48 protein-coding genes (1 of these 48 cut by a window edge) are annotated in these 57,120 nt (G+C 70.8%); 18 read left to right on the forward strand and 30 right to left on the reverse strand.

Annotated features, from left to right (window positions below; all coding sequences use genetic code 11):
- Positions 1-354, forward strand: partial view of a DUF3180 domain-containing protein gene (locus OG584_RS14775; RefSeq protein ID WP_405778287.1) — the 3' portion only. The gene continues 129 nt to the left of window position 1, outside the view; the window shows 354 of its 483 coding nt (coding positions 130-483); its start codon lies beyond the left edge, outside the window; its stop codon occupies positions 352-354.
- A gap of 392 nt (positions 355-746) precedes the next feature.
- Here OG584_RS14775 and folE read toward each other — a convergent pair whose 3' ends face one another.
- The 6 genes from folE to dacB form a co-directional block, all read right to left on the reverse strand.
- On the reverse strand, positions 747-1,352 hold the full coding sequence (gene folE, locus OG584_RS14780) for a GTP cyclohydrolase I FolE (protein WP_405778288.1): 606 nt from the start codon (positions 1,350-1,352) through the stop codon (positions 747-749).
- A 98-nt stretch (positions 1,353-1,450) separates the two neighbouring features.
- Entirely contained in the window at positions 1,451-3,493 is a 2,043-nt protein-coding gene (ftsH, locus tag OG584_RS14785) for an ATP-dependent zinc metalloprotease FtsH (RefSeq protein ID WP_405778289.1), read from the reverse strand.
- A gap of 218 nt (positions 3,494-3,711) precedes the next feature.
- Positions 3,712-4,251 carry a hypoxanthine phosphoribosyltransferase gene (hpt, locus tag OG584_RS14790; protein ID WP_405784076.1) on the reverse strand — a complete coding sequence of 180 codons (540 nt, stop codon included), beginning with the start codon at positions 4,249-4,251 and terminating at the stop codon, positions 3,712-3,714.
- A 64-nt stretch (positions 4,252-4,315) separates the two neighbouring features.
- Positions 4,316-5,407, reverse strand: coding sequence for a tRNA lysidine(34) synthetase TilS (tilS, locus tag OG584_RS14795; RefSeq protein ID WP_405778290.1), 1,092 nt, complete (start codon positions 5,405-5,407; stop codon positions 4,316-4,318).
- 172 nt (positions 5,408-5,579) lie between these two features.
- Entirely contained in the window at positions 5,580-6,722 is a 1,143-nt protein-coding gene (locus tag OG584_RS14800) for a zinc-dependent metalloprotease (protein ID WP_405778291.1), read from the reverse strand.
- 138 nt (positions 6,723-6,860) lie between these two features.
- Positions 6,861-8,333, reverse strand: coding sequence for a D-alanyl-D-alanine carboxypeptidase/D-alanyl-D-alanine-endopeptidase (gene dacB, locus OG584_RS14805; protein WP_405778292.1), 1,473 nt, complete (start codon positions 8,331-8,333; stop codon positions 6,861-6,863).
- A gap of 108 nt (positions 8,334-8,441) precedes the next feature.
- On the opposite strand from dacB, the gene OG584_RS14810 reads away from it, so the two are divergent.
- Entirely contained in the window at positions 8,442-8,936 is a 495-nt protein-coding gene (locus OG584_RS14810; RefSeq protein WP_405784078.1) for an inorganic diphosphatase, read from the forward strand.
- A gap of 174 nt (positions 8,937-9,110) precedes the next feature.
- Positions 9,111-10,766 carry a threonine/serine exporter ThrE family protein gene (locus OG584_RS14815; RefSeq protein ID WP_405778293.1) on the forward strand — a complete coding sequence of 552 codons (1,656 nt, stop codon included), beginning with the start codon at positions 9,111-9,113 and terminating at the stop codon, positions 10,764-10,766.
- 62 nt (positions 10,767-10,828) lie between these two features.
- On the opposite strand, the gene OG584_RS14820 is transcribed toward OG584_RS14815, so the two are convergent.
- Positions 10,829-11,527, reverse strand: a complete 699-nt coding sequence (locus OG584_RS14820) for a DedA family protein (RefSeq protein ID WP_405778294.1) — start codon at positions 11,525-11,527, stop codon at positions 10,829-10,831.
- Positions 11,528-11,683: 156 nt separating this feature from the next.
- On the opposite strand from OG584_RS14820, the gene OG584_RS14825 reads away from it, so the two are divergent.
- Complete coding sequence (locus OG584_RS14825) at positions 11,684-12,049, forward strand: YbjQ family protein (protein ID WP_405778295.1); 366 nt, start codon at positions 11,684-11,686, stop codon at positions 12,047-12,049.
- Positions 12,050-12,190: 141 nt separating this feature from the next.
- Positions 12,191-13,612, forward strand: a complete 1,422-nt coding sequence (locus tag OG584_RS14830) for a glutamate decarboxylase (RefSeq protein WP_405778296.1) — start codon at positions 12,191-12,193, stop codon at positions 13,610-13,612.
- 27 nt (positions 13,613-13,639) lie between these two features.
- On the opposite strand, the gene OG584_RS14835 is transcribed toward OG584_RS14830, so the two are convergent.
- The 3 genes from OG584_RS14835 to OG584_RS14845 all read right to left on the reverse strand — a co-directional run bounded on the left by OG584_RS14835 (position 13,640) and on the right by OG584_RS14845 (position 16,859).
- Positions 13,640-14,281, reverse strand: a complete 642-nt coding sequence (locus tag OG584_RS14835; protein ID WP_405778297.1) for a PadR family transcriptional regulator — start codon at positions 14,279-14,281, stop codon at positions 13,640-13,642.
- Between the two features lie 133 nt (positions 14,282-14,414).
- Positions 14,415-15,872 carry an aldehyde dehydrogenase family protein gene (locus OG584_RS14840; protein ID WP_405778298.1) on the reverse strand — a complete coding sequence of 486 codons (1,458 nt, stop codon included), beginning with the start codon at positions 15,870-15,872 and terminating at the stop codon, positions 14,415-14,417.
- Positions 15,873-15,965: 93 nt separating this feature from the next.
- Positions 15,966-16,859 (reverse strand): helix-turn-helix domain-containing protein, encoded by an 894-nt coding sequence (locus tag OG584_RS14845; RefSeq protein WP_405778299.1) that lies wholly within the window; start codon positions 16,857-16,859, stop codon positions 15,966-15,968.
- 278 nt (positions 16,860-17,137) lie between these two features.
- Here OG584_RS14845 and OG584_RS14850 point away from each other — a divergent pair, with 278 nt between their 5' ends.
- Positions 17,138-17,626 carry an ATP-binding protein gene (locus tag OG584_RS14850; RefSeq protein ID WP_405778300.1) on the forward strand — a complete coding sequence of 163 codons (489 nt, stop codon included), beginning with the start codon at positions 17,138-17,140 and terminating at the stop codon, positions 17,624-17,626.
- Here the strand turns inward: OG584_RS14850 and OG584_RS14855 are convergent.
- Both OG584_RS14855 and OG584_RS14860 read right to left on the reverse strand, forming a co-directional pair.
- Positions 17,607-17,894, reverse strand: coding sequence for a DUF664 domain-containing protein (locus tag OG584_RS14855; protein ID WP_405778301.1), 288 nt, complete (start codon positions 17,892-17,894; stop codon positions 17,607-17,609). The genes OG584_RS14850 and OG584_RS14855 overlap by 20 nt on opposite strands.
- A 92-nt stretch (positions 17,895-17,986) precedes the next feature.
- Positions 17,987-18,232: a DUF397 domain-containing protein gene (locus tag OG584_RS14860; protein WP_405778302.1), complete on the reverse strand. Its 246-nt coding sequence runs from the start codon at positions 18,230-18,232 to the stop codon at positions 17,987-17,989.
- A gap of 247 nt (positions 18,233-18,479) precedes the next feature.
- On the opposite strand from OG584_RS14860, the gene OG584_RS14865 reads away from it, so the two are divergent.
- A complete protein-coding gene (locus tag OG584_RS14865) occupies positions 18,480-18,971 on the forward strand; it encodes a hypothetical protein (protein WP_405778303.1) in 492 nt (163 codons plus the stop codon).
- Positions 18,972-19,172: 201 nt separating this feature from the next.
- Complete coding sequence (locus tag OG584_RS14870) at positions 19,173-22,499, forward strand: family 78 glycoside hydrolase catalytic domain (protein ID WP_405778304.1); 3,327 nt, start codon at positions 19,173-19,175, stop codon at positions 22,497-22,499.
- On the opposite strand, the gene OG584_RS14875 is transcribed toward OG584_RS14870, so the two are convergent.
- The 3 genes from OG584_RS14875 to OG584_RS14885 all read right to left on the reverse strand — a co-directional run bounded on the left by OG584_RS14875 (position 22,453) and on the right by OG584_RS14885 (position 26,890).
- On the reverse strand, positions 22,453-24,522 hold the full coding sequence (locus OG584_RS14875; RefSeq protein ID WP_405778305.1) for an FUSC family protein: 2,070 nt from the start codon (positions 24,520-24,522) through the stop codon (positions 22,453-22,455). The two genes, OG584_RS14870 and OG584_RS14875, sit on opposite strands and share 47 nt — an antisense overlap.
- Before the next feature lie 73 nt (positions 24,523-24,595).
- Positions 24,596-25,708 (reverse strand): DUF2786 domain-containing protein, encoded by a 1,113-nt coding sequence (locus OG584_RS14880; RefSeq protein WP_405784079.1) that lies wholly within the window; start codon positions 25,706-25,708, stop codon positions 24,596-24,598.
- A 270-nt stretch (positions 25,709-25,978) separates the two neighbouring features.
- Positions 25,979-26,890 (reverse strand): NADP-dependent oxidoreductase, encoded by a 912-nt coding sequence (locus OG584_RS14885; RefSeq protein WP_405778306.1) that lies wholly within the window; start codon positions 26,888-26,890, stop codon positions 25,979-25,981.
- Between the two features lie 203 nt (positions 26,891-27,093).
- Between OG584_RS14885 and OG584_RS14890 the strand changes: the two genes are divergently transcribed.
- On the forward strand, positions 27,094-28,776 hold the full coding sequence (locus tag OG584_RS14890; protein ID WP_405778307.1) for a bifunctional 3'-5' exonuclease/DNA polymerase: 1,683 nt from the start codon (positions 27,094-27,096) through the stop codon (positions 28,774-28,776).
- 78 nt (positions 28,777-28,854) lie between these two features.
- Here the strand turns inward: OG584_RS14890 and OG584_RS14895 are convergent, their stop codons facing one another.
- A complete protein-coding gene (locus OG584_RS14895; RefSeq protein WP_405784080.1) occupies positions 28,855-30,492 on the reverse strand; it encodes a SpoIIE family protein phosphatase in 1,638 nt (545 codons plus the stop codon).
- Between the two features lie 197 nt (positions 30,493-30,689).
- Positions 30,690-33,176 carry a glycoside hydrolase family 2 protein gene (locus OG584_RS14900; RefSeq protein WP_405778308.1) on the reverse strand — a complete coding sequence of 829 codons (2,487 nt, stop codon included), beginning with the start codon at positions 33,174-33,176 and terminating at the stop codon, positions 30,690-30,692.
- A gap of 222 nt (positions 33,177-33,398) precedes the next feature.
- Between OG584_RS14900 and OG584_RS14905 the strand changes: the two genes are divergently transcribed.
- Entirely contained in the window at positions 33,399-34,319 is a 921-nt protein-coding gene (locus OG584_RS14905) for an MFS transporter (protein ID WP_405778309.1), read from the forward strand.
- A 152-nt stretch (positions 34,320-34,471) separates the two neighbouring features.
- Here OG584_RS14905 and OG584_RS14910 read toward each other — a convergent pair whose 3' ends face one another.
- Entirely contained in the window at positions 34,472-36,322 is a 1,851-nt protein-coding gene (locus OG584_RS14910) for a glycoside hydrolase family 2 protein (RefSeq protein WP_405778310.1), read from the reverse strand.
- A gap of 159 nt (positions 36,323-36,481) precedes the next feature.
- Here OG584_RS14910 and OG584_RS14915 point away from each other — a divergent pair, with 159 nt between their 5' ends.
- The 4 genes from OG584_RS14915 (at position 36,482) to OG584_RS14930 (ending at position 40,879) form a co-directional block, all read left to right on the forward strand.
- Positions 36,482-37,501, forward strand: a complete 1,020-nt coding sequence (locus OG584_RS14915; RefSeq protein WP_405784081.1) for a LacI family DNA-binding transcriptional regulator — start codon at positions 36,482-36,484, stop codon at positions 37,499-37,501.
- Between the two features lie 181 nt (positions 37,502-37,682).
- The gene (locus OG584_RS14920; protein ID WP_405778311.1) at positions 37,683-39,023 is read left to right on the forward strand and encodes an extracellular solute-binding protein; all 1,341 of its coding nucleotides are present in this window, start codon (positions 37,683-37,685) and stop codon (positions 39,021-39,023) included.
- 11 nt (positions 39,024-39,034) lie between these two features.
- Positions 39,035-39,994 (forward strand): carbohydrate ABC transporter permease, encoded by a 960-nt coding sequence (locus OG584_RS14925; protein ID WP_405778312.1) that lies wholly within the window; start codon positions 39,035-39,037, stop codon positions 39,992-39,994.
- Between the two features lie 12 nt (positions 39,995-40,006).
- Positions 40,007-40,879: a carbohydrate ABC transporter permease gene (locus OG584_RS14930; protein ID WP_405778313.1), complete on the forward strand. Its 873-nt coding sequence runs from the start codon at positions 40,007-40,009 to the stop codon at positions 40,877-40,879.
- A 104-nt stretch (positions 40,880-40,983) separates the two neighbouring features.
- Here OG584_RS14930 and OG584_RS14935 read toward each other — a convergent pair whose 3' ends face one another.
- On the reverse strand, positions 40,984-41,973 hold the full coding sequence (locus OG584_RS14935; RefSeq protein ID WP_405778314.1) for an aldo/keto reductase: 990 nt from the start codon (positions 41,971-41,973) through the stop codon (positions 40,984-40,986).
- Positions 41,974-42,056: 83 nt separating this feature from the next.
- On the opposite strand from OG584_RS14935, the gene OG584_RS14940 reads away from it, so the two are divergent.
- Positions 42,057-42,677, forward strand: a complete 621-nt coding sequence (locus OG584_RS14940; RefSeq protein ID WP_405778315.1) for a TetR/AcrR family transcriptional regulator — start codon at positions 42,057-42,059, stop codon at positions 42,675-42,677.
- A 30-nt stretch (positions 42,678-42,707) separates the two neighbouring features.
- On the opposite strand, the gene OG584_RS14945 is transcribed toward OG584_RS14940, so the two are convergent.
- The 7 genes from OG584_RS14945 to OG584_RS14975 all read right to left on the reverse strand — a co-directional run bounded on the left by OG584_RS14945 (position 42,708) and on the right by OG584_RS14975 (position 48,984).
- Entirely contained in the window at positions 42,708-43,901 is a 1,194-nt protein-coding gene (locus OG584_RS14945) for an NAD(P)/FAD-dependent oxidoreductase (protein WP_405778316.1), read from the reverse strand.
- The gene (locus OG584_RS14950; protein WP_405778317.1) at positions 43,888-44,520 is read right to left on the reverse strand and encodes a flavoprotein; all 633 of its coding nucleotides are present in this window, start codon (positions 44,518-44,520) and stop codon (positions 43,888-43,890) included. The genes OG584_RS14945 and OG584_RS14950 overlap by 14 nt, the downstream gene beginning before the upstream one ends.
- The gene (locus OG584_RS14955; protein WP_405778318.1) at positions 44,517-45,032 is read right to left on the reverse strand and encodes a hypothetical protein; all 516 of its coding nucleotides are present in this window, start codon (positions 45,030-45,032) and stop codon (positions 44,517-44,519) included. The genes OG584_RS14950 and OG584_RS14955 overlap by 4 nt, the downstream gene beginning before the upstream one ends.
- The gene (locus OG584_RS14960; protein ID WP_405778319.1) at positions 45,016-46,485 is read right to left on the reverse strand and encodes a hypothetical protein; all 1,470 of its coding nucleotides are present in this window, start codon (positions 46,483-46,485) and stop codon (positions 45,016-45,018) included. Before OG584_RS14960 ends, OG584_RS14955 begins: the two co-directional genes overlap by 17 nt.
- Positions 46,482-47,138, reverse strand: a complete 657-nt coding sequence (locus tag OG584_RS14965) for a TOMM precursor leader peptide-binding protein (protein ID WP_405778320.1) — start codon at positions 47,136-47,138, stop codon at positions 46,482-46,484. Before OG584_RS14965 ends, OG584_RS14960 begins: the two co-directional genes overlap by 4 nt.
- A gap of 192 nt (positions 47,139-47,330) precedes the next feature.
- Positions 47,331-48,653 carry a YcaO-like family protein gene (locus OG584_RS14970; RefSeq protein ID WP_405778321.1) on the reverse strand — a complete coding sequence of 441 codons (1,323 nt, stop codon included), beginning with the start codon at positions 48,651-48,653 and terminating at the stop codon, positions 47,331-47,333.
- Between the two features lie 154 nt (positions 48,654-48,807).
- Positions 48,808-48,984, reverse strand: coding sequence for a hypothetical protein (locus tag OG584_RS14975; protein ID WP_405778322.1), 177 nt, complete (start codon positions 48,982-48,984; stop codon positions 48,808-48,810).
- Positions 48,985-49,346: 362 nt separating this feature from the next.
- Between OG584_RS14975 and pseB the strand changes: the two genes are divergently transcribed.
- Positions 49,347-50,330: a UDP-N-acetylglucosamine 4,6-dehydratase (inverting) gene (gene pseB / locus OG584_RS14980; RefSeq protein ID WP_405778323.1), complete on the forward strand. Its 984-nt coding sequence runs from the start codon at positions 49,347-49,349 to the stop codon at positions 50,328-50,330.
- 108 nt (positions 50,331-50,438) lie between these two features.
- Here pseB and OG584_RS14985 read toward each other — a convergent pair whose 3' ends face one another.
- Together OG584_RS14985 and OG584_RS14990 are read right to left on the reverse strand one after the other, a co-directional pair.
- Positions 50,439-51,518: a hypothetical protein gene (locus OG584_RS14985; protein WP_405778324.1), complete on the reverse strand. Its 1,080-nt coding sequence runs from the start codon at positions 51,516-51,518 to the stop codon at positions 50,439-50,441.
- Positions 51,519-51,540: 22 nt separating this feature from the next.
- On the reverse strand, positions 51,541-52,032 hold the full coding sequence (locus tag OG584_RS14990; RefSeq protein ID WP_405778325.1) for a winged helix-turn-helix transcriptional regulator: 492 nt from the start codon (positions 52,030-52,032) through the stop codon (positions 51,541-51,543).
- A gap of 459 nt (positions 52,033-52,491) precedes the next feature.
- Here OG584_RS14990 and OG584_RS14995 point away from each other — a divergent pair, with 459 nt between their 5' ends.
- Entirely contained in the window at positions 52,492-53,712 is a 1,221-nt protein-coding gene (locus tag OG584_RS14995) for a glycosyltransferase (RefSeq protein WP_405778326.1), read from the forward strand.
- Between the two features lie 900 nt (positions 53,713-54,612).
- Here the strand turns inward: OG584_RS14995 and OG584_RS15000 are convergent.
- Complete coding sequence (locus OG584_RS15000; protein ID WP_405778327.1) at positions 54,613-54,846, reverse strand: YozE family protein; 234 nt, start codon at positions 54,844-54,846, stop codon at positions 54,613-54,615.
- Between the two features lie 389 nt (positions 54,847-55,235).
- Here OG584_RS15000 and OG584_RS15005 point away from each other — a divergent pair, with 389 nt between their 5' ends.
- Positions 55,236-56,021, forward strand: coding sequence for an NUDIX domain-containing protein (locus tag OG584_RS15005; protein WP_405778328.1), 786 nt, complete (start codon positions 55,236-55,238; stop codon positions 56,019-56,021).
- On the opposite strand, the gene OG584_RS15010 is transcribed toward OG584_RS15005, so the two are convergent.
- On the reverse strand, positions 56,005-57,015 hold the full coding sequence (locus OG584_RS15010; RefSeq protein ID WP_405778329.1) for a helix-turn-helix domain-containing protein: 1,011 nt from the start codon (positions 57,013-57,015) through the stop codon (positions 56,005-56,007). The two genes, OG584_RS15005 and OG584_RS15010, sit on opposite strands and share 17 nt — an antisense overlap.
- Positions 57,016-57,120 lie beyond the last annotated feature (105 nt).

Genomic DNA, 57,120 nt, shown 5'->3' on the forward strand with positions numbered 1-57,120 from the left:
CTGGCGGCCATCGCGGTGGTCCTGCTCGCTACGGCGCTCTCGCTCCGCGCCCGGCTGCGGGCCCAGCGGGAGCGCCGCCCCGGCGCGAAGGGCGTGGACCCGCTGATGGCCGCCCGAGCGGTCGTCTTCGCCCAGGCCAGCGCGCTGGTGGCGGCGCTGGTCTGCGGGATGTACGGCGGCACCGGGGTCTACCTGCTCAGCCACCTGGACGACCCGGCCCGCCGGGACCAGGCCATCTACGCCGGCTTCTCACTGGTGGCGGGCGTAGCGGTCGTCGCCGCGGCCTTCTTCCTGGAGCGGGTGTGCAAGCTCCCGGACGACGAGGACCACAACGGCCAGGGAGCAGCCGTCTGAGGCTGTCCCGTCGCCCCTGGCGGGCGCACGGCGACAGCTACGGCACTCCCCGAGCCTCAGCGGCCGGGGCGCCCCCCACGCCGCGTCGTCGGAACGCACGAATACGTCCGGTCCGGCTCCAGTACGCGAACGTCCCTCCGCCTTGCGATGCAACGCATCCGACGCCGTGCGCCGACCCACCAGGGACGACGGGAGCGCCCTCAGGACCGCGACCACGTCCTGCCCGGCCCGCCGGGTCCGCCCGGCCCCAGGTATGTCCAGCAGGAGTGCCCAGCCCTGGGCCGGTTCAGCCCTGAGCCGGTTCAGCCAGCGGTCCCGGAGGCCCTGGGCCCGGCCCAGGGCCTCCGGCTCCGGGTCTGTTCAGCCCACGGTCCCTCTCCGGCCGGCCGTGATCAGCGGGCCATGATCAGGCTCATCGCTTCGGCCCGGGTGGCGGGGTCGCGGAGCTGGCCCCGGACCGCCGAGGTGATCGTCTTGGCCCCCGGCTTCCGGACTCCCCGCATCGTCATGCACATGTGCTCGCACTCGATGACCACGATCACCCCGCGCGGCTCCAGTATTTTCATCAGCGACTCCGCCACCTGCGTGGTCAGCCGCTCCTGTACCTGGGGACGCCGGGCGAAGACATCGACGAGCCTGGCGAGTTTCGACAGGCCGGTGATCTTCCCGTCGGACGACGGGATGTAGCCGACGTGGGCGACTCCGGTGAACGGCACCAGATGGTGCTCGCAGTGACTCTGCACCTCGATGTCCTTGACCAGGACCATCTCGTCGTGGCCGAGGTCGAACGTAGTCGTCAGTACGTCCTCGGGCTTCTGCCGCAGTCCGGCGAAAATCTCCCGGTACGCGCGCGCCACCCGGGCCGGAGTCTCCAGCAGGCCCTCGCGGTCCGGGTCCTCCCCGACGGCGATGAGAAGCTCCCTGACGGCATTCTCGGCCCGCTTCTCGTCGAACTCGCGGATCCGGCTCGCGCCGTCCAGCGTAATCGGGTCGGTCATCGATTCCTCGCTTCTCAAAGAAAATGCCGCACCCCCCAGGCTAGAACCTGGGGGGTGCGGCATGCATTCCGGGGCTTGCCGGGGAGAAGAGCTGCGGTTCAGCTCTCCGGCCGGTCCTCGGGGACGGCCTCGACGCCGCCGCCGTCCGAGGGTGTCGCACCGTTGGTGCCCGTGGTGACCGCACCCACGGCGCCGTTGGTGAGCGCCAGCTCCCGCGGCGAGAGCACCGGCGGGCGCGTCGAAGGCGTACGCCGGTTGGAGCCGGTCCACGCCGGGCGGGCCGGACGCTTCACAATGCCGGAGAAGACCTCAGCGATCTGCTCCTTGTTCAGCGTCTCCTTCTCGAGGAGCTGGAGGACCAGGTTGTCGAGAACGTCGCGGTTCTCGACGAGGATCTCCCAGGCCTCGTTGTGCGCGGTCTCGATGAGCTTCTTGACCTCTTCGTCGACCAGCGCCGCGACCTCTTCCGAGTAGTCGCGCTGATGACCCATCTCCCGGCCGACGAACGGCTCGGTGTTGTCTCCACCGAACTTGATCGCGCCCAGGCGCTCGGTCATGCCGTACTGCGTGACCATCGCGCGAGCGGTGGACGTCGCCTTCTCGATGTCGTTCGCCGCGCCCGTGGTCGGGTCGTGGAAAACGAGCTCCTCGGCCGCGCGCCCGCCCAGCATGTACGCGAGCTGGTCGAGCATCTCGTTACGCGTGGTCGAGTACTTGTCCTCGTCGGGCAGGACCATCGTGTAACCGAGGGCCCGGCCTCTGGACAGGATCGTGATCTTGTGGACCGGGTCCGAGTTGGGAGAAGCCGCCGCGACCAGGGCGTGTCCGCCCTCGTGGTACGCGGTGATCTTCTTCTCCTTGTCGGACATGATCCGGGTCCGCTTCTGCGGGCCCGCCACGACACGGTCGATCGCCTCGTCCAGTGCCTCGTTGTCAACGAGCTTGTGGTTGCCGCGCGCCGTGAGGAGCGCGGCTTCGTTCAGCACGTTGGCCAGGTCGGCACCGGTGAAGCCGGGCGTACGACGGGCTACGGCGCCCAGATCGACGTCCGGGGCGACCGGCTTGCCCTTCTGGTGAACCTTGAGGATCGCCAGCCGGCCGAGCATGTCCGGACGGTCGACCGCGATCTGCCGGTCGAAACGGCCGGGACGCAGCAGTGCCGGGTCCAGGATGTCGGGCCGGTTGGTGGCGGCGATCAGGATGACGCCGCCCTTCACGTCGAAGCCGTCCATCTCGACGAGCAGCTGGTTCAGTGTCTGCTCGCGCTCGTCGTGGCCACCGCCGAGGCCCGCACCGCGGTGCCGGCCGACAGCGTCGATCTCGTCGACGAAGACGATCGCCGGAGCGTTCGCCTTGGCCTGCTCGAAGAGGTCACGCACTCGGGAGGCACCGACACCGACGAACATCTCGACGAAGTCGGAACCTGAGATCGAGTAGAACGGGACACCCGCCTCGCCCGCTACAGCGCGCGCGAGAAGCGTCTTGCCCGTTCCGGGCGGCCCGTACAGCAGGACGCCCTTGGGGATCTTGGCGCCGACGGCCTGGAACTTCGCCGGCTCCTGCAGGAACTCCTTGATCTCATGGAGCTCTTCGACAGCCTCGTCGGACCCCGCCACATCGGAGAAGGTCGTCTTGGGGGTGTCCTTGGTGATCAGCTTGGCCTTTGACTTGCCGAACTGCATGACCTTGGAGCCGCCGCCCTGCATCTGATTCATCAGAAACAGGAAGACCACGACGATGAGTACGAAGGGCAGCAGTGACAGCAGGATCCCGACGAAGGGGTTCTGCTTCGACGGCGAAACCGTGTAGCCCTTCGAGATGTCGCCGCTGTCGACCTTGCTCTGCAGCTTGGCGGCGAGGGCAGTGCCCTGTGCGTCGCCGATGTAGTTCGCCTGGAACTTGCCGCCCGACTCGCCGTTTAGCTTCTGGCCGTTCTTCATCTCGATCTTGATGACGTTCTCGTCACCAGTCGTGACCTTGGCCTGCTCGACCTGGTTCTTGTCGATCGCCTGGACGACCTTAGAGGTGTCCACTGACTTGTAGCCGCCCGACGAGCCGACGACCTGCATCAACACGACCACGGCGAGGACGGCCAGCACGATCCACATGACCGGCCCACGGAAGTATCGCTTCACGTCCATCCATACGGGGCGGAACTACGCCCCGTCCCTCCTGCCCGTAGGTAAATGCTGCTGTGAGTAAAGACTGTTCTTCGGACGGTACCCCAGCATTGCCGCCCGCGACCTCACGGGAGTGCCGATGAACCCGCCTTCCCCTGCTCCAACGGCGGGAAATAGGTGAGGGTTCCCGTTCGGCTCACGGCTGAATGCCGGGCCGTCCGACAGGGCCGGACGGGCTGTCAGCCGCCGTAGACGTGCGGAGCCAGCGTTCCGACAAAGGGGAGATTGCGGTACTTCTCGGCGTAATCGAGTCCATAACCGACAACGAACTCATTCGGAATATCGAACCCGGACCACTTCACATCGAGCGAGACCTTTGCCGCATCCGGCTTACGGAGCAGTGTGCAGACCTCCAGCGAGGCGGGCTCACGTGATCCGAGGTTCGACAGCAGCCAGGAAAGAGTCAGACCCGAGTCGATGATGTCCTCGACGATCAGCACGTGCTTGCCCTTGATGTCGGTGTCCAGGTCCTTGAGGATCCGGACGACACCCGACGACTGGGTGCCCGCGCCGTACGACGACACCGCCATCCAGTCCATCGTGACCGACGTCGACAGCGCACGGGCCAGGTCGGCCATCACCATCACGGCGCCCTTGAGAACACCGACGAGCAGCAGATCCTTGCCCGCGTACTCCGCGTCGATCTTCGCTGCCAGCTCCCCGAGCTTGGCGTCGATCTCTTCCTTGGTGATGAGCACCGACGCGAGGTCGGTGCCCATGTCTTTCTCGTTCACCCGGGCCACTTTCAGTTGCTTGTGCTTCGGCTTGCGGCGCAGCTCTGCGTCAGCCTTGCCGGATAACCAGTCTGCCACCCTGCCGTTGAGCCTCCACCCGGCCGGGGAGGTTGATGGCTCCCTGCCCGCGCCAGCCGGTGATCAGCCGGTCGATCTCCTCGATGTGGCGGGCGAAGAGGGAACCCGCCGGCGCACCGGCGGCGATGGCGGAACGGCGCAGCACCCGGCTGCGGACGGCGGGCGGCAGGGCGTAGAGCTTGGCGCACTCCAGCTGCCCCGACTCGTCCCTGGAGGCTTCTTCGGCGTTCGCGGCCCAGGCGTCCAGCGCGTCGGCGTCGTCGCGGGAGAGACGGGCGGTGCGGGCCAGCGCTTCGACGACCCCTTTGCCCAGCGACTTCTCCAGGGCGGGCAGGCCTTCGTGGCGCAGTCGGGAGCGGGTGTACGAGGGATCCGCGTTGTGCGGGTCGTCCCAGACGGGGAGGTGCTGGACGAGACATGCCTTGCGGGCCGTCTGCCGGTCGAGGTGGAGGAAGGGCCTGCGGTACCGCCCGGCCGCCCCCGAGACGGCCGCCATACCGGACAGGGACCGGATGCCGGAACCGCGGGCGAGGCCGAGCAGAACGGTTTCCGCCTGGTCGTCCCGGGTGTGGCCGAGGAGGACGGCGGCGGCGCCGTGGCGCTCGGCCAGGGCGTCGAGCGCGGCATACCGGGCGTCCCTGGCCGCCGCCTCGGGGCCGCCGGCCCTGCCGACCGTCACGGCGACGGAGTCCACGGGGTCGAGCCCGAGGCCCGCGAGACGGGAGACGACTTCGGCGGCGCGTGAGTCCGAGCCGTCCTGGAGTCCGTGGTCGATGGTCACGCCACCCGCGCGGACGGCGAGCTTGCGGGCCTCGAAGGCCAGGGCGGACGCGAGCGCCATGGAGTCGGCGCCACCGGAGCAGGCGACCAGCACCAGTGGCCGGTACCGCTCGGACGGGGCGTCTCCCGGGTGCGCGCCCGGGGAGTGCGGGCCCGCTGCCGGGAGCCCGGACTGCCCGCCGGTTGCCGGGTGTTCGTTGATGGCCGTCTGTTCGTTGAGTACGTCGTGGAGTACGCGGCGGACCGCCAGGCGTATCGCTGCGACCGCAGGATGGGGACCCATATCCGGTGCCCTTCGGTGGAGTTGAGGGGGGTGCCTCGGGAGGAGGGTTGCGTCACACAGAGTGCATAGATGGTGACAGAACCGAGCCGATACCCGAGCATCGCACGCCAACTCCTTGCCCACGGTCCCTCGGATGGGTGATTACGGCGGCGTACTTCTGCCGTGGGACGGGTCAGAGCGCGGCATCGCCCTTACCGTGCACCCGCGCGATCCAGTCCGCCGGCTTGGCGATCTCCGCTTTGGTGGGCAGCGTGTTCGGCGATGTCCAGACGCGGTTGAAGCCGTCCATGCCGACCTCCTCGACCACGGCCCGTACGAAGCGCTCGCCGTCACGGTACTGACGGAGCTTGGCGTCCAGGCCGAGCAGCTTGCGAAGTGCCTGGTCGAGGCGGCCCGCCCCTTGCGCCCTGCGCTTCTGGAACTTCTCGCGGATCTCGTTGACCGACGGCACCACCTGCGGGCCGACTCCGTCCATCACGAAGTCCGCGTGCCCTTCGAGGAGCGACATCACCGCGGTGAGCCGGCCCAGGATCTCCCGCTGGGCGGGGGTCTGGACCAGCTCGACGAGTGAGCTGCCGCTGTCTCCGTCCTCGCCATCGGCGTCAGCCGGACGGTTGCCGGCGAACGACTGTGCGGCCTCACGCAGCCGCTCCAGGACGGTCATCGGATCGACCTCGGTCTCCGCGAGGAACGACTGGATTTCGCCCTCCAGGTGATCGCGCAGCCAGGGCACACCCGTGAACTGGGTGCGGTGGGTCTCCTCGTGCAGACAGACCCAGAGCCGGAAGTCGTGCGGATCGACCTCCAGCTCGCGCTCCACGTGGACGATGTTCGGCGCGACCAGGAGCAGCCGGCCGCCGGTGCCCGTCCCGGGCAGGTCACGGCCGGCGGGGGCGAACGTCTCGTACTGGCCGAGCACCCGGGAGGAGAGGAAGGACAGCAGCATGCCCAGCTCCACGCCGGTGACCTTGCCGCCGACCGCGCCGAGCACGGCGCCGCCCGGCGTCCCGCCACGCCGGTCCTGCATCTTCTCGAGCAGGGGCTTGAGGACTTCACGGAACCCGGCGACGTTGGCCTTCACCCACCCCGCACGGTCCACCACGAGGACAGGCGTGTCCTCCAGGTCCGTGCCGTCGGGAATCATCCGGGTGAAGGCCCGGACATGTTCCTCGGCGGACTTGGCGTGCCTGCGCAGCTCCGCCACCACCGCACGGGCTTCCTCCCTGCTGACGTCCGGACCCTGCTTCGCGAAGCGGGTCGCGGTCGTCGTGGCGAGGTTCCAGTCGACCATCTCGGCACCACCGATGCGCGTCATGCGTCAACCGTACGTTCTCGGATCGGCGGACGGTGAGGTGTTGCACGGGCTGCCCGCCGCTCATGGCCGGACCGCGGCCGCGCCCCGGCGGGCCGCGGTGGGCCCGTGGGAGGAGCCGGGCGATGGGCGCCGGGCCTGTCAGCCCGCGCAGCCGCAGGACGCGACCGCCGTGCCCAGCCGGTCCAGGGCGGACTGGGCAGCGGTCGGTGACGTCGTGTCCGATGCCATGAACGCGAAGGCCAGCAGCCTGCCCCGGGCGTCCACCACCGTTCCGGCCAGGGTGTTCACGCCGGTGAGAGTGCCTGTCTTGGCGTGGATCAGACCGCCCGCACCCGACGGGTCCGTGTAGCGGCCGTCGAGTGTGCCGGTGAATCCGGCGACCGGCAGTCCGGTGAGGACCGGGCGCAGTTCGGGGTGGGCCCGGTCGCCCGCCCGGGTGAGGAGCGTGGCCAGCAGGGTCGGCGAGACCTTGTCCTGCCGGTCGAGTCCGCTGCCGTCGGCGAAGCGGGCGCCGCCCAGGGGCAGGCCGAGCTTCTTCAGCTGCGCCCGGACGGCCCGGCCCGCGCCCGCGAAGCTCGCGGGTTCGTGCGCGGCGAGCGCGGTCTGCCGGGCGACGGCCTCCGCGATGTCGTTGTCGCTGTTGGTGAGCGCCCGCTCGACCAGTGCCGACAGCGGCGCCGAGTACGTCCTGGCCACCGGCTTCGCGTCCTTGGGCGGCTTGCCGGGCGACGGCTTGCCGGTGGCGTGCACGGACCGGTCGGCCAGCAACGAGGCGAACGTGCGGGCCGTGTCGCCCGCCGGGTCGCCGGTGCGCGGGGCCGGCCCGTGGTCGGCCGCCTCCGGTCCGCTCCCCGCTTGGCCGGAGGGTTCGCCGTCCAGCCTTCCCTCGTCCGTCATGAGGGCGCTGACCGGGGCGATGTTGTCGTTGGGGCCGATGGGGTGCAGCAGGGGCCCCGAGTAGAGCGAGGTGTCGTAGGTGACGCGGACCGAGCTGACGCCCCTGGCGCGCAGCGCCTTGGCCGTGTCGTCGGCGAGCGTCCGCAGCCCGTCCCGGTCCAGGGTCGGGTCGCCGCCGCCCTTGAGGGTCAGCCGCTTGCCGTCGGGGCTCGCGGTGACGGTGGTGGCGATGCGGTGGTCGGGGCCGAGCGCGGAGAGCCCGGCGACCATGGTCGCCAGCTTCACCGTGGAGGCGGGGGTCATGGGCCGGTCCGCGTCCGACCCGTACAGCGTCCGGCCGGTGGCGGCGTCGATCACCACCCCGCCGGAGGTGCGGCCGAGCGCCGGGTCGTCCATCAGACCGCCGAGCGCCTTGCCGAGTCCCTTGCCGGTGGGTGCCGCGCTGCTGCCGAGTGCCGCCAGCACACCGGGTGCGCTGGGCGCGGGCGCCGGGGATACGCGGTGTGCGGTGGGCCCGTGATCTGCGCCACCTGTACGGTCCCTGGCGGCGGCCCAGTCCCGCTCGGCCTTACGCTGACCTGAGTCCCAGGGTCCGGACGCCGCGATCAGCCCGGCCGCGAGCGCGAGACCGATCACGGCGGAACCCGCCGAGAGTTGCCATGTCGTCACCTTCGGCACCGGCACCTCGGAGCAGCCCCTTTCGCGATCACACATCGTCGTGGGGGACACTTAACCACTGCGTTTGCCGCACGCGCGGCGCCCGGCCGGTCCGGCAGGACGCAGCACCACCCGAAGTTCGTGTTGATCATGGAGGAGCCACCCGTGGAGTTCGACGTCACCATCGAGATTCCGAAGGGTTCGCGGAACAAGTACGAGGTGGACCACGAGACCGGCCGGATCCGTCTGGACCGTCGGCTCTTCACCTCGACCAGCTACCCCGCGGACTACGGATTCGTCGAGAACACCCTCGGCGAGGACGGCGACCCGCTGGACGCCCTCGTCCTGCTGGACGAGCCGACCTTTCCCGGCTGTGTCATCAAGTGCCGCACGATCGGCATGTTCCGGATGACCGACGAGGCGGGCGGCGACGACAAGCTGCTCTGTGTCCCGGCGTCCGACCCCCGGGTGGAGCACCTGCGCGACATCCACCACGTGTCGGAGTTCGACCGCCTGGAGATCCAGCACTTCTTCGAGGTCTACAAGGACCTGGAGCCCGGCAAGTCCGTCGAGGGCGCCGACTGGGTCGGCCGTGCCGACGCCGAGGCCGAGGTCGAGAACTCGTACAAGCGCCTCCAGGACCAGGGCGGCTCGCACTGATCCACAGCTGAAGCGGTACGGGGCGCCGGCCGCCCCGCACCAGGACTGCTCCTGCGGGCGGTGCTTCCCTTCGGGGGCGCACCGCCCGTAGTGCGTCCTGAGGCGGCGGTGCCGGTATCCGTGCGCATACTGGGCAGGCGCTGATCAGGTACGGAAGAGGTGGGAGCGGAGCGAGTGGTGGCTGAGACGGACGGTCCCGAGGACCGCAAGCCGCAGTCGGACGAGGTACGGAGCGCTTTCGTACCGCCGACGGGCACAGGGGCCGTGGCCCCCGAGGACTCCTCCACCACATCGGAGTTCGCGGTGCCGAAGGGGCTGGCCGCCGAGGCTCCCCCGGAAACCGAGGGGTCCGCCTTCACCCCACCGCAGACGTACAGCGCCCAGGGCTCACCGCCCGCCTTCACCCCGGCCCACGGCTTCCCCATGGTCAAGCTGTCCAAGGAAGCGCCCTGGCAGGACCGGATGCGCACCATGCTGCGGATCCCGGTCCATGAGCGGCCCACGGTGGAGGCGGCGCAGAAGCAGGACGACGATTCCGGGCCCGCCGTACCGCGTGTGCTCGACCTGACCCTGCGTATCGGGGAGTTGCTGCTCGCCGGAGGTGAGGGCGCCGAGGACGTGGAAGCGGCGATGTTCGGCGTCACGCAGGCCTACGGGCTGGAGCGCTGCGAGCCGACCGTCACCTTCACGCTGCTGTCGATCTCGCACCAGCCGTCGCTGGTCGACGACCCGGTGACCGCGAGCCGCACCGTACGCCGGCGCGGCACCGACTACACCCGTCTGGCGGCCGTCTACCACCTCATCGACGACATCACGTCCGAGGACGTCGACGTCTCGCTGGAGGAGGCGTACCGCGGTCTGGCCGGGATCCGCCGTAACCGCCACCCGTATCCGGGCTGGGCGCTGACGACCGCGAACGGTCTGCTCGCCGGGGCGGCGTCCGTGCTCGTCGGCGGTGGCGCGCTGGTCTTCCTCGCGGCGATGGTGGGCGCGATGACGGGCGACCGGCTGGCCTGGCTCCTCGCCGGGCGCGGACTGCCCGAGTTCTACCAGTTCTCGGTGGCCGCGATGCCCCCGGCCGCGGTGGGGGTGGCGCTCACCCTCGCGGACGTGCCCGATCTGCGCGCCTCAGCGGTGATCACCGGTGGGCTCTTCGCGCTGCTGCCGGGGCGGGCACTGGTCGCGGGCGTCCAGGACGGTCTGACCGGCTACTACATCACCGCCTCCGCACGACTGCTCGAAGTCATCTACTTCTTCATCTCGATCGTCATCGGGGTGCTGATCGTGATCTCGCTGGGGCTGCAGCTGGGCGCGGACCAGCTGGACGCGGAGGCGGCGCTGACGGGCGTCAACCGGCCCGTCGTCCAGATCCTCGCCGCGATGCTGCTGACGTTCGCCTTCGCGATCCTGCTCCAGCAGGACCGCTCCACGGTCCTGATGGTGACGCTGAACGGCGGTGTGGCCTGGATCGTCTACGGGGCGCTGCACTACGCGGGACACATCTCACCGGTGCCGTCCACCGCCATCGCGGCCGGTCTCGTGGGGCTGTTCGGGCAGCTCTTCTCGCGCTACCGGTACGCGTCGGCGCTGCCGTACGTCACGGCCGCGATCGGGCCGCTGCTGCCGGGTTCCGCGACGTACTTCGGGATGCTGTACATCGCGCACAGCGACCTCAACAAGGGGCTGGCCTCGCTGACCAAGGCGGCCGCCCTGGCACTGGCCATCGCGGTCGGCGTGAACCTCGGCGGTGAGATCTCCCGGCTCTTCATGCGGGCACCCGGCGTGGTCGGCGGCCAGCGCCGGGCGGCGAAGCGGACCCGCGGGTTCTGAGGCTCCGGGGCGGCCGCACCGCGCCGGACCCCGTTCGTACGCGGCCTTCCCGCCCCGGCGTCCTACCGCTTGGCGTGCCGGCGGCGCTGTGTCGCCGGGCCGCGGCCCTCCGGGGCGTCCGCACCCCGTACGCCCTCGCGGTTCGCCTTGCCGCGTGAGCGGAGGTACTCGATCGCGATGGGCACCACCGACACCAGTACGACCGCGACGAGGATCAGCTCGATGTGCGCGTTGACGAACGCGATCTTGCCGAGCCCCGCGCCGAGCAGGGTGACTCCCACGCCCCAGAGCGTGCCGCCGATGAGGTTGAAGATCACGAACGAGCGGTAGTTCATCCGGCTCACACCCGCGATGATCGGCGTGAAGGTCCGCACGATGGGTACGAAGCGGGCCAGCACCAGCGACTTCGGGCCGTACTTCTCGAAGAACTCGTGCGCCTTCTCGACGTTCTCCTGCTTGAAGAGCTTGGAGTCCGGGCGCCGGAAGAGCGAGGGCCCCACCTTGCGGCCGAACAGGTACCCGACCTGGTCGCCCGCGACCGCGGCGACGGCGACCAGCACGCACAGCAGCCAGAGCGGGGTGCCGAGCTTGCCGGTGGTGACCAGCAGACCGCTGGTGAACAGCAGTGAGTCGCCCGGCAGGAAGAAGCCGATCAGCAGCCCGGACTCGGCGAAGACGATCGCCAGGAGGCCCGCCACCCCGAAGGTGCTGATCAGGTAGTCCGGGTCCATCCAGCTCGGTCCGAGCGCGAGAGTAGTCACGGGTTCCGGGCTCCTGGGGTCAGTCGGCATGGGTGCCATGCGGGTAATGGCTGGCCAAAGTTATCAACGCGCACGGCGGGTCACTCGTTCCATCCCGTCCGCAGGGGTGCGATCCAGGGATTTTCGGGCAAAGTGATCACCAGGAGGTGATGCCGGATGAGCATCGAGGATTACGGCGGTGGCCAGTCGCCCCAGGCCGACGTTCTGGTCGTCACGACGAACGACGTACCCGGACACACGGTTCAGCAGGTGATCGGCGAGGTGTTCGGTCTCACGGTCCGCTCCCGTCATCTGGGCAGTCAGATCGGCGCCGGCCTGAAGTCGATGATCGGCGGCGAGCTCAAGGGGCTGACGAAGACCCTGGTGGAGACCCGCAACCAGGCGATGGACCGGCTGATCGAGCAGGCACGCGCCCGCGGTGCCAACGGTGTGCTCGCGATGCGGTTCGACGTCACCGAGGCGGCCGACATCGGTACCGAGGTGTGCGCGTACGGCACGGCGGTCGTCATCAGCAAGGCCTGAAGGCGCGGTGGTGCGGCCCCGCGCTCCGGGCCGCACCACCCCGTAGCCGCAACCCGGCGAGCCACTCACGCCTTTTGTCCGTATTGTCGCGACGAGGGGCGGAGCAAAGGGCCACCGCCCGGAGGAAGGCGAGCGCGAATCATGGGACTGCACCGAGGCGCGAACGAGTCCGGGGACTCCGCGAAACAGCCCACCGTCGCCGTCAATCCCTTCTTCGGCGAGGCGAACCCGGTCGGCGGTATGGACACGGCCCCGCCCAAGCACCGGCTCCCCGACAGCCCGCTGCCGCCGTCGAGCGCCTACCAGCTGGTCCACGACGAGCTGATGCTGGACGGCAACTCCCGGCTCAATCTGGCCACGTTCGTCACGACGTGGATGGAGCCGCAGGCCGGCGTACTCCTCGCGGAGTGCCGGGACAAGAACATGATCGACAAGGACGAGTACCCGCGCACGGCCGAGCTGGAGCGGCGCTGTGTGGCCATGCTCGCCGACCTGTGGCACGCGCCGGACCCCTCGGCCACCGTGGGCTGTTCCACGACCGGATCGAGCGAGGCGTGCATGCTCGCGGGCATGGCGTTCAAGCGGCGCTGGGCGAAGCGGAACGCGGACCGCTATCCGGCCACCGCCCGGCCGAACCTCGTGATGGGTGTCAACGTCCAGGTCTGCTGGGAGAAGTTCTGCAACTTCTGGGAGGTCGAGGCGCGGCAGGTCCCCATGGAGGGCGACCGCTACCACCTGGACCCGCAGGCCGCGGCGGACCTCTGCGACGAGAACACCATCGGGGTGGTGGCCGTGCTCGGCTCCACCTTCGACGGTTCGTACGAGCCGGTCGCTGAACTCTGCGCGGCCCTGGACGCCCTCCAGGAGCGCACCGGCCTGGACATCCCCGTCCATGTCGACGGGGCGTCGGGCGCGATGGTCGCCCCCTTCCTCGACAAGGACCTGGTCTGGGACTTCCGGCTGCCGCGGGTCTCGTCGATCAACACATCGGGCCACAAGTACGGGCTGGTCTACCCGGGCGTCGGCTGGGCGCTGTGGCGCTCCGCCGAGGAACTGCCCGAGGAGCTGGTCTTCCGGGTCAACTACCTGGGCGGCGACATGCCGACGTTCGCACTCAACTTCTCCCGGCCGGGCGCCCAGGTGGTGGCGCAGTACTACACGTTCCTGCGCCTCGGCCGGGAGGGGTACCGGGCCGTTCAGCAGTCGACGCGGGACGTGGCACAGGGGCTCGCCCGCCGGATCGAGGCGCTGGACGACTTCCGGCTGCTCACCCGGGGCAACGAACTGCCCGTCTTCGCCTTCACCACCGCGCGGGACACCACGAGCTTCGACGTGTTCGACGTGTCACGGCGGCTGCGCGAGCGGGGGTGGCTGGTGCCCGCCTACACCTTCCCCGAGAACCGGCAGGACCTCTCGGTGCTGCGGGTGGTGTGCCGCAACGGGTTCTCGGAGGACCTGGCCGATCTGCTGATGGGCGATCTGGAGTCCCTGCTGCCGGAACTGCGGCGCCAGTCCGGCCCGTCGGAGCGGAGCAAGGCGGAGGCCACCGCGTTCCACCACTGACCCGCGCCCCGCGGCGGGCCGCACCCGTCAGTCGCTGTCCCCCGGGTGCGGCTCACCGCTCGCGTACGGGTTCTCCTCACCGTCGGCGAGGATGCCCACGAACGGTGCTCCCTCGCCGGCGAAGACGTACGCGCCGCCCTCGATGCGCTCGATGAGGCCGCGCGTCCACTGAGCCCCGGCGTCCGCGGTGTGCACCCAGAAGTCCATGATCTCGCCGATGTGGCCGAGCTGTTGGGGGCCGTCCTCGGGGATGTAGTGCTCGGTGACCGAGGCCCGCCAGGCCTCCATCGCCTGTACGCGCACCTTCAGGAGCCCCACGGCCTCGGCCCGCTCCAGGTCGACGATGCAGCCGAGCGCCGCCGACATCACGTCGGTCTTCTGGTCGTAGGTGACCAGCGCCTCGCGGAGCACCCTCAGGTACTCCTCCCGTCCTGCTTCCGTCATCTCGTACTCGGTACGGGGCGGGCCGCCCGCGGTGCTCGGAGCGATCTCGTGAGCCAGCAGCATGCCCTGTTTCGCCAGTTGCTTCAGGGCGTGGTAGATCGACCCCGGCTTGGCGTTGGACCACTCGTGGGCGCCCCAGTACTCCAGGTCGTTGCGGACCTGGTAGCCGTGTGCCCGCCCGTGCTGGCGGACCGCTCCGAGTACGAGCAGACGGATCGCTGACATGCGGGCCAGCCTAAAGGGGTCCTCGCACTGTGCCCGCCCGGGTGGCCTGGCACCGCGACCCTCAGGGGCTGCCCGGCCGGCCGCCCTGGGCCCGGTCGACCGGCCAGGCGCCCGCCGCCGCCCGCGCGGTCGCTCAGAACGGGAAGCCGCTGCGGCCGTGCTGGATCGAGATCCACTGCTGCGTGGTGAAGGCGTCGACCACCGAGTCGCCGTTCAGCCGCCCGAGCCCGGAGCGCTTCTCGCCGCCGAAGGGGACGATCGGCTCGTCGTGAACGGTGCCGTCATTGATGTGGATCATTCCGGTACGGACCCGTCGGGCCAGGCGGACACCGCGCTCCACGTCCCCCGTGTGCACCGCGCCGCTCAGCCCGTACGGGGTGTCGTTGGCGATGCGGACTGCCTCGTCCTCCCCGTCGAACGGGACGAGCAGCGCCACCGGGCCGAAGATCTCCTGCTGAAGGACGGGCGAGTCGGGGGCCATGCCGGTCAGCACCGACGGCGAGACCAGGCTCCCCTCCGCCCGCCCGTGCACCAGGGCCGTCGCTCCGGCGGCCACCGCCTGCTCGACGACCGAGGTCACCGCCTCTGCCTGCGAGAGGTTGATGAGCGGGCCGATATGGGTCGCGGGGTCGGCCGGGTCGCCCGTCCGGAGAGTCCGCACCTTGGCGACGAACTTCTCGGTGAACTCCCGCTCCACCCTGCGGTCCACCAGGATGCGGTTCGCGGCCATGCAGACCTGGCCCTGGTGCACGTACCGGCTGAAGACCGCGGCGTCGACCGCGTAGTCGATGTCCGCGTCGTCCAGCACGATCAGCGCGCTGTTGCCTCCGAGTTCCAGGACGGAGTGCTTGAAGTGCGCCGCGCAGACCGTGGCGACGTGCTGGCCGACCTTGTCGGAACCGGTGAAGGAGATGACCTTCGGCACGGGGTGGGTGAGCAGTGCGTCGCCGATCTCGGCGATGTCGGTGACCACGACGTTCAGCAGGCCGGACGGCAGTCCCGCCTCCTCGAACACCTTCGCCACCAGGGTGCCGCCGCAGACCGGGGTGTTCTGGTGCGGCTTGAGGACAACGGCGTTGCCGAGCGCCAGCGCGGGGGCGACCGACTTCATGGAGAGCAGGAAGGGGAAGTTGAACGGGCTGATGACACCCACGACGCCGACGGGAACCCGGTAGACGCGGTTCTCCTTGCCGTCGACCGGTGAGGCGAGGATGCGCCCCTCCGGACGCAGCGCCAGCTGTACGGCCTCGCGCAGGAACTCCTTGGTGAGATGCAGCTCGAAGGCCGCCTTGAGGCGGGTACCGCCCAGCTCGGCGACGATGGCCCCGGCTATCTCGTCCTCGCGCTCCTCGATGATGCGCAGCGCACGCTCGAAGACGGTGCGGCGGGTGTAGGGGTTCGTCGCGGCCCAGGTCTCCTGGGCGCGTTCGGCAGCTCGGTAGGCCTGGTCCACCTCGGCGGCGGTGGCCACCGTGATCGAGGCCAGCTTCGTCCCGTCGTACGGGTTGAAGTCGATGATGTCCCAGGAGCCGCTGCCCGGCTTCCACTCACCGTCGATGTACTGAAGAGCCAGCTCGCTGAAGAAGGACATGGAATCCCTAACTGCCGCAGCCGCAACTGCCGCAGCCGCGCGCGCAGATGACATGACGCCAAAGGCCTGATGACATGTCATCGTACGTGCGTTTCAGGCGGTACGGAGGATGTCCCTGATGATCGAGCGGGCGTCCTCGGGGGGCGGGCTGTCCTGCTGGAGCTGGCCCATCGCCCGCTCGTACTGGTCGACTTCCTCGCGCTTGTCCAGATACAGCGATCCGGTCAGCTGCTCCAGATACACCAGGTCCGAGAGGTCGGACTCGGAGAAGCGCAGCATGGCGAACGACCCGCTCTCCCCGGCGTGGCCTCCGAAGCTGAACGGCATCACCTGGAGGGTGACATTCGGCATCTCGGAGATCTCGATGAGGTGCTCCAACTGGCCGCGCATCACGCTGCGTTCTCCGTACGGGCGGCGCAGCGCCGACTCGTCGAGCACGGCGTGGAACCGGGGAGCGTGCTCGGCCACCAGGACCTTCTGACGCTCCAGGCGCAGCGCGACCCGGCGGTCGATGTCGGCCGACGAGGCGGTGGGATTGCCCCGGCTGACGACCGCGTGGGCGTACGCCTCGGTCTGCAACAGGCCGTGAACGAACTGCACTTCGTACGCGCGGATCAGCGAAGCGGCGCCTTCGAGACCGATGTACGTCTGGAACCAGCCGGGCAGTACGTCGCCGTAACTGTGCCACCAGCCCGCGAGGTTGGCCTCCTTGGCCAGCCCCAGCAGCGCTTCGCGCTCGGTCGCATCGACCACTCCGTAGAGCGTGAGCAGATCCTCGACGTCCCTGGACTTGAAGCTCACCCGTCCCAACTCCATGCGGCTGATCTTGGATTCGGAGGCCCGGATCGAGTACCCGGCGGCCTCACGGGTGATCCCGAGCGAATCGCGCAGCCGTCTGAGCTGCGAGCCCAGGAGGATCCGGCGGACGACGGAGCCTCCTCCGGTGCTCAGCGTCTGGGACGACCCCCAGGACTCACCTGCTGACACTTTCCAACCCTCCCGGTCGTGACGTGGAGGGCAGTCTGCCACTAAAACGCTTCACCCTGTACTCGATCGATTACAGAAAGAGCAAAGCCGACACGCGGTCCGGAAGAAGAGCGCAAGAAGAAATACACCAGAACCATCACGGGGCGCCCCAAGTCCGGCGCGTGCACGTGCATCTGCCCTTGCATCTGCTGTGCGCATTCGCAACGATGGGCCTCGCGCACCTGCGTTCTCGTACCACCGCACGCTGGCTACGGCCGCGAAACCGGGGAGTGCCTCGCATGGGGACGAATGGATCGACCATGCTCGAGCCGTTAAGGCAGGGGCTTCCTCCCATCGATCCCTCGGCCGTGTCCAGTTCCGCTTCCTGTGCGCTGCCGGCGAGGTTCGACGCGGTGCGGGGCGCGAGACACTTCACCAGATCGACGCTCACGTCGTGGAGCCTCGGCGAGCGGTTCGACGATGTCGCGCTGGTCGTATCGGAACTGGTCACCAACGCTCTGCGCCACGCCCTGCCCGCCGATGCCCCGCACGACCGGGACGCCCCGGTACGACTGCATCTGATGCGCTGGACCTCGCGTCTGGTGTGCGCGGTCCGCGACCCCAGCGACGGCGCCCCCGCCGCCCGGCCGTCGGACGACTTCTCGGCCGAATCGGGGCGCGGACTCTTCCTGGTCGACTCGTTCGCCGACAGCTGGGGCTGGCACCCGCTGGCGGGAACCCTGCACGGCAAGGTGGTCTGGGCGCTGTTCAGGCTCCAGGGGGAGTGACCGGCGCCGCCGCCTCGTACACCAGGGGAAGATCGCGCCCCGCGAACACCCGCTGCAGCCAGGCGCGTTCCACCCCGGCCGGATGCTGGACCGGACCCAGCAGCGTCACGGCCCAGGGCGGCACCGGGGCGTGCCGCAGCCGGGCGTCGTCGAACCCCTGGCATTTCAGGGCGAGCGTGGCCCGGTGACAGTCCAGCCGGGCTTCGAGCATGCCGCGTTCACCGGCACGGGGCGGTGGGACGAACCGTGCGTCCGGAGTCGTACTCATACGCGGCGCCCTTCCACGACGGCGAGGGCGAGCGACAGACCACTCGGCGGACCCGTTGCCCGGGGCAGGCACGATCCGTACCCGCCCGCTGGTCAGCCCTGTTCGGCCACGAGGTGGTCGAACTCCCCCGCCTTCGCCCCGTGCAGCATCGCCGCGATCTCGGCCGGCGTGTAGACGAGCGCCGGGCCGTCCGGGTGACGTGAGTTGCGTACCGCGACGTCCCCGCCCGGCAGTCTGGCGAACTCCACACAGGAGCCCTGCGAGTTGCTCAGCTCGCTCTTCTGCCAGATGACCCCGTGAAGCTCCGCGGACGCCATGCCGTTGTACGCGTGGTGCACAGGTCGCTCCCGGAAGTGCAGAAGTAAGGAGTAGAGAAGGACGGACACAAGGGTTTACAGAACTCAACTGTCCTGGATCATAGCTGTGTTCACGTGCCGATGCATGAGCAGATGCACGTGCACGCGGGGTGTTCGCTCCGCTACAGGCTTGCCGCTGAAACGTTCCTCATGCATTGAGACGCGCCGGGCGCCGATCCGGCTCCCTGGTAGCTTGGCGCGTTCCGTCATCCACGCCAGGGGGAAAGCAGTGAACAGGTTCGTACGCACCACCGGCCTCGCGGTCACCGGACTCGCGGCGGCGCTCGTCGTCAGCGGATGTTCCAGCAGCGACAGCAAGAGCCCCGACGCCCCCCAGGGCAAGGGCGCGGGAGCGGGCACCAGCACCGCCGCCCCGGCGCCCTCGACGTCCAGCGGAGACAGCGGCGCCGGGGCGAAGGCTGCCGACATCGAGGGCAGCTGGCTCGCCACGACCGGCGGGAAGTCCACCGCGCTGGTGATCCAGGGCAAGCAGGCCGCCATCGCGGGCCAGCACGTCTGCACCGGAGTGGTCGCCGCCATGGGCAAGCCGATGCTGTCCCTCAAGTGCTCCGACGGCAACAACGACCGCACCATGGGCTCGATCGAGTCCGCCGACGGCAAGACCATGACGGTGTCGTGGGAGGCCGGGATCAAGGACACATTCAAGAAGACCGACAGCGGCGCGAAACTCCCCGACGGGCTGAAGATGCCGGGGCTCTGAGCCTGGTCCCCCGAACCGCCGTTCCGGGTCGGAGCCCTGAGCCGGGTCGCGAGCCGGCCGCCGCCCCGCCGCCGCCGCCGCGAACGGGCCCGCAACCGGGCCCGTTTCCCCGCGTCGCGGGGGTAGCGGCGGCCAACTGGCCGCCGGTAAGCTGCGCCAGGACTTGAATCGTTTCATTCCCTCCCGGCACAGGGGCTACGTATGTCGCTTCGCAGGTGGCTGAACCACTCGACCTGGTCCGCCGCGGTGGTCCTGCCGGCGGTGACCGCTCTCGTCTGGGGAAGCGCGCCCTTCGCTCCCCCGGCGCGGGCCGCAGCCGGCGGCCCCCTGACGGCAGGCCACCTGACGGTCGACGGCGCCACCGATCCGCTCGGCACCGACAATCCGGCGCCGGCCCTCGGGTGGCAGCTGCGCGCATCAGCCGGCCGGGTACCGGCCGACGGCGCACCGGCCACCGGAGAGTCCTCCAACGGGCAGCGCCAGAGCGCCTACCGCGTCCTGGTCGCGGACGACGCCCGCAAGCTGGGCGCGGGGCAGGGCAACGTATGGGACAGCGGCAGGATCCGGTCGGCCGACTCCACCGGCGTGTCCTACGGCGGGCCGAAGCTGACGTCCTCGCGCACCTACTACTGGAAGGTCCAGGTGTGGGACGCACACGGCGCGGCCTCCGCGTGGAGCCCGACCGCACGCTGGGAGACGGGCCTGCTCGGCGCCGGTGACTGGCAGGGCGCCCGGTGGATCAGCCCGGACACCGGCTCCGCCCACAGCTGGTCGGACTTCACCCTGGACACGGACTTCACGATCAAGTCCGGTGCGGCGAGCGTCCTGTTCCGGGCGAAGGACGCACGGAACTTCTATCTGTGGCAGATCAACACCGCATCGTCACCCGGCAAGGTGGTGCTGCGCCCCCAGGTGCAGCTGGACGGCGCGTTCAGCACGCTCGGTGAGACCGACCTCAGCTCCGTGATCACCCAGGCAGACGTGCACACACCGCACCACCTGCGGGTCGAGGCCCACGGCAGCACCTTCACCACATGGGTCGACGGCACCGAGGTCGACAGCCGCACCAACGACGCCCTCACCAAGGGCACTCTGGGCTTCCGGACCTCCACCACCGCCGGTGTCACCGAGGACGCCCTCTACGACAACGTCGAGGTCCACGGCCCGGACGGCGCCGCCCTGTTCCAGGACGGCTTCGGCACATCGCCCGACCCGCTGTTCCCCGGCACCGCCATCACCGACGGGCAGTTGCAGCCGAAGGACGGGGTGACGCTGCTGAACAGCGAACCGGACGCGCCGATGCTGCGGAAGACGTTCACACTGCCGGGCAAGAAGGTCGCCTCGGCGCGCGCCTACGTCTACGGCCTGGGCTTCTACGAACTGCACCTCAACGGGGGCAAGGTCGGCGACCACGTGCTCGCGCCGTCCGCCACGCCGTACGACCAGCGCAACGCCTATGCGACGTACGACGTGACCGGCGACCTGCGGCAGGGCGCGAACGCCGTGGGGCTGTGGCTCGGCAATGGCTACGGCCCGAAGTTCAGCCCGTACGGCTTCCGCTGGACCGGCCCCAAGCAGGCCGTGATGGCGCTGAAGGTCCGCTACACCGACGGGACATCGCAGGACATCACCACCGACGACTCATGGCGCTGGTCGTCCGGTGCGATCACCGGCAATGACCTCTACGCGGGCGAGAGCTTCGACGCGGGCCTGGACCGGGCCGGCTGGGACCGGCCGGGTTTCGACGCGGCGGGCTGGCAGCCGGTGCGTACGGTCACGGCCCCGTCGGCCCGTCTCACCGCCGACACCATGCCCCCGCTGCGGGTGACCGGCACGCTCAGGGCCGCGAAGCTGTCCGAGCCTGAACCCGGGGTTTACGTCTACGACTTCGGACAGGACATCGCAGGCTGGGAACGGCTTCGGGTGCGGGGCGCGGCGGGCACCCGGGTGCGGATGCGGACCGCCGAGGAGGTCGGCGCGGACGGGATGCTCGACACCGCGACCAACCGGGCGGCGGCGGCCACCGACACGTACACCCTCGCGGGAAAGGGAGCAACGGAGACCTACGAGCCCCGCTTCACGTACCACGGCTTCCGCTATCTGGAGGTGACCGGCTTCCCGGGGAAGCCGCGGCCCGGCAGCGTCGACGCGCGCGTCGTGCACGCCGACGTCGCGTCGACCGGCAGCTTCACCTCGTCCGATCCGCTGCTGAACCAGATCTGGCGCAACAACCGCTGGAGCATCCTCAACAACTCGATGAGCCTGCCCACCGACAACCCGGTCCGTGACGAGCGGACCCCGCCCGGAATGGACGTGCAGGCCTACCACGACGCGTCCACCCGCGAGTTCGGCATGGACTCCTACTACGCGAAGTACCTGAAGGACATGCCCCCCGGCACCGCGCTGCCGAACGACGCGGCCAACGCCCAGCAGCCCGACATGGGCGGCGACCAGATCACCCTGGCGTGGACGCTGTACGAGCAGTACGGCGACCGGGCGACCCTGGCGTCCGCGTATCCGGCCATGAAGACCTTCGTCGACACCAACGCGAAGGACGTCCCCGGCCACATCTGGCCTGCCGACCGCGGGTTCGGGGACTGGTGCCCGCCGGACCGCAGCGCCGCTGCCAACGGCGGACAGGGCGGCCCGGACGCGGGCGACTGCACCAGCGAGGTGCCGGTGGTCAACACCGCGCTGTCGTACCTCCAGGCGCTCGACGTGGCGAAGTCGGCGCGTGCGCTGGGGCACGGTACGGACGCCGCGCACTTCACGGCGCTGGCCGCGGACATCAAGGGGGCGTTCAACACGGAGTTCCTCAACGCCGCGGGCGACACCTACGGGGACGGCCGGCAGACGACGAGCGTGCTCCCGCTGGCGTTCGGCATGGTGCCCGCCGCCGATGTGGACAAGGTCGGCCGGCAGCTGGTGGACACGGTCCTCACCAAGGACGGCGGCCACCTGGACACCGGGATCTTCGGCACCCGCTACCTGGTGGACGCCCTTGCCGCCGCCGGCCGCACGGACGTGGCGATGACGGTCCTGGACCAGCGCGACTACCCCGGTTTCGGGTACGAGATCGGGCGGGGCGCGACGAGTTCGTGGGAGCAGTGGACGTACAGCTCGAACATGGAGACCCACGACCACGCGATGTTCGCCGGGATCAACGCCTCCCTGTACACGAAGCTCGGCGGTATCGAGCCGACCGGCCCCGGCTACCGCGCACTGAAGGTCGATCCGGAACTCCCCGCCGGGCTCCGGCACGCGGCGGCGTCCCTCGACACGGTGCGCGGCCGGGTCGCCACCTCCTGGACCGTGACGGGCGGGCGGCTCTCCCTGGATGTCACGGTGCCGGTCGGGAGCACGGCCACGGTCGCGGTGCCGCGCTCCGCTGCGCACGGCGCGCATGCCCCGCACGGTGCGAAGCCGGTGCGCGGCACCGGCGGCAAGGCGGCCTACTCCGTCGGTTCGGGGCACTGGCACTTCACCGGGGCCGGTCCCGCGGCGCCTCCTCGTCCAGCGCGGCGGTGAGTTCGTCGAGGGTGTCCAGAAGGAGTCCGGCACCGCTCCGTACGACCTGGTCGGGTACGCCTTCGCCGTCCCACACCGCGAGGTTCTCGCGCACTTCGTCCCAGTGCGGAACGCGCCGCTGCCGGATGTCCTTGGCGCCCCGCTCGACCGCGTGGAGCAGCGCGTCCGCGACATCGCGGGCCGCCGGTACAGGGGTGGTGGAGCTGCTGGGCAGGTGGGCCTCCATCAGCATGGCGGCCCTGCCCAGCTGCGCCATCGCCTCCTGGGCGTCGGCGGCGGCCACCCGGGAGAGTCCGCGGTGGCGCACCGGTTCGTGCGCGGCCCGCTCCAGGGCGTCCTGCCAGGCGATCCTGGCGGTGCGGGAGGCGAGCACCGCGTCGCGGACATCGGTCCTGCGGGCGCCCGCCGGGTCGGCGTAGTGCGCGACGACCGCCGCCGCGTAACGGCCGTCGGCGAGCAGCCAGTCGGCGAGGCGGTTGCGCAGCCTGGGGGTCTCCCAGGCCGGGTAGACGGCGTAAGCGATCATCGCGAGCAGCCCGCCGACCAGGGTGAGCAGGACGCGGTCCCGGACGGTCTGGCCGACGTCGAGGCCGCTCATGCCGAGGAGGAAGACCACGTACGCGGAGACACAGGCCGACGCGGCCGCGTACCCCGTGCGCATCAGCAGGAACATCAGCCCCGCGCAGACCACCGCGAGCACCCCGGACGGGTACGGCCCCGGATGCGCCAGCTGGACGACGGCGGTGGCGATCGTCACTCCCACGAGCGTGCCGCCGAAGCGCGCGACGGCGCGGCCGTACGTCTGTGAGAAGTCGGGCCGCATCACCATCACCGCGGCCAGCGGCACCCAGTAGCCGTGGCCGAACGGCAGTGCCACGCCGATGAGATAGCCGGCCGCCGCGACCACGGCGATACGGATCGCGTGGCGCAGGACCGGTGAGTCGTGGCTGCGCAGTTCCTTGCGCATCGCCCGCAGGACGACGGGGGCGAGGCGCACCAGCGTGGGTCGCAGCAGCGGTTCGGTGTCGGACGTGGTGCCCTCGCCCTGCGCCGTCTCGACGACGTCGCGGAGCAGCGTCGCGAGCCGGGCCGCCGCGCGGCGGGCGGGTCCGGTGAGCACGTCGGCGTTGTCGGGTGCTTCCAGGACGGCGAGGGCGGGGGCGGAGATGACCACCGGTTCGCCGTGCCGGACGGCGTGGGCCGCTGTGTCCAGCACGGAGCCGGCGGCAACCAGGATCTCCAGCACCCGTTCGCGCTCGGGCCCTTCGGCGGCTGCGCCGACGGCCGGGTCGGCGAGGGAGGCGAGCACCGGTCTGACCCGCTCGGCGAGGCCACGGGTGCCGTGCAGTCCCGCGGGCCGCCTGCGGGCCTCTCGGGGGGTGACCGCTGCGGCGCTGCGGGCCGTCATGAACGGCTCGGGGTCGAACGGGGCGAGCGGGTCCTGGCGCAGCCTGCGGGCGTAGTCGGCTTCGGCGGCCAGCGCGTCGGCGAGGGCGTCGCGGTGGGCTCCCCATCTGCGGACGGGGAAGAGGACGATGAGCCCGGCCTGGACGACCGCGCCGCAGGCGATCATCGCGGCGTGGCCCGCCGCGGCCAGGACGGAGGTGGGGAGGGTGACGGTCACCAGCATCATCGCGACGTTGGAGGCGGCGATGACGCCCGCGGTGGGCCCGGCGGCCCAGGCGAGCCCCGCGACGAACGCCCAGAGCGCGATCAGCGCCATGAACACCGCGGTGTGCACGCCGGAGAGGTAGCCGAGGAACGTCGAAAGGGCCAGGGTCGTCCCCGAGGCCAGCGCGAGCACCGGCCTGGCGCGCCAGCTGCGCTGGAAGCTGGCGATGGCGGCCTGGTAGGCGCCGAAGGCGGAGCTCGCCGCGACGGCGGGGCCGAAGATGTCGAGGCTGAGCAGCACGACCAGGGCGAGGCCGGCCGCACCGCGGAAGGCGATGAGCGGCTCCAGCCGACGCCGTTCGATCCGCAGCCCTGAGCGGGCGGTCACGTTCAGGGCCCGGAGCCAGCTCATGGGTCTGAGAGTAGCGGGATACCCGGGCATTTCGGGCGCACAGGGACGGGGCCCGCCGCAGCCGGGCCGCGGGTCAGGGCCGGGGGCCCAGCCCCGCCGCGTCCGCCGCGGCCGTCCCGTCCAGCCAGCCCGCCTCGTCCGTGACCCCCCGCACCCGGCTCACGGTCGTCGAGGGGAACATCCGGTCCGCCTCCGACACGACCGCGACGTCCCGCTCGGCGAGCACCGGCAGGAGCGAGCCGCCGGCCTCCGCCGTCACCTGCTCCGCGGTCCGCGCGAGCCGGTGGCCGAGCCTGCTGGCGTACGCGGTGAGGAACGACTGCCGGAACGTCTTCGTCCGCTTGCGGCCGCCCGCACGCTGGGCCGCCTCGGCGCTCGTCATCGCGGCCGTCCCCTGGACCAGGAGGGAGGTGTGGAGCAGTTCGACGACTTCCAGATCGGGTTCGAAGCCGACGACCGTGGAGAAGCCGAAGGCGCTGTTCCAGACGGCGCGGCAGCGGTTCGCGGTGGCGACCGCGTCGAGGAGCACCGCCTTGGCGTCCTCGTAGGGGGCGTCGACCCCGATACGGCAGGCTGCCGGGGTGTCCGTGACGCGCCCCTCGGCCGCTAGCCGCGCCTCGTCGATGCTGTGCCGCGCCATCAGCTCCTGGGCCTTCCCGCTGAGCGCCTCGGCCTCTGCCGCGTAGTCCGTCGCCTCCGCCTTGGCGAGCAGTGCGCGGATGCGGGTGAGCATGCGCGGCTCGGCATGGTGGTGCGGCGGCAGCAGCGCCTCCACGCCCGGCGCCGGCCCCACAGGTTCGATGGCCGGGAGGCGCAGGAGCAGCCGGTACAGCTCCAGGACCGCGGTCGCGTACGAGAAGCGGTCCGCCTGCCAGAGCGGTGCGGCCAGTTCGTCGAGCTGGGCCTGCCAGCGGGGCGGCAACCGCTCGTACGCCCGCGCCTCCCCCTCGGCCAGCGCCACCAGCAACCGGAGGTGCCGGTCTTCCAGGTCACGCCGGACGAGCCGTGCGACGTCCGCGGGCTGCCAGCCCCGCTGCCAGGCCCGGCGCAGGAACTCCTCGCCCCGGCGGGCGAGCTCCGCGTCGGCCGCCGGGTCGGCGGCGAGCAGGGAGGCACCGGTGTCCAGGCCCGCGTCGCCGTCGCTGTAGAGCGCCGCGGCGAAGGCCCGGTCGGTCACCGTGTCCATACCGTTCTCCATGGGCCAAGGGTAGGTCTGGCCCTGCCCCGGTCCGGCCCGGCCAGTGGTCGCGGCCGGAGCCACCGGGACCGCGCCGCGCCGCCCGTCGTGGTGTCGCCCGGCCCATGATCACCTCAGGACCGGATGCGCGGCACACCCCTGTCCACAGCCTGTGGACAGTGAATCGCCGCGCGGACTCCGCGCGCTCGGCACGGTGGGCGGATTCGGTACGGCGACGGGCCCCCGCCCCGGCGCGCCGGGGCGGGACACCCGCCAGGCTCACACCTTCAGCACCAGCTTCCCCCTCACGTGCCCCTCCTCGCTCAGCGTCTGCGCCTGCACGGCCTGCTCCAGCGGAAACACCTTCGCGACCTCCACCCGCAGCGTGCCGTCCGCCGCCAGCAGGGCCTGTCCGGCCAGGATCGACTTCGCGTCGGGCGAGACGGGACCAGCGCTGAAGGTCACGCCCAGATCGGCCGCCGCCACGTCGGCGATCGTCACGATCCGGTCCGTCGTGCCCCCGCGCAGCTCGATCGAGTCCGGGAGCGCCCCCTTGCCCGCGACGTCGAAGACCGCGTCCACGCCCTGTGGGGCGATCGCCCGGACACGCTCGACGAGCCCTTCGCCGTACGTCACGGGCGTCGCGCCGAGCACCCGCAGGAAGTCGTGGTTGGCCTCGGACGCGGTGGCGATGACCGTAGCGCCGCGGGCCACCGCGAGCTGGACGCCGATCGAACCGACAGCGCCGGCCGCGCCGTTCACGAGCAGCGTCTCGCCGTTCCCCAGTTTCAGCAGGTTCAGCACGCGCTCCGACGTCTCACCGGCGATCGGCAGGGCGACCGCCGCCTCCCAGGCGAGGGCGGCGGGCTTGGGCGCGAAGGTCTCGGCGAGGGCGTACGGCGCGTACGAACCGGTGACGCTCCAGCCCACGACCTGGTCGCCGACCGCGACCCCGGTGACGCCGTCGCCGACCTCGTCCACGGTCCCGGCGACCTCCGCGCCGGGGATCGCGGGCAGCGCGGTCGGGAACGCCTCTTCCATCCACCCGCTGCGGATCTTGTAGTCCAGCGCGTTCACCCCGGCGGCGGCCACCTTCAGACGGACCTGGCCGGGCCCCGCATGCGGCTCGGGGACCTCCTTGAACCGCAGTACACCGGGGCCGCCGAACTCATCAAAAACGATCGCTTCCATGGTGTCTCCTCCATCAGTCGCACGTCCGGCCGCCGTACAGCCCAGCAGCCCGGCAGTCCCACAGCCGCAGCAGCAGCCAAGAGCCGTCCTGTCTGCTGCAACGCAGAAGACGTCCCGCCCCTTCCGCGTTCCGGGCCCGGGTTCCCGAAGGCACCGGTTCCAGAACCGGCCGGTTGTCAGTGCGGGCTGCAACACTCGACCGCATGGCCGACCGGTGGGCTCTGGCGACGGCGGAGGGCGGCGGGGCACACCTCGCGCCACTCCGCGACGACGGGCTGCCCGCCGGGGACGTGGTGCACGAGCCGGATCTGGCCGAGGCCGTCAGGGCCCGGCCGGACGTCGGGCGGTGGGTGTGGCGATCGACCGCCGAGGTCTATCCGCGCCTCCTCGCCGCCGGAGTGCGGGTCGAGCGGTGCTACGACATCGAGGACGCGGAGCTGCTGCTGCTCGGCCACGACGGGCGGTACGGCGAGCCCCGCTCGGCCGCCGCGGCCTGGGCCCGCCTCCACCAGGTGCCCGTGCCGGCCGATCCGCGCCCCCGGTCCGCCGTGCCGGGCGCCCAGTCCTCCCTCTTCGAGCCGGCACCCGTCCACATGGAGATCGGCGCGCTCCTGGAGGTGTACGCGGACCAGCTCGTCCGGTACGGGAGAGCCACCCACCCGGACCGAATGCGGCTGCTGACCGCGTCGGAGTCGGCCGGGATGCTGGTCGCGGCCGAAATGCACAGGGACGGGCTGCCCTGGCGCGCCGACGTGCACCGGGCCGTCCTGGACGAGTTGCTCGGCGAGCGGTACGCGGGCGGCGGCGAGCCGCGCCGGATGGCGGAGCTGGCGGACGAGGTGTCCGCGGCCTTCGGGCGGCGGGTCAGGCCGGAGCTGCCCGCCGACGTCGTCAAGGCCTTCGCCCAGGCAGGTATCCGGGTCAAGTCGACCCGGCGCTGGGAGATCGAGGGCATCGCGCACCCGGCGGTGAAGCCCCTGCTCCAGTACAAGAAGCTCTACCGCATCTGGACGGCCCACGGCTGGGGGTGGCTGCAGGACTGGGTGCGCGACGGGCGCTTCCGCCCCGAGTACCAGCCGGGCGGGACCGTCTCCGGGCGATGGACCACCAACGGCGGCGGCGCGCTCCAGATCCCGAAGGTGATCAGGCGGGCGGTCGTCGCGGACGATGGCTGGTGCCTGGTGGTGGCCGACGCCGACCAGATGGAGCCCCGGGTGCTGGCGGCGGTCTCCCGCGACCGGGGGCTGATGGAGGTGGCGGGACACGACGGTGATCTGTACGCGGCGCTCTCCGACCGGGCGTTCAGCGGAGACCGCGCACACGCCAAGCTCGCACTGCTCGGCGCGGTCTACGGCCAGACGTCCGGGGACGGCCTGAAGAACCTCGCGGCGCTGCGGCGCCGGTTCCCGGCGGCCGTGGCCTACGTCGACGAGGCGGCGAGAGCGGGCGAGGAAGGGCGGCTCGTACGGACGTGGCTGGGGAGGACCAGCCCACCGGCGGCCGGGGCCGAGGACGGCGACGAGGCGGGCATCCCGCAGGAGGACCCGCCCCACGGCCGGTTCCCGCAGGCCGGACCCCGCTCGTCGGACGCGCGCGCCTGGGGCCGCTTCACCCGGAACTTCGTGGTGCAGGGCAGTGCGGCCGACTGGGCGCTGCTCATGCTGGCCGCGCTGCGCCGCGCCCTCCACACGGCGGGGCTCCGCGCCGAGCTGGTCTTCTTCCAGCACGACGAGGTGATCGTGCACTGCCCGCAGGACGAGGCGCCGCAGGTGACCGAGGCGATCCGAGCGGCAGGCGAGCTGGCCGGGCGGATCGCCTTCGGGGAGACACCGGTGCGGTTTCCGTTCACGACGGCGGTGGTCCGCTGCTACGCCGACGCGAAATGACCGGATCCCGGCACGGACCGGCCCGGCAGAGCCCCGGCAGCCGGACGGCTTACCCGGCGGGGGCGGCCGGGTACGCGCTCACACCCTCCCCGGGCGGATCCGTGACGCCAGGACAGCGATGTCGTCCGTGGCGTCGTGGCCGAACCGGTCCAGCACCTCGTCCAGCAGCCCTTCGAGGGTCCCGCCGACCGGGAGCCGCAGACTCGCCAGCCGGCCCACGGACAGATCGATGTCCTCGTCCCGGCGCTCCACCAGGCCGTCGGTGTACATGAACAGGACGGTCCCCGGGCCGCAGGGCAGCGAGACGGTCTCGTAGCCGCCGAGCCCCGTGCCGAGCGGTGGCCCGACCGGGATGCGGGCGACCACGGCGTCCGTGCCCCGGTCGATGAACACCGGCGGCAGATGCCCCGCGCTGGCCACCTGGCACACCCCGTGGAAGCGGTCCACGACTGCCAGCAGGCAGGTGGCCGCCCGGTCGATGCCCGCCTTCTCCACCATCAGGTCGAGCCGCTCCAGGATCTGGTGCGGCGGCATGTCGTCCTGGGCGAGCAGCCGCACCATGGAGCGGTAGTGGCTCATCGCCACGGCGGCGTCGACCCCGTGGCCCATCACATCGCCCATCACCTTCAGATGACGGTCGCCCGACAGGGGCACGACGTCGAACCAGTCGCCGCCGACCTCCGCACCCTGGCCGACCGGCAGATAGCGGGTGGCGATCTCGATGTGCGGGTGGGGTTCGCGCGGCTCGGAGAGCAGGGCGCGCTGCAGTTCCAGGGCGATGCCGTGCTCGCGCGTGTAGCGGCGGGCGTGGTCGAGGTCGACGGCCGCCCGGACCGCCAGCTCTCTGGCGACCATCACGTCCTGGTCGGTGAAGGCGGGCGAGTCCCCAGCCCGTACGAGTGCCAGACAGCCCAGCGGACGGGACCGGGAGGTGAGCGGCACGACGCACACGGAGTGGAAGCCGAGTGCGCGGTAGACGGCCACCCGCTCGGGGCTGGGGGCGGAGCGGCTCAGCTGGGTGTCGGTGGAGAGGTTCTGCAGGACCGGCTGGTTCGTCTCCAGACAGAGCGGGATGGTCCCGCCCTCCTGATAGTCGGCGTACTGCCCCGGCTCCCCGAACTGCCGCACCGCGTCCGCCAGCCCCGGTACGGCGGCAAGCCCCGCCCTGCGCAGCCGGACCACCCCGGCGGGCGGGGGCCGTACGGACATCCCGATCTCCGGCGCGAACACCTCGACGCTCGCCACGTCGGCGAGCTCGGGGATCACGAAGTCGGCCAGCTCGTCGCAGGTGGTGTCCATGTCGAGCGTGGTCCCGATCAGATTGGACGCCGTGTCCAGCATCGACAGGCGCCGGCTGACCCGTTCGTACTCCACGTGACGGCGCCGCGGCGCCTTCACCTCCAGCAGGATCAGGACGAGTCCGCGGACCTCACCGCCCTGCTCGAAACGGTGGCAGGCGCCCTGCCAGAACCACAGCCCGTGGCGTTCCGATGCGGGTGTACGGCCACTGGACTCCAGCTCACGGGCCCGGCCGTCGGCGAGGACCTCGCGCAGGAGGTCCGTCGGTACGTTCAGATCGGGAAGGATCTCCGCCGCGGTACGGCCGACATGCTCAGCGGCCGAAACGCCGTTCATGCGTTCGAGCGCCGGGTTGACGTAGCGAAAGCGCAGCTCCGTGTCGAGCACCGCGACACCGGCCGCGGTACCCCCCAGCATCGCTGCGAGGCTGTCCAGGCCGAGCGGGGTCGGTACGTCCGGCGCATCGGCGCACACGGGGCCTCCCGGGCGGATCGGTGGTCGCCCTGACCTCCATGGTCGGCCGCCGGAGCGCCCGGCGCATCCGCCGGGACGGCGCACGGCCCCGGCCGGCCGTCAGCGGCGCCCGGCGCCGCCGTCCGCCGGCCGGGCAACGGTCACGCCGGCTCCACCGCGAACAGCGCCTCCCGCACCGCACGCACCGCTCCGTCGCCGGCGGCGTCCCAGCCGCGCACTTCGACGGTGACGCTCTCGCCGGGCAGCAGTGTCACCAGCCCCCGGTCGGCGACTGCCTCCGGGGCCAGCCGGTCGGCCTGGAGCAGCAGGTCGCGCAGCAGGGTCCTGGCGGTGACCACCACGTCGACGCGGCCCTCGTGCCGGACCAGCTCCAGGTCGAAATCGGGCACCGGCCAGGCGAATGCGAGGTCGCGCACCGGGAAGTGCAGCGCCCGTGACCCGTCCGCGTCGGCGACCAGGAACTCCTCGGCCGACCCCGCGTCCGGGAGGAGCGCGGCGGGCACCACCGTGTGCCCGACCGCGCGGGCCGGGGCCGACAGCTCCAGCGCGGCCTCGGCCAGTACCTTCCCGTCCGCCGCCATACGGCGTACCCGCACCTCGGTGTGCCACGGCCGGGCCGACTGGTTGACGGCGACCACCGCGGGGCCGCCGTTCCGTGTCTGTACGGTCAGCAGCCGGTCGGCGTAGACGCGGCGCAGCTCGTGGAAGAGCGGCTTGCGGCGTCCGTCGCCGTCGATGGCGGACCAGGACGTCACCGGCCAGCAGTCGTTGAGCTGCCAGACGACCGTGCCCGCGCAGACCGGCCACTGGGCGCGCCAGTGCTCGATGCCGGTGGCGATGGCGCGGGCCTGGTTGACCTGGGTGAGGTAGTGCCAGCGGTCGAAGTCCACGGGGACCGCGAAGTGCCGGGCGAGCCCGCGCTCCAGTTTGCCGTTGCCGTCGGCGGCCTTCTGGTGGTGGAGCATGCCGGGCGAGTCCGCCGCGAGCTCCTCGCCGGGCAGTGCCCGGCGCAGTGTCGCGTACGCGGGCGGGGCCTGCCAGCCGAACTCGGCCGCGAACCGGGGCGTCTGTTCCAGGTAGTCGGTGTAGTCGGTGCGGTTCCAGACCTCCCAGGAGTGCGAGGTGCCGTGCGCCGGGTCGTTGGGGTGGTGGTCCCAGGAGCCGGACCAGGGGCTGCCCGCCGTATAGGGCCGGGTCGGGTCGGTCTCGGCGACGACGCGCGGCAGCAGCCCGAGGTAGTACCCCTCGCCCCAGGAGTCGCCGGCCAGCTCCTCCTCCCACTGCCAGTCGCGGAACCCCCAGAGGTTCTCGTTGTTGCCGTTCCACAGGACCAGGGAGGCGTGCGGCATCAGCCGGGTGACGTTCTCCCTGGCCTCGGCCTCCACCTCGGAGCGCAGCGGCTGTTCCTCCGGGTAGGCGGCGCAGGCGAAGAGGAAGTCCTGCCAGACCATCAGCCCCAGTTCGTCGCAGATGTCGTAGAAGACGTCCGACTCGTAGATACCACCGCCCCAGACCCTGATCAGGTCGACACCCGCCTCGGTGGCCTGCGTGAGGCGGGTGCGGTACCGCTCGGGGGTGATGCGGGAGGGGAACACGTCGTCGGGGATCCAGTTGACGCCGCGGGCGAAGATCCGCTCACCGTTGACGACCAGCGTGAATCCGGTGCCGTGCTCGTCGGCCGAGGTGTCGAGTGCGACGGTACGGAAGCCGATCCGGCGCGACCAGCTGTCGAGTTCGGCGCCGGACGCGTCACGGAGAACCAACTCGCACTCGTACAGCGGCTGTTCACCGTACCCGCGGGGCCACCAGAGGGCGGCGTCGGCCACCTCGGCGGTCACGGTGGCCTGCGTACCGTCGAAGCTGACGGACGACCGGACGTCCGCGGGAGCCGCGTCGCTCCTGGATGAGCCGGTGTCCGCGGATGAGCCGCCGGGGTGCCCGGCGGCTCGGACGCGCAGTTCCGCGGTGAGCGGCCGCCCGGCGCCGGAGGACGTGCGCTCCACAGCGACCCGTATCCCGACCCGGCCGGTCCCCTCGTCGACGGTGACCAGGGGGCGGACGTCCGACAGCCGGGCCTTCGACCAGTGTTCGAGCCGCACCGGCTTCCAGATACCGGCGGTGACCAGCGTCGGCCCCCAGTCCCAGCCGAAGGAACAGGCCATCTTGCGGATGTACTGGAACGGCTCCGGATAGGAGTTGGGGCGCTCCCCCACCTGGGCACGGACCGCGTCCGCCTCGGTGTAGGCGGAGGTGAAGAGCACGGAGAGCGGGACCGCGGGGCCCGCCCCTCCGGTCATGCCGCTGACGTCGAAGCGGTAGCCGCGGTGCATGTTGCGGGTCCGGCCGACGACCTCGCCGCCGACCATGACCGTGGCCGCCGTGTCGAGTCCGTCGAAGACCAGATCGGTGCGCTCGTGGTCGCTGTCGCCCGCGGGGAGCACCGTGTCGTACTGCCAGTCCGCCCGGCCCACCCACTCCACATCCTTCTCGTTGCGGGAGAGGAACGGGTCGGGGATCACCCCGGCGGCCAGCAGATCGGTGTGCACGCAACCGGGCACCTCCGCGGGGAGGGCGGCCGACTCGTGCCGCAGCGTCCAGCCTGCGGAAAGGGGGGCGACGTCCTTCATACGGCAGCTCCGTTCACGGCGGTCCATGGCATGGCTCGGCTTGCCCGGCCCTGCTCGGCTCGGGAGCGGCGCCGGGCGTGGACAACGTTGTCCAGCCTATGCGGAGGTGCGCGTGGCCGATCCGGCGGGAAGAGGCCCGCACTGGAGCACACTCCAGCTCATACCGTCGTGAACCGCCGCACCGCACCACACACACCGCCCGGCCGAAGGGGACCACCGTGCGTGAGCCGCTGTCCGGCAGGCAGCCGCTGTTCGGCAGCCCCGCACGACTTTCTGCGGGAGCCGGGCACCGCGCGGACGGTGTGCGGGGAGCGCTGGGCGGACCTCGCGGGTACGGTCGTCCTGACTGCGGCCCTCGCGCTCCTCGTCGTCCCGCTGATCGAGGGACGCGAGGCGGGATGGCCGGCGTGGACGTGGGCCGGCATGGCAGCGGGGATACTCGCCCTGCTCTGTTTCGCCCGGGTGGAGAACCGGGTCGCGGCAGGCGGCGGCTCACCCCTCGTACGTCCGGGCCTGGTCCGCGAACGCTCCTTCGCGGTCGGGATGCTGCTGGTGCTCCTCGCCTACTCCGGCATCAACTCGTTCTTCCTGGTGCTCTCGGTCACCGTGCAGGACGGCCTCGGGCTCGGCCCTCTCGGCGCGGGCGTGTTCTACCTCCCCTTCGCCGTGGCGTTCTTCACCGGCAGCGTCGTCGCCGGGCGAACGGCCCGGCACGGACGGCAGCTTCTCCGGACGGGGGCCCTGATCCTCGCCGCCGGCCACGCGGCCGCGGTCGCGGTGGCCCTGTACGCGGGCGCCACGCTGTCCGCACAGCTCCTCGCGGGACCGCTGCTCGTGATCGGCCTGGGCAACGGCCTGCTCGTCACCCCGCTGCTGCACAACGTGCTGTCCCGCATCCGCCCGGCGGAGACCGGCATGGCATCCGGTGTGCTCTCCACCGGTCAGCAGGTGGGCGGCGCCGTCGGGGTCGCCCTCGTCGGTGTTCTCTTCTACGGCACGCTCGGCGACGCCGCCCACCACGATGCCGGCGCCTACGGCCACGCCCTGACCTGCGCGCTGGCCCTCAACATCGCCCTGGACGCCGCGATCCTCGCCCTCCTGCGCCTCCTGCCGGACGACCTCGCACCCCCGCAGGCGCGCTGAGAGCGGTACGTCCCCGTTCCGGGCCCCGCGCGGGGCCCGGAACGGGTTCACCGGACCATGCCGACGTCAGCTCCGGAGCGGTTCACCCGACTGCCGGCAACGGGCCGCCGAGCAGAAAGCTTCCAGCGGAGCCGTCGGGCGTCCGCCAGGAATTACGGGGCGTCCCTCACCGGGGGTGGACCGTCTCCCTCCACGGCGCCCGTGACGATGTGGCGGATCGTCTCCATCGGCAGTTTGGGAGTCCCGTCGGAGAACAGCAGCCCGTTGGTCTCCTGCGCCGTGTCCATGAACTGCGTGTAGCAGAAGCCCGCGACGAGCGGGCTCTTCCGCAGCTCGCCGAAGAGCCCGCCGAGCAGCTCCGCGTACTGGGCGGCGGAACGCGTCTGCGTGTAGAAGAAGTCGTCGTCCCCGCCGTCCAGCGAGAGACCGCCGAACTCCGTGATCATCAAGGGTGCTTCACCCGCGTCGAATCGTTCCGTCTGACGCGCGCGGAGTGAGATGACACGCCCCTGCGGCCCCCGGCCCGCCAGCACCGCGGCGAAACCGGTGGCGTCTCCGTAGCGCTCCTTCAGCACGTCCGCTTCACCGGTGTAGTCGTGCACACCCAGGATGTCGCTGTCCGTGTGCTCCCAGCCCTCGTTGGACATCACGGGACGGGTCGGGTCGACGGCCCGGGTCAGGGCGGCCAGCGCCATGGAGTACTGCTGCTGTGCGGGTTCGCGCGCGACGTCGGAGAGGCCCCAGCTCTCGTTGACGGGGACCCAGGTGACGATCGAGGGGTGGCTGCGGTCACGCCGTACGAGGTCCAGCCATTCGCGGGTCAGCAACTCGACCGCGTCCGTGCCGAATTCGTAGGCCGCCCCGGTCTCGCCCCACACGAGCAGGCCCAGCCGGTCGGCCCAGTACAGGAATCTCGGGTCCTCGGCCTTCTGGTGGACCCGGACCGCGTTGAAGCCCATCTCCTTGATCAGCTCGACCTCGCGGCGCAGCTCGCCGGTACCGCTGTTCGCGAGCAGGGTGCGGGGCCGGTAGCCCTGATTCAGGACGGAACGCACGTAGCAGGGACGGTCGTTCAGCAGGAAGGAGCCGCCTGCGACACTCGCGCTCCGCAACCCCAGATAGCTGTCCACCCGGTCGGCCGACCGGGGCGCGGCGGGGTCGCGCACGGTTACCCGCGCGTCCACCAGTGTGGGCGAATCAGGACTCCACCACAGCGCCTCCCGGTCGATGCCGTTGCGCAGGGCGGGGATCTCGACGTCGATCCTGATGCGACGGCCGGTGGTCACACGGGAGGTCTCGGCCAGTACGCGGTCGCCGAGGCTGAGCACGATGTCGACCGTGAGCGGCCCGGACAGCCGGCGGGAGAGCGTGAGTTCGGCCACGGCTCCGCGGTTCGGGTCGGGAATCCAGGCGAGGTCGGTGATGTGCTGCTCGGGGACGGTCTCGGTCCACACGCTCTGCCAGATGCCACTGGTCCGCTCGTACCAGACGGCGTGCGGCCGCTCCTGCCAGTCCTGCTTGCCGCGCGGGACGCTGAGGTCGGCCGGGTCGTCCTCGGCGCGGACGACGAGTACGTGCTCGTCGGCGTCCGGCCGCATCGCGTCCGTCACATCAGCGGTGAACGGTGTCTGCCCGCCGACGTGTTCGGCCACCAGCCGGCCGTCGAGCCAGACCCGGGCACGGTGGTCGACCGCACCGAAGTGGATCAGTGTCCGGCCGCCGGACGCGGCGTCCGGGACCAGGGTGTCGTGGGCGATGCGGCGGCGGTACCAGACGATCGGGTGCGGCGCGGTCTCGCCTATCCCGGATGCCGGCGCCTCAGGCGGGAAGGGCACCGTGATCTCCCGGTCGAACCCGCCGGCCGCCAGCCCGGAGAACCACGCCTCGCGCTCCCCCGCGTCGGCGTCGTCGTACCCGAAGTCCCAGATGCCGTCGAGGCTGTCCCACCGCTCACGGCACATGAGCGGCCTCGGATATACGCCCTCCTGTTCACTCGCCCTCACGGCTCCTCCTTCTGCCTCACCGGCCACCGGGTTTCGTACAATCGAATTCCGCTCATCATGAGTGAAGCTTTGCATCGATGCAAGGAATCCAGATCGCACGTCGTCGGCCGCCGTCGACGGGAACCGACCGAGGGGGACGCGCCGGTGGGCAGGGTACGGATGCGGGACGTGGCCGAGCACGCCGGTGTATCGGTGCGGACCGTGTCCAACGTGGTCAGCGGCTACACGCATGTCAGCCCGGAGATGCGCGCCCGGGTGCAGCACTCGCTGGACGCGCTGGGCTACAAGATGGACTACCTGGCCCGCGGCCTGCGTTCGGGCCGCACCGGCTTCATCGCCCTGGCCGTCCCCTACCTCGCCGAGCCGTACTTCGCCGAGCTCGCCCAGGCGGTCGTCCGGGCAGCGGCCCGGCGCGGCATCACGGTGCTCGTGGAGTCGACCGAGGGCGACAGTGAGACCGAACGGCGCATCCTCGCGGGGGGCCTGACCAATGTGGCCGACGGAGTCCTGTTCAGCGCGCTGACCGTGCCGGCCGCCGACGTCGCGTCCACCGCCCCGGACTTTCCGCTGGTCATGCTCGGTGAGCACGATATCGGCGACCGCTTCCCGCGCGTCGGGATCGACAACGTGGCCGCCGCCCGCACCGCCGTGGAACACCTCGTGGCCCAGGGCTGCCGTCGCATCGTCGCCCTCGGCCGCAACGGCAGCGAGAACGGCCGCCAGCGCGCCGAGGGCTACCGGCAGGCCCTGTCGGCGGCCGGCGTGCGGCGGGTGAACTGGCTGGTGGAGCCGGTGAAGGACTGGAACAGGGCGCAGGGCCACGAGGCCGTGCGCCGGCTCCTGGACGGCAGCGGCCCACTGCCGGACGCGATCTTCGCCTTCAACGACGCACTGGCCGTGGGCGCCCTGCACGCACTGAACGCCTCCGGCGTCCGGGTGCCCGACGACATCGCGCTCGCGAGCATCGACAACGTCCCGGAGTCCGCGTACACCCACCCGCCGCTCACCTCGATCGCGCCCGACCTCGACGTGATCGCGGAGCGGGCGCTCACCCTGCTCGACGAGCAGACCGGCCGGCAGCCGGGCGGCGAGGACACCGGACCGGGCTCGGCGCGGCGCGAGTCGACCCCCTTCCGACTGGTCGTACGCGAGTCCTCGCAGCGGCAGCGCACCGCCTGACCCCGGCGGGCCCGGGACCGCGCCCGCCACCCCCTCCTCCGGCCACCCGCCGCACGCCCGGCCGCACGCCGCCGTCGCCCGCGGTGCCCGGTCGGACGCACTCACCTATTGCAACGATGCAAATCGTATGCCAAGGTCTGCGCCATCGAGTTCACATCGAAGTGACGAGGTGGATACCCCTATGAGCGGAGTGATGGCGCGCCGGCGCTTCCTGGCTCTCGGCGGCGGCCTGGCCCTGGCCGGCGGACTGTCCGCGTGCTCGTCCCCGCTGGCCTCCGGTCTGACGGGGTCTCAGCCGGACCCTGCCGACGTCATCTTCTGGAACCTGTTCACCGGCGGCGACGGCGCGAACATGACGCTGATGGAGAACGCCTTCCGGAAGGGCCATCCCCGAACGACGGTCGAAGCGACCATCCTCGGCTGGGGAAACCCGTACTACACGAAGCTGGCCCTGGCCACGGCCAGCGGCACCCCGCCCGACGTCGGCATCTCCCATCTGTCGCGGCTGCCGCTGCTGGCGGCCGCCGGCCTGCTGGAGCCGGTGTCCGAAACGGGCGTCGCCGACCTGGGTGTCAGCGAGGACCACTTCACCCCGGCAGCCTGGAAGAAGGCCACCGTGAACGGCACGCCGTACGCGGTGCCGCTGGACACCCACCCGTTCGTCCTCTTCTACAACGTCGACCTGGCGGAGAAGGCGGGCCTGCTCAACGCCGCAGGTGACGGGCTGAAGCCCATGAAGGGCAGAGCCGCCTTCACCGAAGCGGTGAAGGCGATGAAGGATGCGGGCGCCCAGTACGGCGCCGCGATGTCCATCACCGCCGATCCGTCCACCGCCTGGCGCTGGTTCAGCATGATCTACTCCGGTCTCGCAGGCCCTCTCGTCACCGGCTCGGGCACCACGATCGACATCGACGCCGAGGCGATGCAGGAGACGTTCGACTTCATGCAGAGCCTGACCGGGTCCGGCCTGATGCCGGGAAGCCTCAACGGTTCGGGCGCGAACGCGCTGTTCAGCACGGGCAAGGCGGGCTTCCTGTTCGACGGCGAGTGGCAGATCCCCTCGTACCGGCTCGTCAAGGACTTCCACTTCAACGTCGTGCCGTTCCCCGCGCTCCTCGGACCCGAGCCGGTGGCGTACGCCGACTCGCACGCGCTGGTCGTCCCGCGCAACCCGAACCGTTCACCGGCCCGAGCCGCGCACGCGGCGCAGTTCATCAAGAGCCTGCTCGACAACAGTGCCGTCTGGGCGCACGGCGGCCATGTTCCGGCCTGGCTCCCCAGCCAGCACAGCAAGGCATTCCTCGGCCAGTCCCCGCAACGCAACTACGTGCAGGCGGCGTTCAACGCCCAGTACGACCCCGTGGCCTGGTACACCGGCGCCGGATCGGACTTCCAGAACACCGTGGGCGCGACGGTCATCGAGGTCCTGACCGGGCGGCTGGGTCCGAAGAAGGCCGTCGCCGCCATGCGGGCGGACCTCAAGCGATACACCACGGCCCGACCACCGGTCACGATGAAGTAGGAGGCAGCCCCATGACGACCGTCGCCCCGACGCGACCGGCCCGGCGCCCGGTGCCCGCACGGACCACGCACGGCAGGGCGCCCCGCTCCGACCGGCGGGCGGGCCTGCTGTTCAGCACGCCCTTCCTGGTCATCTGTCTGCTGTTCCTGGCCGGCCCTTTGCTGATGGGCGTCGTGCTGAGCTTCTTCAACACGACCACGGTCAAGGACGGTCCGGGCGACTGGGTGGGGCTGTCCAACTACACGAAGGTGCTGGCGGATTCCCTCTTCTGGGACGCCATGTGGCACTCGGTCCTCTTCACCCTGATCACCACCCCGCTCCTGGTGGCGCTCGCGCTGCTCTTCGCCGTCCTCGCGTCCCGGATCCGGCGCGGCCGGGTCTTCTACCGCCTGGCGTTCTTCGCCCCGTACGTGGTGCCGTCGTCCGTGGTCGCCCTGATCTTCCTGTGGATGTACACACCCGAAGTCGGCCTGCTGCCCAAGCTGTTCGGCGCGGTCGGTCTGCCGGTTCCCGACTTCATCGGCAGTACGTCCGGCGGCTGGACCGCGGTGATCCTCATGACGCTGTGGTGGACCTTCGGCTTCAACTTCGTCCTCTACACGGCCGCCATCCAGGACGTACCGACGGATGTGTACGAGGCCGCGGCCATCGACGGGGCGAGCCCCTGGCAGCAGATCCGGCTCATCACCGTGCCTCTGCTGCACCCGACCACCGGACTCGTGCTGATCCTCCAGATCCTGGCCTCGCTGAAGGTCTTCGACCAGATCTATCTGCTGCTTTCCGGCGGTCCCGACCAGTCGACGCGGCCAGTCATCGAGTACATCTACGACACCGGCTTCACCTCCTACCGGGGTGGCTACGGCGCCGCCGCCACCATGGTCTATTTCGTCATCATCGTCGCGGTCTCGACAGCCTGGTACGGGCTGCGCCGCAGGCACGCGACCACGGCCGCGACGCGCACCGCGGTCTGAGCGGAGGACATCTTGAGCAGCATCACCCAGCCGCGGCGGACCAGTCCGGGCGGAACACCCACCGTCAACGGCGCGAAACTCTTCAACCGGCTCTGCGTCACCTGTCTCACCCTCTTCGCGCTGATCTGGCTCGTCCCCTTCGCCTGGGCGCTCATCACCTCGCTCCGCCCGGACGGCTCGATCACCCAGAAACCGACGTCGCCGTTCGCGGGCGGCTGGTCCCTCCACGCGTACTCGTACGCGTGGGACACGTATCCGATCGGCTCCTGGTACCTCAACAGCCTGGTCATCGGGGTACTCGCGGTGATCTTCACCGTGGCGTTCTGCTCGATGGCTGGCTTCGCCCTGGCGTTCCTGCGCTTCCCCGGCCGCACCGCCGTCATGGCGCTGGTCACAGCGGGGCTGATGCTGCCCACCGAGGCGCTGATCCTGCCGCAGTTCATCGAGTACCGGTCACTGCATCTGCTCGGCACCTACTGGGCGCTGGTGCTGCCGTCGGTCGCGGCGCCGGTTTCGGTCTTCATCTTCCAGGCGTTCTTCAAGGGGATACCGGTCCCGCTGATCGAGGCCGCGCGCATCGACGGGGCGAGCTGGTGGCGGGTCTACTGGACCATCTGCATGCCGATCTGCCGCCCCGCCGTCTCCACGGTGTCGATCCTGACGTTCATCAACTCCTGGAACGCGTTCCTGTGGCCTCTGCTGGTGCTGAACCAGACCAAGTCCCAGACGATCCCGGTGGGTCTGGCGTCCCTGGTGAACAACAGCAACATCCAGTACGCGGAGGTCATGGCGTCCTCCGTACTCGGATTCCTGCCGCTGATCGCGGTGTTCCTGGTCTTCCAGCGGCGGATCGTCCAGGGCGTGGCCACGGCCGGCATCAAGTAGTCAAGTAACGTCCCGGTCGCGGCGGGGCACGGGCCGGCAGGCGGGCTCCGCCCCGCCAACAGGCGGGGCGGGCACATCCGGCGGTCACCGCGGCGGCGCGTGCGTCACCGGAGCTGGATGTCTCCCGACCGCGTCGGTACGGCGTCCAGCGCGGTGAGCGTCGCACCGTCGAGCACGATCGCACCCGCGTCGACATTCGCCTGAAGGTGCCCGGCGTCCGCGGTGCCCGGGATGAGCAGGACGTTCGGGGCGTGGTGGAGCAGCCAGGCGAGTCCGACCTGCGCGGGGGTGCTGCCCAGGGCCTTCGCCGCCGCCACGACGGCCGGCTCGTCGGCCACCTTCGGCATGCCGGGGAAGGCGCTGCCGAGCGGGAAGTACGGCACCCAGGCGATGCCCTCGGCGACGCAGAGGCCGAGCATGTCCTCGTCGTCGCGTGCGACCAGGCTGTAGGCGTTCTGCACACAGGCGATTCCGGCGGGGATTCCCCGCCGCAGGACGTCCATGCTCACGCTGCTGAGACCGATCGCGCCGATCTTGCCCTCGTCGCGCATCGCCACCATGACCGCGAGCTGGTCGTCGAGGTCGACCACTTGGCCGCCCTCCGCCTTGAGGCCGGGCCCGCTGTCCGCGCGGCGGAGGTTCACCAGCGGGATCCGGTCAAGGCCGAGGCTCTTGAGGTTGTCCTCGACGCTCGCCCGCAGTTCATCGGGCCGCTGGGCGAGCCGCATCGGTGCGGGGCCGCCGGGGTCGGGGGTGGCGCCGACCTTGCTGACGACGAGGACGCCGTCCTCGGGGCGGACGACCTCACGGATGACGTCGTTGGCGAAACCGTCGCCGTAGAACTGGGCCGTGTCGATGTGGTCGGTGCCGAGCTCGACCGCGCGCCGCAGGACCGCGACAGCCGCGGCCCGGTCGCCCCGCAGACGCTCCAGCTGCATCGCCCCGTACCCGATGCGCGAGACCGTGCGGCCTGCGAGCGGGCCGGGACCGCCGGGACGCGGGGCTCCGGTCGCCGTGGTGCCGGCGGAGGCAGTACCGGAAGAAGGGGTGCCGGACGAAGGGTTGATGGGAGAAGGGTTGCCTGTGGGGCTCATGGAAATCCCGTCCTCATGCGACGATGGAGAAAGCGGAGGAGTCTCCGTTATTCGACTGTAGCACTACCGGAGGGTCCTCCGTTTTGCCTTCACCCGAACCGCCCCCATCCACCGGCGCATCCGGTCGGCCCGCCGGGCCCGCCCGCCCGGCCCGCGCCGACGCCCGGCGCAACCGCGAGAAACTCCTCGCCGCCGCCGGCGCCGCCTTCACTGCCGCCGACGACACCGTCCCGCTCGAGGCCATCGCACGGGAGGCCGGGGTCGGCATCGGCACGCTCTACCGGCACTTCCCCACTCGCGAGGCACTCGTCGAAGCGGTCTACGCAGCCGAGCTCGATGACGTCACGTCCAGCGCCCCGGTCCTGCTCGCCGAGCTGTCCCCGGAGGCCGCTCTCCGGGCATGGGTGGACCGGTACGCGGCGTTCGTCGCGACGAAGCGGGGGATGATCGACACGCTTCGCGCCGGCTGGGCGTCGGGCAGCATGGCGACACCGACCACCCGGGAACGCATCACCGCCGCACTCGCGATGATCCTCGCCGAGGGCGCGCGGACGGGTTCGTTCCGCACGGATGTCGACCCCGAGGACATCACCGCCCTGCTCTTCGGAGTCTTCCTCTCCACAGCGGCCAGCAACAGCCCGGAACAGAACGGTCGCCTCTTCGAGCTCGTCATCGACGCGCTGCGCCCGATGGGTGGCCGGTAGACGGACAGGGGCGCAGGTGCAGGCGGGCGCTCAGCCGGTGGGCGCCGTCAGGACGTGGGCCTGGTAGGCGGTCTGGAAATCCTGGGGGGTCACAGCGCCGGAGGCCATGGAGAAGTAGAGGTCGGCGAGGTCCGGGTGATCTGCCAGCCGGCGCAGGTACGCCAGGCCCGCCTCGTCGAAGTCGTTCAGGTCGGCGGCGGCCAGGGCCGCGCGGTAGCCGCTCTGCGCGACGCTCCGCAGGGTGGCGGCGTACTCGGCCAGCGCCCGGTCCTGGGCTGGGACCGAGGCGAGGGTGTCCGCGAGCAACTGCGCCTGAAGGAAGGCGTCGGTGATGCCCCAGGCGGTGATCGAGTCCTTGTGCACCGCCGCGTCGCCCACCAGCGCCCACCCCGGGCCCGCGGCCTGCCGGATGAAGTTCTGCTGGTCGCCCGTTCCGTACAGCCGCTCGGTCGGCCCGGCCGAGCGCAGCCGCTCGTAGAGTTCGCCGTTGTGCTCGCGGATGGTCTCCAGGTAGACCTCCAGGGGCCGCTGCCGGGCCCGCGCGAACTCGCGCTGTCGCAGATAACAAGCCACGATGGTGGCGTCGTTGGTGGCGGCCGAGCCGACCAGCACACCGTCGGCGCGAGTCATCGACATCACGTTGTCCGACGGCACGTCCCAGAACGCGTAGTAGGCGCAGCTCTTGGGTGCGGCGCTGGTCAGCACACCGGCCCGGACCTGACGCGCCACCCGGGAGCGCATCCCGTCCGCTCCGACCACCAGGCCGGCGTGCTCGCTCACCCAGCCGCCACCGGCCGTGCGGCAGCGCACACCGGTCACTCGGCCGCCGGTGAAGAGCAGCTCACCGACGTTGGTGGCGTCCCGGAACTCGGCCCCGGCCGCCACCGCGGCCTCGACCAGCAGCTGGTCCAGCAGGTGGCGGCGCGGCGCGTAGTTGATCCGCTGATCGCTCACCGGACGGCTCGACCCGGTCACGGTTATTCCGGCGGCCCGGTACGAGACCCGCTCCAGCGGCGGGCAGCCGGTGGCGCGCAGCCGGTCCAGCAGGCCCCAGTCGGCGAGCACGGCAACGCCGGGCAGCTGGATGTACAGCGTGGACAGGGTGTCCTCCGGGAAGGCCGCCCGGTCCAGCAGCAGCACCCGGCGCCCCTGCCTGGCCAGCAGCATCGCTGTGCCGGCGCCGGCGCAGCGGGCCCCGACGACGATCACGTCATAGCTGCTCATCGGCCGTCTTCCGGTCCTGGGCCCACTCGTCCAGCTCGCGGAGCACCGAGCTCAGTGGTGGGCACAGCCAGCCGTCCATCTTCTTCGTCGTCACACTCATGCCCGGCTTGGGCGGTATGACCTTGACACCGGGGCGCGCGTCGAGCGCCGCCACATGGCCGGACATCGCCGGGGACTCCCAGCCACCCGGCGGCAGCGAAGGGGCCACGCCGATCGGCGCACTGGTGCAGTGCAGCGCCAGCAAGCTGGGTGAGTCCGCCAGACCCAGCGCCAGCCGGGCGGTGTAGTGCATGGTCGCGGGCCAGACCACCGCCAGCTGGGCCCAGCGCGACCACTCCACGTGCCGCGCGCCCGAGGTGTCGGCTCCGGGCTCCCAGGCGTCGTCCAGCACGGGCCGCCCGGAGATCATGTGCAGCGCCTCCTTGCTGACGAACTGTCCGGCCGCCCGGGTCAGCACCACCTGAATCTCCAGCGAGGGCTGCTGATGGCGCACCCAGGTCAGCTGGGTGGGAAGGTGGGCGACCATGATCGAACCGGTCGCCACCACCAGTAGCCGGTCGCTGCGCAGCGAGAGCCGCCGGGTGTCCGGCGCCGCCTGCCCGGTCCGCTCCTCGCTCATGCTCCGGCCCCCGTCGGCCCCTCGACCAGCACGCTGCCCAGGTGCGTGCCGCCACCGGGCAGGCGCACCAGACCGGCCCGGGTGTCGAGGACCGCCCGGTACCCGGCCTCACGCAGCACTGTCCGCACCGTCTGCGCGCCCCAGCCGACCTGCACCAGCAGTGCCCCGAGGCCGGCTCCGGCCACGGCCGGGTCGCCGAACCAGAGCAGCGCGGCCGGCGCCCGCAGGCCGTCCAGCTGCGCGGGCGGACCCGGAAGTGGCGCGGCCTCCCCCGGGAAGTAGAGCCCGGGGGCCGTGCCATCCGCTCGCGGTACGCCGATCAGCACCTTGAGGTGCGGCCCGAACTGGTCGTTCAGCCATTGGCCACACTGGTCCAGGGCCGGACGGAGATCCTGCCGGGAGACTTCCCCCGGCCCGGTGAGCGCCACCGGCCCGGGTTCCGCCGTAGCGAGGTCCGGGGGCCCGAGCCGCAAAGCCCGGTAGTAGAGATCCGCCTCAGTGGCCAGTGACATGCTCACCCTCCCGGTACACGCCGACCACTACGGCCGGCACCTCCTGATCCGCCCTCAGCTCCAGCAGTTCGCGCAGCTCGGGATCGCACCGCGTCGTCACCCGGAGCCGGCATCCCACGGCCGCCCGGTGCAGTTGGGCCAGCGTCACCCCGGCCTGCAGCTGGGCCAGCCGGTAGCTCTCCGCACCGCGCTCTTCGTACCGCCGCACCGGCGCGGCGACCAGCACCAGGACCGCTGCCGGCTCTCCCGGCAGACCGAGCGGCACCGGACCCGCGCTCGCCCGGGTGGCCGCCAGCTGCCGGGAATCCGGGTCGTAGAGGTGCACCGGATACGCCAACTCCGGTACGCCCAGCAGGTAGATGTCGACGTCCTCGGTCACCGCGGCCCCATTCAGCAATGTCCGCAGGTAGGGCGGCAGCCGGTCCAGCGGCAGCTTCGGCGAGGCCTCGTACTCGGGCCGGATCCGCGAGACGGGGCTGCCGGCGCCGCTCGGCCGCTCGGCCCAAGGCGTCCAGGCGGCCGCACGCTCATAACGCGTGGCCACCAGGCCGTCCGCCTCCGGCGCCTCCGGGAGGCACCGCGCGCAACCCGGCTCAGGGCCGAGCACCAGCACCTCCTCGCGGAAGTCGGCCAGCGCGATACGGACGACTCTGCCCACCGTGGCGGGCGGAGTGATCATGCTCAGCAGCGCCAGCACCTCCGCACAGACCAGCCCGGCAGCCAGCTCCACGACATCCGCGGGCAGCGCCCCGGCCGTCGCCGCCCCGCCGGCCTGCGACCAGCAGCCGGGACAGCTGGTCCAGCGCGGGTGGAAGAACGGTCCGAGCTGAAGCCGCTCGCCGTCCCCGGCGAACCGGAGCACTGGCGTGCCCCGCCGCCACAGCTCCGCGGCCGAAGCAGCGAACTCGACAGGATCCTGCTCGCAGACCACCACCAGCTGCTGCGCCTCGGCCGGGAGGACGGTCGCCCGCACCGCCCCGGTGACGCCGCTCTCCCGCAGGCAGGAAAGCACCGCCCCGGCGGGCGGGCCGTCTCCCACCACGGTGACCCTGGCGTTCGCGAGCGCTGCCGCGACCGTGCGCACCTCGCCATGACGTCTGGTCAGCGAGAGGCTGCGGGACAGATAGGCGTCCGCCGCGGGGGCCGGCCCCGGGCCCGCCAGGTCCGGGCGGACCCACTCGACCAGGCCGCCCCGGTCAAGCAGTCGCAGCGCCTGGACGATGTCGGGCCGGCGCGCCCCGGTCGCTGCGACGAGGGCGTCGACGTCGTGCTCGCCGTCCAGTCCCGCGAACAGCCGCGGCAGCAACCCGGTGGCCGCGGCGCCGGTGAAGACCTGCCGCTTGGCCACCCCCTCGACGATCACCATGCCGGGGCGCCGGACCACCGCGAGACCACGGGCCAGCCGGGGCCGGCGCCCGGCACCGGGACCCGGCGCGGCGGCCGCCGCGCTCATCGTGCGGCCCCGGCGGCGGCCGTAGCCGACGCCCGCAGAGACCGTGCCACCTCCGCCACCGCCCCGTCGGCGCCCAACCGGTCCTGCTGCCCACATCTCGGGCATCCGTGGCAGCCCAAGGTGCGGTGCGCGGAGATCCGGCTGCCCACCGTGTTGACGGACAGCACCAGCCCTGGTTCCCGCAACCGCAGCGCCTGCTGTGCCAAGCCGACCGCCAGCCGGACGTGGTGCGGCAGATGGCCCCTGATCCCGCACTCCGGATCTGCGGCGTAGGCCTCGGTCAACGCCCGCAGGGTGCCGGAATCCTGCCGGTGCTGCGCCCGGCGGCCCAGATAGCAGCGGTGACACGGCCCGTCCGGCGGCGCCAGCCACGGGCCGACCACCACCCACGGGTGCTCGAACACCACGGGCAGCCAGGGCCGTCCGGCCGCGAAGGCAGCCTCGTCGATGCGCTCGCAGAGCTCATCCAGCGGCCGCCAGAGCGCCACCACCAGAGCACCGGGCGCCCCGGGAAGCTGCCGGCAGCCGGCCGTGATCTCCTCGACGGCCATGGGCGCGGCGCCGAGTTCGCGGCTGAAGCGGTCGCGCACCGCGTTCCCGAAGTCCCCGACGCCGGCCACCCCGACACCGTCCAGCTGTACAGCCTGGGCCATGGGTTCTGCTTCCTCCTCTGGATACGTTGGGCGCAGCCGGCACTCCGGCGCTGCCGCCCCACCCCGTCGCGCCGCGCGACGGGCCCGGTCACTGTCCGGAAGACGGCGGCCGGGCCACGGCTCGCACAGGGCGCCGCAGCCCGGCCCCGGCACCGCATCGCGCTCCGCCGTGGCCGGTGCGGCGGACAGCGCCTAGGCGAAGGGCTGCGGCCACTGGTTCTGTTCCTCCTCCGGCAGACCGGCGAAGCCCATCCGCACCGGCCCGTCGATCAGTCGGGGATGCCCCCGGAACTGCGCCAGCGGGTCCAGAGACATCGGCTGCAGTTCCGGGATCACGACAGCGACCGCCGTCAGCCCGGCCACCCGCAGTTCTCGGCAGGTGCGGTCCACGGCCACCGCCTGCATGCCGGCGGCGGCCAGCCGGTCCAGCAACTCCTCCACCGCTTCCTTTGGATCTGCGGGCAGCGCGGGGCCACCGGTGGAGGGGCGGCGGTCGGCCAGCCCCTGGGTCAGGAAGGCAAACGGCTCCCCGTACTCCGGCCGGGCCATCATCCGTGAACCGTCGAGGAACTTGAAGTCGCCGTATGTGTCCGGGAGTTCCTCGTCGGAGCGGTAGCACTCGCGGATCGTCAGGAGTTCCAGCAGGCAGCGCTCCGCGGCCTCGCCGAGACTCCGGCCGGTGCCCGCCCCGATGATCTGCCGGATGGTCTCGTCGTGCGGAGCGATCTGCAGCGCGTAGACGGCGGGCACGCCCAAGTCCGTGGTGGCGTCGAAGAGCAGGGTCCGCAGGAAACGCCGCTCGCCCCAGTCCAGCAGCTCGCGGGCGCCGGCGGTGAACACGGCAGGATCGACCGGTGGCAGCGGCAGTTTCTGCAGCCAGGTGAGCGCGACCGAGTCCCGCTCGAACAGCTCCATCAGGCCGCCCAGCACGGCGGCGTAGGGATCGGTGTGGACCGACTGTCCGGTGGAGATCTGCGCGACGAACCGTTCGGCGCCGCTCGCGCGGAAGCCGTAGCAGGCCATCACCGTGGGCACCCAGATGCCCTGTCCGGTCATCAGGTCCACGCCCCGGCTCCAGTGGATCGGAGCGTCCGGATCGTACCGGCGGACCGGACAGCGCGGATCGGCGTACTCCCGGTCCGAGCAGCGCGGCACCCGGCTCATATCGAGCGCCGGACCGTCGAGTCCGGACGCCGTGGCCAGCAGCGGCTGCTCGTGAGGCCGCCGTCCCGCATAACGCTCGGCGGCCTCGGCGGTGGCGACGACGTAGGAGAGGTACTCGTCGTCGAGGACCCGGCTGCCGCCCGAGGAACCGGAGGAGGGTTCCCGTGTCGCACCCGGCGCCCCGCTGCCCACGTTCGCGGAAGCCATCTTCAGACGGGGCAGCCCGCGCAGGCCGGGGGCCGGCCGGACCGCGGAGACCAGCCCGACCGGGGAGACCAGACCCGCCAGCGCAGACTCGCGGAAGCGCTCTTCCGCCGAGGTGTCCGGCCGGCTGTCGGAGGTGATGGCCATCTGTCCTGTCTCTGAGCAAGTTTCGCCGGGGTCGGACGGAAGTGGGGTCGGACGGGAAGTGGGGGTCGGACGGGAGGAGGCCGGGGAGAGCGGGCGAGCCCGAGGAGGCTCGCCCGCCGTTTCCGTCAGCCACCTGTCGTGGCGGTGACCGGACTCAGCAGCCGCCGCCCTCGCCACCACCACAGCCGACGCCGCACGGCTCACACCACATGAAGGCGCCGCCCCACTCGTCGACACCGGCAGCGAGCTTCTCCCAGTCCGCGTTCGCCTCCTCGGACAGCGTCAGGTCCAGAGAGTCCAGAGAGGTGTTCTCGACCATAGTCACTGGCATTTCGTTCTCCTTCTCGATACGAAGAAAGGATGCAGTCCACCCGAAAGCCCAACGGGGTGAAAATACCGCTGGAGCGCAATAGGCAATCCGCAGCCGAACGGGTCACCAAGTCAACCGGGCGCCCGGTAACGCGTCAACGACCAACCGTGCAGCACTCCGCAATACTGGCCCTGACCAGTGGAAACGTTGTACAACTGAGTACGTCCGAACTTGTACAGGATCAGCCTGTCTTCGGAATTCAGGTGCATGCAGGACTAGCCATACCGCATTTTTATCCGCTACGGTGTGGCCGCAGCGGACATGAATTCAGCCTGGAATTCCTCTGGGATTGAAAGGTTCTCTGGGACTGAAAGGTTACTGAGATGAGCGTGCTTCGGGGAGCTTCGATCCTGGTCACCGGCGGCTCCGGATCCTTCGGTCTGGCATTCGTCCGCCATGTACTGGCGGCGAACGACCCCGGCTGCGTCGTGGTCTACTCGCGCGACGAGCTCAAGCAGTACGAAATGCGGAACGCGCTGGCCGGCGACCGGCGGGTGCGTTTCCTGCTCGGCGACATCCGGGACCGGCAGCGGCTCTCCCAGGCCATGGACGGCATCGACTACGTGGTGCACGCCGCCGCCCTCAAGCACGTGGACGCGGCGGAGCACTATCCGACCGAGTACGTGAAGACCAACATCGACGGCTCCCGCAATGTCATCGACGCCGCCGTGGAGAACCGGGTCAAGGGCGTCGTCGCCCTCTCGACCGACAAGGCGAGCAGCCCGATCAACCTCTACGGCGCCACGAAGATGGTGGCCGACAAACTCTTCACCTCGGCAGGTGCGACACTCGCCGGCGAGACCAGGTTCTCCGTGGTGCGGTGCGGGAACTTCATGGCCAGCCGGGGCTCGGTGGTGCCGCTGTTCCGCCGGCTGGCCGCCGCGGGTGAGAGCCTGCCCGTCACCGACAAGCGGATGACCCGCTTCTGGATGAGCATCGAACACGCCGTCACCTTCCTGGTGGATTCGTTCGACCTCATGGCAGGCGGCGAGCTCTTCGTGCCGCGCCTGCCGAGTGTGCGGATCATGGACCTGGTCGAGGCGGTCGCACCCGGTGCCACCACGTACGAGATCGGCCCCCGGCCCGGCGAGAAGCTGCACGAGGAGATGATCGCCGCGGAGGACAGCCACCGGGCCTTCCAGCTCGGCGACCGTTATGTGGTCACCTCCGCCACCCGGGCCGCCGACCAGGAACTGACGCCGGGGTGGCGGCCGGTACCGCAGGAGTTCGCCTACCGCTCGGACTCCAACGACAGCTGGCTGTCGGTCGGGGAGCTGAAGGCCATGCTGGAACGGACCGAAAGCTGACCGGCCCGGCGAGCCGGGGCCCCGAGACGCATTTCTCGGTGCGGTACGCACTGCGCCACCACGCGCGCTGGGACCACCCGGCACGCACAGGGCGGTGCCGCCGAATCCTCAGGCCCTGGCGCCGAGCACGTCGCATATCCGCTGTGCGATCCCCTCGCCGGTACCCCACCCGAAGGCGTTCAGCGCAGCTGCCCGGTCCGGCCTCGCCGCCCCGTCCATGGCCCGCTCGATGGCCTGCCGGACCGCGGCCGGCCCCTCATCCACCGACGCCGTCTCGATGAGGCCGGATGCCTCCAGGTGCCTGACCCGGCCCAGGAAGGTCTTCGGGAAGCCGCGCGCCGACTCCTCGTCCAGCAGCGCGACCGTGGGCACCTGATTCCAGGCCAGGTCGCAGACGGTGGACCCCATCGCGTCATTGAGCACCACGTCGGCAGCCCGGAAATACATCTCGGGCTCCGAGGTGACACCGGCCCAGACCACCTCGGCGCCACCGGTGTCCGCGCCGCCGACGGCCAGTCCGGCCCCGGTCGGGCGGTCTGCCAGCACCAGCAGCCGGGCGCCCCGACGCGGATGGCGGCGCCAGGCCCCGATGGCGGCCGCCGCCATCCGACGGCTCTCCGGCCGGGTATTCATCCCGCCCAGGCTCAGCACCGCCACCTCGTCCCGCTCGGGGATACCCAGCGCGGCACGGGCAGCGCCACGTTCGCCGGGGAAGGGCTGGACCACCGGACCGGGAAAGCTGAGCGGTGCGGTGGTGCCGTACGTCTCTCGCCGGTTCTGCGGGAAGTCGAGCACCATGACCTCGTCGGCCGCGTCGAAGAACCGGTCGCCTTCCGGCATTCCGTACTCCGCCCAGAGAGCACAGAGCAGCATCACACAGGGCCGTTTCCAGACCCTGCGGGCGAACGGCAGCGCCCACATGACCTCGTCCGAGACCACCAGATCCGGGCGGGGCACAGCGGCCAGCGCCCGCCAGACGGCTTTCGCCGCGGCTTCGCCGAAGCCCTCGCCGGGCAGTTCGATGGGGGTGCACGGCACACCGCGCATCTCGTAGTAGGTGATCGCGCTGCCGTTGGCCATGATGCGGACCGTGTTACCGGGCCGTCGGCGCAGCTCCTGAATCACCCTCAGGTCGCGTGCGGCGTGCCCGAACCCGTGGCCGCGGGTCAGAAACAGGATCTCTGCCATGCTTCTCCTTGGTCAGCGCCGGTCAGCTGTCGTGCGACGTTCTTCCGTGGATGGCCTGCCGGTCCTGCAGGGTTTCGATGTGATCGGCCAGACTGCCCCAGTCCGCAGCACAGTTCCGCGCCAGGGCGAGGATCGCCGGTGCGCTGTGCGAGGGGATCGCGGCAGCCAGCCGCGGCCAGGCGCAGTCCCCCGCGTGATGGGTGATCAGCATCCGCAGCAGCACCCGGCCGGCGCTGCTGTGCCGCATCGAGGGGTCACGCGAGAGCCGCGTCAGCAGCCGGCGCCGCTCGCCGAGCGCGGCCGAGACCTCCAGCGACGGTTGACCGGCAGCGCCGGCCGGCGACTCCTGACGCTGACCGGCCGGGACAGGGTCCAGGCCCTGCAGCAGCCGCTGCTTGACGTCCCGGGCGGTACCCAGCGAAATACCGGCCCGGCGTGCGATCTCGCGCAGCGACAGGCCCGGGTCGTCCCGTATCAGGTCGGCGGCCCGCGAGCGCCCTTCGGCGGTTCGCATCGGGCGCGCTCGGCCGTCCCTTCCCACCCGCCGGACCGGCGCCGGGAGGTCCTGCATGGCGCGGCGCAAGCCCGCGACCGTCTTGGTGGCCAGACCGCTGGTACCGGCTATGCGGCGGTCGGACCAGTCCGGATGACTGAGCACAAGGCGTTGAGCGGCGGCCGTTCGGTCGGCTCTGGATGGCGGACGAATGGCGGGGCCGCCTGAGTGATGCGTACCAACAACGGACAACGATGCCTCCCCCGAGGTATGTGCGGCATTCCCTGTTGCGGTCAGATGCGGAATCGACCCGCGATCGGGCAGATCAGAGGCCTTCGGGCACTCGGATCTCCCTTGCCGCGCTGGATATTACGCTGTTACGTTGACGATGGTCCAGACCAAAGGTCAAGCATGATGATCTGCGGTCGCCACGTGCCACCTGCGCGATTGCACGCCGAAGCGCCCTGAGATCCACAGGAGTTGAGCGACCTGCCGACCGCCCTTCGCAGCGCCCGCCTGCTTGCCGACTGCGCTGCCCTGACCTTCGACCGGCAGGCGCAGAGCACCTGCTGGCCCTGGTGGCACTGGACCCGGCCGGACCACGAGACGGTGGTGGAGCTGATGCGTGGCACCCCTCGGCTGTCCGGCCCGCTGGCTGAGCTGGCTCGCGCCCCGCAGGACGTGGCCGCGCACCGGCGGCTGAACCTGGCGCTGGCCGAAGAGCTGGCCGGACTGTCCCCGCTGGCAGCCGAGTTGACGGCCGCACTGGACATCATCGAGCAGTCCGCCCGGCTCGGCCTGCACCTGGGTGAGGAGCTTGCAGGCCTGTCTGCCGCGAGCCCCATGACGGCGGAACAGATCCTGACAGGCATCGGGCATCTCGCGCCCGGACCTGGTACCTCGCCCACCCGCGTCACCGTGGTCGTCCCGTTCCGAGCCAGTGACCCGCACGACGGCCGGGCTCGTAACCTGGCGGCCTGCCTGGCCGGTCTGGCCGACCAGGACCTGCCGCGCGACCGGTACCGGATCGTGGTGGTGGAGAGTGACGCCGAGCCGCGATGGCAGTCCGCCCTGGAACCGCATGTGGACCGCTACCTCTTCGCCTTCAACCCAGGCCCGTTCAACAAGGCCTGGGCAGTGAACTGCGGGGTGGCGCACGGCGGTTCCCCGGACGAGCTGGTCTGCGTGCTGGACGGCGACGTACTGCCGAACGCCGACTTCCTCTCCCGGGGTGCCGGGCGCTTCACGCAGGACCCCACCCTGCAGGTGCACTGGCCCTACCGCGACATCATCTTCGCCGATCCGGCCGGCAGCGACCACGCCGTGGCCCAGCGCTGCACCATGGGACGGCCCCTGGTCGACCTCGCCACCCTGCGCGGGGCCTTCCTGCGCAGGCCGCCCGGCGGCTGCATCTGGGTACGGCGCCGGCTCTTCGACCGGATCGGTGGCCTGGACGAGCGGTTCGAGGGCTGGGGCGGCGAGGACAACGACTTCGCCTGGCGAGCCGACTTCCTGGGCGGTGTCGAGCGCTTCGACGACACCCTGGTCCACCTCCATCACAACCGCGCTCACCCCGATGCCAGCACCCCGCCGCCCACTCGCGGCCCTGATCACCACTGGTGCACCTGGCGCCCCGCCGCACCGATCGGCGACCTGGCCAAGTACCGGACGACAGCTGAAGACCCGTCGCCTCAGCCGTAGCGGCAGCCCATCGGGCGGGCCGGGGGTGAGAGCGCGCCCCCGGGGAGGTCGCGTGAGGACGCCGCAGCAAGGGACGAGGGACGAGCTGCCGGCCCGGACGGCTGATCCGGTTGCGGCAACAACTGCGGCGTCGCTCCCGTTCGACGCCGACGCCCGTGCCGCAATCGTCCGGCCACAGCGGCAGCAGGACGTCAGGAGGCGTCTTCAGCCGGTCATGTCCGGTAAGGCCCGCCCCGGAACAACACACCTCCGCGCGCACACGGCCGGTCGTCCCTTCGATGCGCCGCATCGGGGCGCTCGTCCGGTGCCGAAGCCGGCCGCAGCCGGACCTACGGGGCGCCGCCCGGACAGGGCAGGCAGGCAGGCAGGCAGGCAGGCAGGCAACGCGAGGGGCACTGCGTACAGCCCGCAAGCCCGCAGGCTCCGGGCATGAAAAAACCCCAGGTCACGGCGAGTGAGTCCTGGGGTGATTCCGGGCCGCCTTCGGGATTCGAACCCGAGACCTACGCATTACGAGTTGTCCGATCTTGTTCCGAGGGCGTCCACCGTCGTCCCGCAGAGCGGCTCCACGCCTGCCCCCAAGGGTTGTTGGAGCCCCATGGACATTCACAGATACCCGTGGAACGAGCGCCTACTGAGACCGCGATTGAGACCACGACCGCTTCTTCTCGAATAGCGTGCGGAGAGACGATTGACCAGGATCGTTGAGTATATGTGCAGGTCGGAGCCTTGGCGTGCGTTGGTGCCGGGAGGCGTGATTTTCTTGATCCACTCCCCGTTCGCTCCCCAGGGTGTGGCACGGTGGCCGCCCCCAGCGGGGCCCCTGGAGGGAGGGGCGAGGTTCCCCAGAGCTAGCGGTTCAACTAGCGACCACTGGGCGCGGCTCGGCCTTCCGACAGGTCAGGCGGCGTCTTGAGTCGCTCGGTCTGCCTCGTACTTAGTCCATGCACGTTCGAGTGTCTCGATAGCCGCGGTGATAGCGCCGCACTCCTCAAGGTAGTCGAGCTGGCCCTGCCGCCCCTTGCGTGAGGGCCAGTCGGGATCGGCGGAGACATCCCGAGCTAGGTCCCCGATGGCGTTGTGCTGATCGGCATGGGTCTTCAACCACGCGGTGAAGCTCTTCGGCTTAGGCATGCCCGCATCCTTCCGTCGCTGCGTTCTGGCTAACCCTGCCGCTCTGAGCTACTGGACACTGGGGGCGGAGCGTTCTCCGCTACGCAGCAGCCCCGGTGCCGCCCCTGGATGAAGTAGAGAAGGCTCTACCGCCCTGGGACCACGACGGATTTCAGAGGGTCAAACCTCCAGCGGAACGACTTGGTCAAGATCTGCATCGCCCCCTGTGGAGACGTCTGAGCCCACGTATGGCCCACAGAGCGACTCGCACGGCATTAGAGGCCGAAAGCGGACCATCCTGTCCTCGAAGCCAAGTACAGGGCACCTCCGTAAGGCGCCTTACGGAGCCCCGCGAGCGCCTTACGCTGGTCCGCACCACCATTAGGCCCTTAGAACGGAGCGCTTCACGGATGGGACCCAAGACAGCAAAGGCCTACGAAGCAATCCGCGCCCGGCTCGCATCTGGCGAGCTGGCGCCCGGCGAAAAGCTGCCCTCCGAACGCACCATGGTGGAAGAACTCGGCATCGGCCGCACAGCCCTGCGCCAAGTACTCGCAAAGCTCGTAGCCGAGGGGGCAATCGAGGTGCGGGGGCGCAGCTCGTACCGCGTCCCTGGGGTCACCAGCGTCGCCCGCCCTGAGGGCCTTGCCCCGTGGAAGATCCACGGCGAACGTACCCTCTATGACAATCGGTGGGTCAAGCTCGAACTCTGGGACGTCGAGCCCCCTGGCGTCGAGCGGTTCGAGCATCACGTAGTGAAGCTTCAGCACGTCGCTATCTCCGTCGTGCTGGATGATCAGGACCGTGTACTGCTGCTCTGGCGGTACCGATTCGTTCCGCGGCAGTGGGGCTGGGAACTTCCCGGAGGGATCGTGGATCCCGGCGAGAGCGCACACGAAACGGCACTCCGCGAGGTCGAGGAAGAAACAGGGTGGCGTCCGGCCCACCTTGACCACGCGGTGACTTATCAGCCGATGGTCGGGATGGTCGACTCACCCCATGAAATCTTCGTGGGCCGGGGCGCCGAGCACGTGGGAGAACCCACGGACGTGGAAGAGGCCGGCCACGTCGAGTGGGTCCCACTGACTGACGTGCCGCGCTTGATGGCCCAGGGCGACCTCATGGGCTCCGGCACCCTGATCGGCCTTCTGCATGTACTGGCGAACCGCAGTGGGGCCCCTACAACTCCTGCGTAAGGAGATCGATACGACGGCGATGCCGTACGGATCCCGTACGGCTAGCCAGCAGCCGCGCCGCGCGCAGGTGGGTATCGACCTGGTCGTACTCACCGCGCGCCAAGTGCGCTTGCGCGAGATCACACCGGAGCCCCGCCTGCGCCCGCACGAACGTCGGGTCTACTCGCTCAAGAGCCCCGTACAGCTCGGTGATCGCGTCGCCGTCACCCAACATCGCAAGGACATTTCCGCGCCATCGTTCGAGGTGCGACCCGTTGAGGAAGATGCTCAGCATGTCGGGGTCCCGGTCCTCCGCCCCGCCCGGAATACTCGCGGCCGCTGCGTCGAGCGCTCGTCTACTGTCGACCGGCAAACCCGCGCGGGCACACACCTCAGCCTCTGTTGAGTACAGCCATGCCAGCAGTCGCGGAGACCCCTGTCGACCAAGGACCCTCTGAGCGTCACGCACGAGATCGACCGCCAGAGCAGGGCGGCCCGCATCGCACAGGACGTACGCCTGCTCCCCCATCGCATGAGCCAGGTACATGGGGGCCTCTGCGTCCCTAGCGGCCCTCTTCGCGACCTCGTAGTGACGCCAGGCCCGCTCAACTGCGCCAGCATCCAGTCCCTGCCAAGCCGCCAAGGTGGATGCACCGGCTAAGGCAAGTGCCACGGGCCGACGAGCGTCCGGCAAAACAGCAAAGTTCAGCGTTTCTTCAAGCTTGGCCAAGTGGCCAGCCATCTGGTCAATAAGACCCGATGAGCCCATCTGACGGTCCATGGTCCGTAGCAGCTCTGTCTGCGCGTTGAACGACTCCACCATGCTGCCGCCGATGCTGCTCGCCGTGTCGATCCGGCTGAGCAAGTCGTCATATCCATCTGCTGCTGGCGCCTGCACAGGTGCGGCTGCGACGGGCCTCAGCTCGTCGTCCGTAACCCCAAGAAGACGCCGCAGGATCACCGCATAGCGGTCTGAGATCGCCCGCTTGCCGTTCTCCCACTCGGAGACGTACACGCGCAAGCTCGCGGTCGAAGCGACATCCGTCGCGTGCTGTCTCGCGTACTGCTCGATCTCTCGGACTAGCCGCTCCTGGGACCATCCGCGTTTTTTTCGCGCGCC

This window comes from Streptomyces sp. NBC_00859 (genome assembly GCF_045161865.1).
Lineage (GTDB): Bacteria > Actinomycetota > Actinomycetes > Streptomycetales > Streptomycetaceae > Streptomyces.

Bases quoted from the DNA above. Each gene is read 5' to 3' on its own strand.
- OG584_RS14850 (WP_405778300.1), top strand. From the start codon at position 17,138: ATGGGGACGAATGGATCGACCATGCTCGAGCCGTTAAGGCAGGGGCTT.
- OG584_RS14825 (WP_405778295.1), top strand. From the start codon at position 11,684: ATGAGCATCGAGGATTACGGCGGTGGCCAGTCGCCCCAGGCCGACGTT.
- OG584_RS14920 (WP_405778311.1), top strand. From the start codon at position 37,683: ATGAGCGGAGTGATGGCGCGCCGGCGCTTCCTGGCTCTCGGCGGCGGC.
- OG584_RS14950 (WP_405778317.1), bottom strand. From the start codon at position 44,520: ATGAGCGAGGAGCGGACCGGGCAGGCGGCGCCGGACACCCGGCGGCTC.
- OG584_RS14885 (WP_405778306.1), bottom strand. From the start codon at position 26,890: ATGGAAGCGATCGTTTTTGATGAGTTCGGCGGCCCCGGTGTACTGCGG.
- OG584_RS14855 (WP_405778301.1), bottom strand. From the start codon at position 17,894: ATGAGTACGACTCCGGACGCACGGTTCGTCCCACCGCCCCGTGCCGGT.
- OG584_RS14945 (WP_405778316.1), bottom strand. From the start codon at position 43,901: ATGAGCAGCTATGACGTGATCGTCGTCGGGGCCCGCTGCGCCGGCGCC.
- OG584_RS14835 (WP_405778297.1), bottom strand. From the start codon at position 14,281: ATGTCAGCGATCCGTCTGCTCGTACTCGGAGCGGTCCGCCAGCACGGG.
- ftsH (WP_405778289.1), bottom strand. From the start codon at position 3,493: ATGGACGTGAAGCGATACTTCCGTGGGCCGGTCATGTGGATCGTGCTG.
- OG584_RS14955 (WP_405778318.1), bottom strand. From the start codon at position 45,032: ATGTCACTGGCCACTGAGGCGGATCTCTACTACCGGGCTTTGCGGCTC.
- OG584_RS14875 (WP_405778305.1), bottom strand. From the start codon at position 24,522: ATGAGCTGGCTCCGGGCCCTGAACGTGACCGCCCGCTCAGGGCTGCGG.
- pseB (WP_405778323.1), top strand. From the start codon at position 49,347: ATGAGCGTGCTTCGGGGAGCTTCGATCCTGGTCACCGGCGGCTCCGGA.
- OG584_RS14960 (WP_405778319.1), bottom strand. From the start codon at position 46,485: ATGAGCGCGGCGGCCGCCGCGCCGGGTCCCGGTGCCGGGCGCCGGCCC.
- folE (WP_405778288.1), bottom strand. From the start codon at position 1,352: ATGACCGACCCGATTACGCTGGACGGCGCGAGCCGGATCCGCGAGTTC.
- OG584_RS14895 (WP_405784080.1), bottom strand. From the start codon at position 30,492: ATGCTGGGGGGTACCGCGGCCGGTGTCGCGGTGCTCGACACGGAGCTG.
- OG584_RS15005 (WP_405778328.1), top strand. From the start codon at position 55,236: ATGGGACCCAAGACAGCAAAGGCCTACGAAGCAATCCGCGCCCGGCTC.
- OG584_RS14800 (WP_405778291.1), bottom strand. From the start codon at position 6,722: ATGACGCGCATCGGTGGTGCCGAGATGGTCGACTGGAACCTCGCCACG.
- OG584_RS14990 (WP_405778325.1), bottom strand. From the start codon at position 52,032: ATGCGAACCGCCGAAGGGCGCTCGCGGGCCGCCGACCTGATACGGGAC.
- tilS (WP_405778290.1), bottom strand. From the start codon at position 5,407: ATGGGTCCCCATCCTGCGGTCGCAGCGATACGCCTGGCGGTCCGCCGC.
- OG584_RS14925 (WP_405778312.1), top strand. From the start codon at position 39,035: ATGACGACCGTCGCCCCGACGCGACCGGCCCGGCGCCCGGTGCCCGCA.
- OG584_RS14985 (WP_405778324.1), bottom strand. From the start codon at position 51,518: ATGGCAGAGATCCTGTTTCTGACCCGCGGCCACGGGTTCGGGCACGCC.
- OG584_RS14915 (WP_405784081.1), top strand. From the start codon at position 36,482: ATGCGGGACGTGGCCGAGCACGCCGGTGTATCGGTGCGGACCGTGTCC.
- OG584_RS15000 (WP_405778327.1), bottom strand. From the start codon at position 54,846: ATGCCTAAGCCGAAGAGCTTCACCGCGTGGTTGAAGACCCATGCCGAT.
- dacB (WP_405778292.1), bottom strand. From the start codon at position 8,333: ATGTGTGATCGCGAAAGGGGCTGCTCCGAGGTGCCGGTGCCGAAGGTG.
- OG584_RS14935 (WP_405778314.1), bottom strand. From the start codon at position 41,973: ATGAGCCCCACAGGCAACCCTTCTCCCATCAACCCTTCGTCCGGCACC.
- OG584_RS14975 (WP_405778322.1), bottom strand. From the start codon at position 48,984: ATGCCAGTGACTATGGTCGAGAACACCTCTCTGGACTCTCTGGACCTG.
- hpt (WP_405784076.1), bottom strand. From the start codon at position 4,251: ATGGGCACCGACCTCGCGTCGGTGCTCATCACCAAGGAAGAGATCGAC.
- OG584_RS14900 (WP_405778308.1), bottom strand. From the start codon at position 33,176: ATGAAGGACGTCGCCCCCCTTTCCGCAGGCTGGACGCTGCGGCACGAG.
- OG584_RS14880 (WP_405784079.1), bottom strand. From the start codon at position 25,708: ATGGACACGGTGACCGACCGGGCCTTCGCCGCGGCGCTCTACAGCGAC.
- OG584_RS14965 (WP_405778320.1), bottom strand. From the start codon at position 47,138: ATGGCCCAGGCTGTACAGCTGGACGGTGTCGGGGTGGCCGGCGTCGGG.
- OG584_RS14970 (WP_405778321.1), bottom strand. From the start codon at position 48,653: ATGGCCATCACCTCCGACAGCCGGCCGGACACCTCGGCGGAAGAGCGC.
- OG584_RS14830 (WP_405778296.1), top strand. From the start codon at position 12,191: ATGGGACTGCACCGAGGCGCGAACGAGTCCGGGGACTCCGCGAAACAG.
- OG584_RS14840 (WP_405778298.1), bottom strand. From the start codon at position 15,872: ATGTCCTTCTTCAGCGAGCTGGCTCTTCAGTACATCGACGGTGAGTGG.
- OG584_RS14890 (WP_405778307.1), top strand. From the start codon at position 27,094: ATGGCCGACCGGTGGGCTCTGGCGACGGCGGAGGGCGGCGGGGCACAC.
- OG584_RS14870 (WP_405778304.1), top strand. From the start codon at position 19,173: ATGTCGCTTCGCAGGTGGCTGAACCACTCGACCTGGTCCGCCGCGGTG.